This window comes from Pseudoalteromonas sp. AWH4_217 (assembly GCF_056161105.1).
This window is the reverse complement of the sequence record NZ_JBSWYM010000029.1, coordinates 1-44,207: the sequence shown is the minus strand read 5'-3', so window position 1 is coordinate 44,207 and position 44,207 is coordinate 1. Positions and strand designations below refer to the sequence as shown.

The window sequence follows — 44,207 nt, the reverse complement described above, 5'->3', positions numbered from 1 at the left end:
GTAGTAAATACGCCGGCTCAAACATACTCCTTGCTTTCATGATGTATAGAGCGATTTCTGACGAAGTGTCATGTATTTCTCCATTCATACAGGTCTACACTATCGTCATCCCGCATCGCGTGCGGGATGACAACGGAGTTGCTGTTTGAGGTGTGGTAGAGCAGGGAAAACCTGGAGCCGCTGCTGGAAGGCGACACTTTACGTGTAGTAAATACGCCGGCTCAAACATACTCCTTGCTTTCATGATGTATAGAGCGATTTCTGACGAAGTATCATGTATTTCTCCATTCATACAGGTCTACACTATCGTCATCCCGCACAGTGAGTCTGGATCGTATTCAGAGGAGACAATCATTATCAGACTCTAAAGCCTGACTAGATAAAATAAGTTTTCAACTCGGTACTAAAACACCATTTTTTAGTAGTCGTTAATTGCTGAGCAATTTGCCTTATATTTTTGCCGGTAAGTGGTGTCAGACATCAGTTTTCTCACTGACTGATCAAATATCCTCGCATATTTTTCACTATGTTGATTTATCAACAGAAATCCCTGGTTAAAGAAAGCTGGTTTTGGCTGTCTTACCAGGCGTTTCAGATCAGAGTCTGGTAGGGCTTTGGCGTATTCTCTCTCTGTCTGCTCATCCAAAATAATAATGTCTGTGCGTCTGCGTAGCAGAAATTGTAAGTTTTTGGTGGTATACGTTGCCTCCATGACTTCAATCTCATGTTCCTTAATGGCTTGCCAAAGCAGATCCGGATAAGTCAGGCCTTTGTTAATTAGTAATCGATATGGCTTGAGGTCGGCATAAGAGTTAAATTCGAATGCCAGAGTATCAAGATGATAAAAGTGAGATACTTCTGAGGTGATAGGATAACTGGTATAGATGTACTCTGATGCCCGCTTTTCATTATAGTACCAGTAAGCGCTACCTATAAATTCAGTTTTTTTCCCCTCCTCATAGGCCCGCTGCCATGGCATAAACACAAACCTGACCCGGATCCCGTGCAAAGCAAATGCATCTCGGATAAGCTGAGCGGTACAGCCCTGATCCTCACGGTGCCTGTCTACGTATGGTGGCCATTGACCTGTTGTAATATGTACTGTCTCGGCTGCGGTAGTGAGACTAAAAACCAAAGCAAAAATAATGTATTTCACTGACAAGGCTCTAAAAACTGGGCTAAACAAAACTATAGCGCTTATTGTTGAATAAAACGAATAGGCCAACAAAAGCGATTAACCAAATGATGAGAATAAAAGGCTAAGTTGTGGAAAGTTTTTTAGATATTTATGAACGAGCATGCGCGAGAAAAGGCTCGAAAGATTCACTGGAGCCACTACTCACGGAGCCATTGTCAAAAGTACAGCTGATAAAGCTATCCGATGATGTTTGGTTAGAAGAATTTACAAGAAAAATATTTCAAAGTGGGTTCTACTGGTCTGTGATCAATGCAAAGTGGCCCGGTTTTCGTGAAGTATTTTGGGACTTTTCGGTGGAAAAGCTACTGTATATGTCGCCTGAAATGTATGAACAGCGTGCACAGGACGAACGTATAGTACGTAACTACAAAAAAGTGCAGAGCGTTGCTCATAACTGTCAGATGATCCATGAGCTGGCACTTGAACATGGTAAGTTTAGTAAGCTAGTGGCGAACTGGCCGGAAGACAACATTATAGAATTATGGCTCTTGCTGAAAAAGCAGGGGAGCCGGCTGGGTGGTAACACAGGTCCTTATGCACTGAGGGCTGTTGGAAAAGATACATTTATTCTGAGCCGTGATGTTGAGGCTTATCTGAGAGCGCATGATGTTATCTCTGGTGGACTGCATAGCCTAAAGTCATTGCGTGCTGCACAAGCCTTCTTCAATGAGCTACGTAGACAAAGTGGTTATTCGTTGCAAAAATTAAGTCAGCTCGTTGCTTATAGCGTGGGTGACAATGTGGTAGGAGTTTCATCATGAGTGACTTTTTTTCCCGTTACACCGAATTGGGTGAGGTTTACCTGGTGCCGCAACGGCCTCAGCAGTTTGAACACGCACAGCTACTACTAACCAATTCAGACTTATTAACCGAATTGGGTATGGATGTTGATCAGCAGCAGTTGCGAGACTATCTGGCGGGTAGGTCCAGAGTTGAAAACATCGAGCCGGCTGCAATGGCATATTGCGGTCACCAGTTTGGTCACTTTAATCCACAGCTTGGTGATGGCCGAGCACATCTAATCGCCTCCTTTACTACAGCGCAGGGGCATACCTATGATATGCACCTGAAAGGCTCTGGGGCGACGGTTTTTTCTCGTGGGGGCGATGGGTTATGCGCACTGGGTCCTGCCGTGAGAGAATACATCATGAGTCATGCAATGCGGGCGCTGGGAGTACCGACAACACAGTGTCTGGCAGTGTTGTCGACCAATCAGCAGGTAATGAGGCAAGAGCGAGAGCCCGGTGCCGTTGTATGTCGCATTGCCAGAAGCCATATCCGGGTTGGAACATTTCAGCTGATGGCAATGAAAAAGGACGTTGATACAATGCAGCAATTGGTGGAGCTTTGCATCACAGATCAGTTTAATGACATCTCCTCAAGTGGCGAACAAAGAGTCTTCGACTTTTTCGAGCGTGTATGTTTGCATCAGTGTGCCTTGATCCTAAAGTGGATGCAGGTTGGTTTTATTCATGGTGTTATGAACACGGATAACACCCTGATTAACGGTGAAACCATTGATTATGGGCCCTGTGCGATGATGGAGTCTTTCTCATTTGATGCGGTGTTTAGCTCCATTGATCGTCAGGGACGCTATGCATTTGGTCAGCAACCGAATATTGCCAGCTGGAACTGTGGCCGCCTTGCAGAGTCGCTGATGCTGTTGATGGATGACAAAGATGCCGCACTCGAACGCTTTTCCGGTGTCTTAAGCCAGTTTGCGGAAGAATTTAACCAGGGCTATCAACAGATGTGGTCAAAAAAGCTTGGGCTACTAAGCTGGCAGGAGTCTGATCAGACACTGTTAAGTGAACTGCTATCGCTCATGCAGCAAAACAAACTCGATTACACCAATACCTTTGCAGCCCTTACCAACTCGATACAGCCCACTCCACTTCCTGGTTATGTGATACCAGAGGTATTGGCTGACTGGACCGGAAAGTGGCGCAAACGAGTTGGAGACAGCAACTTGTCAGCGGCACATACTATCATGCAGTCGGTTAATCCTGCGATCATCCCGCGCAATGGTATGGTCGAGCACTTCATTGGCGAGTTTAACCTCGCGAAGCATAGCGACGAATTTACACAATGGCTGCATGCGCTCAAAACGCCCTACTTGTATCAGGTATACCCTGCAAGGTGGCTGGCAACCATGTCGAACGAACAGACCTATCAAACGTTTTGTGGTACTTAAACTATGAGTGAACAGACCGATCAGGCATTGACCTGGCAGGAAATCAAACGGCAGATCCTCACGCACAAAACGCCATTGATTTATGCCCATCTCATCGCATTGTGTGCTGCTTTGGTGAGTGTGCCTATCCCACTGATGATGCCTTTGCTGGTTGATGAAGTACTATTGGCACATCCCGGGACGGCAGTAGACACGTTGAATGCGTTCTTACCTGCGCAGTGGCAAGGCGCGACAGGCTATATCGTATCGATCCTGATTGCCGTGATATGTATGAGGCTCGCAGCGCTGCTGTTGGGGGTTGCTCAGTCTCGGCAGTTTACCATTATTGGTAAGGATATTTCTTATCGGATCCGCGAAAGACTGCTGGTGCATTTGGCAAAAGTGCAGCTAAAAGAATATGAAACACAGGGTGCTGCGGCGATCAGCTCTCGATGTATCACAGATATTGAAACACTCGATGGGTTTATCAGCCAAACTCTATCCCGTTTTTTAATTGGCATTCTAACGATTATAGGAACGGCTGTAGTGTTACTCTGGATCGACTGGGTGCTTGGATTGATCATTCTGACTCTGAATCCTGCAGTGATTTACTTTTCCCGGCAATTTGGCAAACGTGTCAAGGATCTTAAAAAGCGTCAAAACAATGCCTTTGAAGCGTTTCAGAGTGCACTGGTCGACACCTTGGATGCCATCGCTCAGTTAAAAGCCATGCGACGTGAGCAAAGCTATTTTGATACCGTTGTGGATGCTGCAAAGTCATTGCGTCATCACTCTGTTCAGTCACAATGGAAGACCGATGCGGTAAATCGCTTGAGCTTTACAGTATTCTTATTAGGCTTTGAGGTGTTTCGCGCCATTGCCATGCTGATGGTGGTCTTTTCCGATCTGACCGTTGGCCAGATCTTTGCGGTGTTTGGCTACTTGTGGTTTATGATGGGGCCGGTACAGGAAATACTAAGCATTCAGTATGCTTACTACGGTGCCACGGCTGCGCTACAGCGCCTCAATCAGGTTCTGGCATTTGACACTGAGCCGCATCAGGTGGCAGACAGCAAAGTATTTCAACAATCCAATATCCGGATAGATTTCCGTCATGTCAGCTTTGCTTATCAGGATGGTTTGCCAGTACTCAATGATGTGTCTTTGACTTTACCCAGTGGCAAAAAAACGGCTTTGGTGGCGGTGTCTGGTGGCGGCAAGTCGACAGTCGTTCAGTTACTACTGGGGCTATACCAGAAGCAGGCCGGGGATATCATGATTAATGATATACCGGTCGAAAAAGTGGGTTTTCACGCGATTCGCGAGCATGTTGTAACTGTGTTACAGCAGCCGATACTGTTTAATGCCAGTATTCGGGAAAATTTGTCAATGGGTAAGCCGTGTGATGATGAGCAGCTTTGGCATGCGTTAAAGGTAGCCGAACTTGCCCAGACCGTTATGGAAATGCCACAGCAGCTAGATACCGTGGTAGGCAGAAATGGCGTTCGCTTATCTGGAGGACAAAAACAACGTCTGGCGATTGCACGTATGGTAGCTGCCGACCCTAAAGTAGTGATACTCGATGAAGCGACTTCGGCGTTAGATGTTGAGACAGAGGCGAAGATCCACCGCAACTTAAATACCTTCTTATCTGGCAGAACCACACTTATTATTGCACATCGTCTGAGTGCTATTCGTCAGGCAGATCAAATCTATGTATTGGATGATGGAGTGGTGAGTCAGGCTGGCGATCACCTTAGCCTGGTTGCAGAGCAAGGTCTTTATCGAGTGCTATTTGGTCATCAGAGCTGAATGTAAAATTAACAAAAAATTCCTATCTGGTGTTAAGTAAATATTAAGACATCATCTACTATTATTACTGCAAATATCAGATTGCACTATTATTTTACAGAGGGAAGGATGATGAAACTAAGAATGCTAAGCGTTGTTGTATCAGCTTTAATTGCAACCGGTGCGCAAGCCGACGAGCACAAAGAAGGCGTGTATTTAGGTGTCTTTGGCGACTACTACAATGCGGAGTGGGAAAATAGCCGAGATGCAGCCGGTGTTACGGTGGATGACTCAACAGGCTGGGGTGCTGAGTTGGGTTACCGTTTCAGCAAGTACTGGAGTGGTCGCATTGAATATGCAGACATGGATTTTGATCTGTCGGGCGTTCGTAACGATTCTGTCGATGGTGACAGGATTGGCGTTGACGCTTTGTATCACTTCAACGGTGGACCTTTCTATGCGCTGGCGGGTCTCAAGTCAATTGATGTCTTTGACAGCAATACCTTTGTGAATGTGGGTGCAGGATATCGCCATCACTTCAGCGATAACTTTGCGGCTAATTTTGAGACGGCGATTTATCAGGGTATTGACCGTGGGTACACGGATGTTGGCGCAAAGCTGGGGATCAATTATTTCTTTGGCAGTTCAGGTCACAGCAAGCCTGTTGAACCTGCTCCTGCTCCGCAGCCAGAGCCTGTGGTGGTGGTTGCAGCGCCTGTTGATAGCGACAAAGATGGTATCTATGACATGGATGATCAATGTGCTAACACACCTATGAGCGATGCAGTCGATGCAAAGGGGTGCACATTGTATGAAGACAAAGAAGTGACGGTTAGCCTGCTGGTACGATTCCCTAACAATAACTCCAGCGTGTCTCAGCAGTATCTGGATGACATTCAGGCGGTTGTACGCTTTCTGAATGAGCACCCTGAAACAACGGTGGTGCTTGAAGGTCATACCTCAGCGGTAGGTAAAGCAGAATACAACAAATGGTTGTCCAAGAAGCGTGCAGATGCCGTAGCAAAACAGCTAGTCGAGAAAGGCATTGATGAAATGCGTATTACAACGGTTGGCTATGGTGAAGAACGACTTAAAAACATGGGTGACTCTGCACAAGCTCATGCGGAAAACCGTCGTGTAGAAGCAAAAGTGAAATCAATCGAACGCGTAAAAGTTCAACGTTAATCAGATTTGAGTAGAGATAGCCCGGAGAGAACCGGGCTTTTTTGTGGCTGGTTTATACCCATGTCACTGACTATTTACGGTTACATATATTCATGAGTGTGCTCTTTTTCTTTCATAACATTCACGTTGTTTATATCGAGTATAAGACGACTAAGTAGCCGTTTGATTTTCATCTATACTCTAAGACCTTATAATCAATCATCATATTTTATGTTTAAGTAAATTTATTGGTACTTGTGAGTACCTGGCTTTAACTATCCGTTCACGTCACCAAGAGGGCAAAACTGTGCTTCAAGAATATCGTAAACATGTTGAGGAGCGCGCGGCACAAGGGATCGTCCCTAAACCGCTCGACGCGCAGCAAACGGCAGAACTGATCGAATTATTGAAAACACCACCGGCAGGTGAAGAAGAGTTTATTGTCGATCTATTTATCAACCGTGTACCACCAGGGGTGGACGACGCTGCCTATGTTAAAGCGGGCTTTTTGGCCGCTATCACTAAAGGTGAAGCTGAGTCGGCATTGATCTCAAAAGCTTATGCAGCCGAGTTGCTGGGTACTATGCTGGGCGGTTACAACATTGCCCCTATGATAGATCTTCTGGATGACGACGAACTGGCACCCATTGCAGTTAAAGGGTTGTCTCATACCCTACTGATGTTTGATGCATTTTATGATGTTGAAGAAAAAGCCAAAGCAGGTAATGTATTTGCTAAACAAGTGATTGAGTCTTGGGCAAACGCTGAATGGTTTTTAGAAAAGCCCGCTGTCGCAGACAAAATTTCTGTGACAGTGTTTAAAGTCACGGGTGAAACAAATACCGACGATCTGTCACCGGCACCTGATGCCTGGTCACGGCCGGATATTCCATTACATGCGCTGGCGATGCTGAAAAATGAACGTGATGGGATTAATCCGGACAAGCCGGGTGAAGTTGGCCCGGTGGACCAGCTAGAAGCCTTGAAGCAAAAAGGCTTGCCACTGGCGTATGTTGGTGATGTGGTCGGTACAGGCTCTTCACGTAAATCGGCGACTAACTCAGTGCTTTGGTTCATGGGGGATGATATTCCGTTTGTACCGAATAAGCGAGTGGGTGGTGTGTGCCTGGGTGGTAAGATAGCACCTATTTTCTTCAATACCATGGAAGACTCGGGCGCGCTGCCGATTGAGTTACCTGTAGACGACCTGAACATGGGTGATCAGATTGATATCTACCCGTATGAGGGCGTTGTGAAGCGTCATGGCAGCGATGAGGTGATCACCACGTTTAGCTTCAAATCTGACGTGATCCTCGACGAAGTGCGCGCTGGCGGCCGTATTCCTCTGATCATTGGTCGCGGACTGACAGACAAGGCACGGCAGTCATTGGGTATGGAGCCGGAAGAGATTTTCTGTAAACCTAAGCTAATTGAAGATTCAGGTAAAGGGTTCACACTGGCGCAGAAAATGGTCGGTCGTGCCTGTAATATGCCAGGTGTGCGTCCTGGTCAGTATTGTGAACCAACCATGACCACAGTCGGCTCGCAGGATACCACAGGCCCAATGACCAGGGATGAGCTGAAAGACCTGGCGTGTCTGGGCTTTTCAGCAGATCTGACAATGCAGTCGTTCTGCCATACTTCTGCTTACCCCAAACCTATCGATGTGAATACGCACCATACTTTGCCTGATTTCATTATGAACCGTGGCGGTGTGTCATTGCGCCCTGGAGACGGGGTTATCCATTCATGGCTGAATCGAATGTTGTTGCCTGACACAGTAGGCACTGGCGGAGATTCCCATACGCGTTTCCCATTGGGCATTTCCTTCCCTGCTGGGTCTGGTGCGGTAGCTTTTGCGGCGGCGACCGGCGTGATGCCACTGGATATGCCAGAATCCGTTTTGGTTCGTTTTAAAGGTCAGATGCAGCCTGGTATTACGTTACGTGATTTGGTACATGCGATTCCCTATTATGCCATCAAGCAAGGCCTGCTGACGGTTGAAAAGAAAGGTAAGATCAATGAGTTCTCTGGTCGTATACTGGAAATTGAAGGGGTTGAACACCTCACTGTAGAACAGGCATTTGAATTATCTGATGCATCGGCTGAGCGTTCAGCAGCGGGTTGTACGGTTAAGTTGTCACAGGAGTCCATCGAAGAGTATCTGAACTCCAACATCGTCATGTTAAAGTGGATGATCTCAGAGGGGTATGGTGATGTTCGAACCATAGAGCGTCGTATTACTAAAATGGAAGAGTGGCTGGCCAATCCAGAGCTGATGACGGCAGATGCCGACGCAGAGTATGCGCATACAATTGAGATTGATCTGGCAGAAATTCAAGAGCCTATTTTATGTGCGCCGAATGACCCTGATGATGCACGTTTGCTATCAGAAGTCACCGGCGAGAAAATCGATGAAGTCTTTATAGGTTCTTGTATGACCAACATCGGTCACTTTAGGGCGGCAGGTAAGTTACTGGACAATTTCGGTGGTCGGTTACCCACTCAACTGTGGGTGGCGCCTCCTACCAAAATGGACAGGGATCAGCTGACCGACGAAGGTTACTATGGGATTTATGGTCGTGTTGGTGCGCGCATCGAAACGCCGGGATGCTCTTTGTGTATGGGTAACCAGGCTCGGGTGGCTGACAAAGCCACTGTGGTGTCCACGTCGACGCGTAATTTCCCCAACCGCTTAGGGACAGGTGCCAATGTTTATCTGGCGTCTGCAGAACTGGCCGCCGTGGCGGCGATTATGGGTAAGTTACCGACCCCGGCGGAATATCAGGAATATGCCGAGCGGATCAACGCTACGGCGGCAGATACTTATCGCTACCTGAACTTCCATAAAATGCCTCACTACACCAAAAAAGCAGATAGCGTGATTATTCAGCAGGCTGTGTAAGAGTAGTATGTTCGAAAAGCCAGCCTGGTGCTGGCTTTTTTAGTTTTCGGGGCTGGGCGAATACTGCTGGTGTATCAAAAAAGCGTCTTAATAATCTGTGTTGAGCGTTTTTTGCCTCTATTTCAATTGCTTGTTGGTCTTTTTGATTATTCAGGTCGCCTTGACTATCCAGTGAGCTGAATTAAAATTGTACAATGATGTAAGAAATTGTGACCAGGGATCGTTACATGCTCCTTGTGTTGCATTCACGTCCACTCTGCGCAAGGTCTAATTCTATGAATAAATCGTTCATCATGGCGTGCTGTTTTGCAACAGGCACAGCTGCCGCAGCCCCTAACCCCTCTTATAGTGAAATCCGGCTTGGCTTTGAATCCATCGATTATAGTGAAGCACTCAATGATTTGAGCGGACTGGGTCGTCTTACCCAGGATGCAACTGTCAGGAACCCGACTATCCGACAACTGTCATATTCTGGCATCAACGATGACTGGGGAGTTTATATCGGGACGGCTGCAACGATATATCCAGGCCTGGATACAGAGACCTGGTATGTGCATGATTTCACGGACCCCAACGACAGCTCAGTGATACACCAGTTTGGCGCAGTACAGCTCAACGATTTTAAAGTTAAATCCAACGAAATTGCGATGAGTGCCGCCTATAACATGACGCGGGCATTGCAAGTGACTATGGGTGGACGGGTATTCACAACCAGTTTCACCCGCTCGGATTTTCAATTTGCACAGCCCGGTGCAGGTCAGTTTGATCAGGTTTTACAGTCTGCGCCACGTGGCGAGAATGATCCGGTCGCCCGTTTTAATTTGCCCGGGCAAAACAACATTGGCACAGGAGATTTAGAAGGCCTGCCAGGGAACTTGCAATCTGTAGTGTCAACGACTGAAGATCAAATGAGTATTATTGCAGCTGTCGGAGTCAGGTATGACAGTAAATTGCAGAACACCGCCAATAAATTCAGCTGGTATGCCGATGCTGAAATTACGCTCCCAGTGTATACTCGGGTGCAAAATACTCGCACTATAGAAAAAACACTCAGTGAAACGTTTAACGGTTGGGGCATGCAGGGCCGTGCGGGCGTTCGTTATCAGGTATTTAAAACCATTGCCGTGATGGCGGGGGTTGATGTGTCCTATAAAGAACGTGATGCTATTTCAGAATCAGATGGTAGCCGGCGGACTGTGCCTGATATCGAATATACTAATGTGTCTCTTTCAGCTGGACTACAGTGGAGCTATTAATGTACAAACAAAGCAGTATCGCCTTATTACTGGCAGTAACCTTGTTAGGCGGGTGTAAAACGCTCGATTCAGTGAGTAATATAGTCAGCGGTGACAGTGCCACACCAGAGCAAATCCAGGCAGCTTACAGTAAAGCGGAGGCTGCTTATCTGGAGGCTCAACAGGCAATGGCCTTATCCGAGCAAGAATCCCTGATTGAATATGACAGCGAGCGCACAAGCAAAGCAAACAAGCTGTGGCAGTCTCTGCAGCAAGACTTCGCAGAGCTGCATGCGAACCCAGGTGAATCTCTCGACAGTGCCTCGCTGTTTTCGTCTGATACAAAAGCCGATGAGGTGATGGCAAGCAGTCAGGAGATTGTGAGTTTGCTCGCAGCCGCGCAAAGCGCAAAACAAGCCATAGTGAGCGTACTGGAGCCGATCCGTTCTCATTTTGCTGTACTCGATAAGTTAGAAACTCAACGCCATTTTGCGCGCCGCTATGAGCGTGCGCAAAGTCGCCACCTTGAATTCAAGGGAATGCTGGTGGCGGGTAAGCGTGCACAGGTTGAAGAGGCGTTACCTGAATTTCAGTCTCAGCTTCATGCATTAGAGCAAGATGCAGCTGAGCACTACTTTTTGGGTAAAGTACTTGAAAATGTGAAACGATTAGCAAGCTCAGACAAGGCAGAGGTTTTACCTACGGTTTATCAGGACGTAAAAGCCACAACGGAGTCTGCAAAAAGCTTTATTCGTCAAAATGTCCGCGCGTATAATGATATAGAGCACCGGGTGAACCTGGCAGAGTTACAAGTGAAAAGAATGGAGCAGCTTTTTGCTGAGCATATAAGCAGGAAGGCGGCAATTGACGATAAGCGCTCAGAGGCCCCGTTACTGGCACTCGAAGCACAGCTCTTAGAAATGACGAATAAGGCTGGCCTGGGGGATTTACGCCATCTGAGTTTTAGCGAACAACTGGAGGCGATTAACAATAAGCTTTAATTAATGTGTACCCAGAGGCTGTCGGCATACACTGGGGCAGCCGGGTAAATAATGACAAAAATAACATAAAAGGCATATAAGCCTTTAAATTAGCTGTATTTTTTCAATAAGGAAAAACATGAAGTTTGCAATGAATGCGAGGTGGCGGTGTTTGCCACTCATTTCAGTCATGGCCTTTACATTGGCCGGTTGTGGCGGCGGGAGTGATAAACCAAGTACATCCCCTGACACCCAGCCAGATACACAGACAAACCCTAAACCAACACCCACCGAACCAGAAAACCAGCCTCCAGTAGTCAGTATTAACGCGACCGAGACTCAGCTAGAGCGCACTGCATTTACACTGACAGCCGAGGGCAGTGATACCGATGGTTCAGTGGCAAGTTATGTCTGGACACACAATGCGTCCTTAGAATTGACAGAAACTGCCACTAATACGGCCACGCCCAGTTACACTGTGCCGGACATAAATCAGGATATGACAGTCACATTTACCGTCACGGTGAGCGATGATAAAGGGGCTACAAGTAGCGCCAGTCAGGAGGTTGTGATCAAGCGAAAAGTGAACTCAGTGACCCTCACCGGTGTTGTGACGGACAAGCCGATAGCCAATGCACAGGTTGTGGTGCAAGCCGCTAGTGCACAAGCGCAAGTGAGTGCATCCAGCGAAGGTCAATATACCGCAACGCTCATTGTGGATGAGAGCGAGGCCGACCGTCCGGTGGTGGTAACCGCAACTGGGGTTGATGCACAAAGTCAGGTCGAGTTTGTATCGGTACTTCATTCTGTTGCCCGATTGGAGCAGCAAGCGGGTGAGGATGGTATTTTGGACAAAAGTGAGCACTTCGGTGTGAATGTGACCAATGTAACCACCGCTGAATATGCCTTAATGACACGCACTGGCGCAGCCATTGAATCGGACGCACAGTTGGAGCAGGCGTTGTTGAATGTGGATGCTGACGAGCAACTTACCCTCGCATCTTTGATTAAAATTGTGGTGGACAACGACGCATATAGCTTGCCAGAGGGCGTTAGCACAACGCTGGATTTAATCGATGATGAGCAAACCGCGCAGGCATTCGAAGATGAATTGAATGCGGCTGATCCGCAGCTGATTGCACAGACCAAAAAAAGCATTAAGTCGGATGACGATTTGATTGCTGCGCCTGACACCTCACTTGAGGGCGATTTCATTGTGCAGTCGGTGAAGTACGCCGATCTGCCGCCTTATCACATCAGTCTGAATGAGACGGGGAGCGGCTCAGTTTCGGCAATTAATACGGTTGAAATTGACAGCTGGGTGCAGGAGCAAAACACCGTAACCATTACGCTGAAGCAGCCGCTTCATGTATCCACAAAGTGGCACAGAGACTACTCTGTCTATCCATCAACGCGCAGTAAGCACATGGTGTATGTTGATGTCATTAAACTCACGGTACTGGCAGAAAATACCGTGTTCAGAACCGTCGATATCGATGAGTTGGGGCAGACGGTGATTGAAGGTGATAATGCCGGCACGCAGGTACACCAAGTCAGCTACACCAGCAATCTGATCAACAAATTGAAAATGGCACAAGTCACCCCAGAGTCGTTACTGGGGGTTTGGTACCTTGACTTGAGTGACGCGGATGAAGAATCGCAGAAATCAGCACCCCAAAGATTTGAGTTTAAAGCTGACGGGCAGGTTATAGCGCTGGATGACCCCGATGATGAACTCAGCTGGCAGTTAACCGATAACACTTTAACGGTGAGCTACCGTGAAGGCGATGTGACGGGCTCAATTTCATTCTGGTTCACCAAGAAGCTGGATACCGGCTACCAGATTGTGAGCTTGGACCTCAGCGTGCCACAGTGGCCAAATACCGAGTTTGGTCTGATGATCGCTGCACAGCCCGATTTGGCTTTGACTGAAGAGACGGCTGCAGGTCGCTGGCATGGCTTGATTGGTCGAACTGAACAATTCGATATAGATCTGTTTGAGACTGGTAAGGTGCATTACAACTTGTCTAAAACTCGGGCAACTTGGTATATTAAGGACGGTGAGCTGTATCGAGACTACTATAGTTCCACGCGTTGGCCACGAGTCGAAGACTGCCAGTTAGGCGATCCTGACTGCATACTTGACGCGCGGTATAAATATCAACTCGTGGCTGTGTCAGGGAATGAGCGATATGTGATACAAACCTTTGAAAATTATAACTCAAAGGGTGAGCTATTCTTTACCAGAGCCAACCTGTTTGTTTACCAGTACAGCGATACGATAGCGCAACGCGAATTTTACCACAGAAACCTCGAAGACAAGCAGCAGCTTTGGGTTTATGACGCAGAGCAAGGTTGGCAGGAAGTGTTATTTGGCACCGGTATTACGCCACAAAACGCAGATGCACCCAACCAGGGTGAGGCCGGGTATCAGCTTTCTTTACTGGGAGCGACTTATCCTGTTTCCTTAAGAGCAGGCAAGCTGGCATTTACCAAGGGCGAAGAGGCCCACTTGGTCGAGCTGTTGGATTACGATGCGCAAAAAATCCAGGTCTGTGTGTATGCGGCGGCAGCTGGCTGTCAGGCGGCAGATCGCCAGACCTGGTTCGTTAGCCCCACCATGTTTACAGTGACAGCCAGTGCCAGTGGCAATGGCTATATTTATCCGGATTATCAGCAAGTCATTGAGGGGAGGAGCGCTGAATTAAGCTTTGTAGCCGATATGGGTTATATGCTCGATACCATTCAGGGGTGCAATGGCCGCCAGGAAGGCGAGTTGTATGTGATCCCCGAGGTAACGGGATCCTGTGAGGTAACGGTAACCTTTGTCGAGCGGCCCAGCCTGGCTGAACAAGTCGGGATAACCGATCCTGTTCTGGCTCAATGTGTAGATGATCTCAATGTTTCGTCGATTGAAGAAGTGATCGATCTGGATTGCAGCTTTCGCGATGAGATCGGATCTGTATCCGGATTAGTTAACCTGACTAGCCTGGAGACGCTGGTGTTGTCGTATTTGTCTGTTACTGAGTTAGACTTGTCCGGGCTAACGCAATTAAGGGAGTTACAGCTCTCTAATAACAGCAATGGTCTTCCTCTGTTAACGATCCCAAATCCAGAGCGTATAGAGGTTCTTACTTTACAAAATAGCGGCTTAACTAATGCTCAGATTACAGCGCTGGAACTGAGTCGTTTTACGGCACTAAGAAGGTTAGATTTGAGTATAAATCAGTTAACGGAACTGGATATTTCAACCTTAAGCCAGCTTGTAGAGGTTTATGCATACGATAACCAGTTGCGCCAGCTCACCACAGGTAACCATCCGCGATTAACGACTCTTTCAATATCGGGTAACCGCTTAAGCACTCTGGAGCTGGCAAACATGCCGGTGTTGTCCGTGCTGCATGCCAGCTACAATGATTTAGCACAACTTGACTTTGCACCTGCTCCTCAGCTGCGAATATTGAGTATTGATGGAAATCCTGTTGAGCGGCTCGATTTATCGGCGAATCCTCAACTTCAACAGCTTGATGTAGGCAATTTATTACAGCTCACAGAGTTGGACCTGAGTCAGCAAACTCAGTTGATTGAATTGAATGCTAGAAACAACAATCATTGGCAGACACTGACTCTGGCACCAGGTGTACCACTGCTATATCTGGATATATCATTGAGCCAGAGCTTGCTGGATAAGATAGATAAAACGGTTGTTTATGCACTTAAGGTATTAAACATAAGTAATATTAATGCGGCAAACCTAGATGCGGCAGGTATCGATCTGGCTCAGCTGAGCAACCTGGAAAAACTATTGTGGCAAGATGCGGGGGTAGAGCAGCTGGACCTGTCTGAATTGCCTCAGCTTATGGATCTTAGTCTGGCGGGAAATCCCTTAACAGAGGTGAAGTTTAGCGTACCAACACAACTAACCGACTTAAACCTACATGGGGCCGAGTTGACCAGTTTAGATTTGAGTGCTCACCCACAACTTAACTACCTTGATGTCACTAATACAAAAATTACCGCGTTAGACTTTAGTCATACACCTTACTTGCGCTATCTCGATGCGCAACGAAGCGCAGTAACTACCGTGTCGGGCATCGCGTCTATCTATAATCACTGGACTACGCTTAATTTAACGCTCAATCCGCTTAGTGATGAGACTATGGCCTATCTGGCGGATATGCAGGCGCAAGGTTACAGCAACTTGCGCTTTAGTCAGGGGGCGGTTGCCAGAATAAACGTAATGGGGAATGGCTGGGCCGGTATAAATTTTGTGGAAATAGCCAACGGGGGGACATTTTATCTTGACCTGACACCCGATCCCGGTCATCAGGTTGGCAGCGCCACCGGTTGCCCGGGTGAGTTACTGGGCACTGTTTACCGGCTTGGTCCGTTGCAAGGCTATTGTGTGTTAGAGGTGGAGTTTGTTCCCTTGCCTTAATTTTATGCCTGCGTTGTGCTTTGCGGTTTAACCGACACAGCACTGACCGCTAAAACAGGACTTTGCGTGCAAAGTCCTGTTTTTTTATGTGGCAAGCTGTCAACTTGTAACTTGTGTATTTTTGATTTAAAAAATTGCAAAAAGAAGGCTAATTATTCTTTTAAACCGACTAAATAGACAGATTCAAAATCACAATTTCCTCAAAAATGGATTAAGATCACCGCCAAATTGTCATCCCTAGGCGAGAGCAAAATGACCGCAGTAAACAACCAGAATTTGCTACAACTTCGTTTTATTCAACAAGCGCAGATCGATGCCGTTAAACCTTCGTTTAACCGTCTGCCAGATAACCCGTATGCAGACGGCGCATTCAGAAAACGCCGTTACTCTGTATTGAAATTCGCCGGTGGCGAGGTGGCATTGCAGCCGACCAAAGCCTTTGTCCAGGACGACTCAATCAATACCTTTCAGGGTAATGTTGAGCGCGTGTATGAAAACCTGGAAGATGAGCTGATCCACAGTGACGGTTTTAAACACCTGCTGAATGAGTTTAAAGCTATGACAGGTATCAGCGATGAGCGTGATATCGAAGTACACCAATTCCGCATGCTGGCCATTGAAAGCGATACGCCGCCTGCACCGGAAGGCGTGCATCAGGACGGCTTTGACCATGTCTGTGTGTGTGGCGTCTCTCACGAAAATATCGCCGGTGGTGAGTTGCTGGTGTATGAACACAAAGAGGCAGAGCCATGCTTCAAGATGGAAATCAAAGATGGCCTGTTCGCTTTGGTCAATGACCGTGAGGTGTGGCACAACGCGACACCAATGAATAAGTTGGATGCAACGCAGACAGGATACCTGGACTGCTTCGTGTTTACCGCGTAAGAGGCTGCTATGAACCTGAATCAAGTGCGTCGTCAGTTTCCTGCGCTAATGCAGCAAGTGGCAGGTCATTCACCTATTTTCCTCGATGGTCCGGGTGGCTCACAAGTTCCTCAGTCGGTCTTGAGTGCTATGTCTGCTTATCTGGGTTACTTTAACTCAAACCTCGGCGGGGCGTTTTTCTCCAGCGATAAGACTGTTGAGCTGATGAATAATGCTCGCCAGGCTGTGGCAGATCTGCTTAACGCTCCGGCCAAAGAGCAGATTGTGTTTGGTGCTAACATGACCAGCCTGACCTTTAGCTTCAGCCGTGCCATCTCTCGCGACTGGCAGCCGGGTGATGAAGTGATTGTCACTAACGCCGATCATTTCTCGAACGTGTCATCATGGCGTCAGGCTGCCGAAGACAAGGGCGCCAGTGTCCATGCGGTTAAAGTGAATGAGGCCGATTGTACGCTGGATATGGATCACTTCCGCAGTTTGCTTAGCAACAAGACTAAGCTGGTGGCGGTGACCTATGCATCTAACACGACAGGCTCTATTAACGACATTAAACAGATAGTTGAGCTGGCGCACCAATTTGGTGCCTTAGTGTATGTGGATGCGGTACATTATGCGCCCCATGAACTTATCGATGTACAGGCGCTGGATTGTGATTTCCTGGCCTGTTCTGTGTATAAGTTTTTCGGCCCTCATGTGGGCGTGGTTTACGGTAAAATGGCACACCTTGCCGGCTTTACGCCTTACAAAGTTGAACCGGCCAAAGACGTGGTGCCAGGGCGCTGGGAAACTGGAACACAGAGCTTTGAAGGTCTGGCTGGCGTTGTCGCCGCCATCGACTACATTGCATCATTGAGCGGACTACCTGAAGATACCCCACGACGTGAGCGGTTAGGCGTGGCTTTTGCCAATACCAAAGCCCATGAAATGGCGTTGAGTGCGCACTTTTTGTCACGCTTGCAGGCATTCCCGCAGATCCGCTTGTTTGGTATCTCGGACACCACTCGCCTGGCAGAGCGCACACCGACCTTTGCATTGACCTTTGAGGGCATTGCGCCGCGAGCGGTGTCTGAATACCTGGGCAAGCAGCATATTTGTGTGTGGGATGGTAACTTCTACGCGCAGGGCTTATGTGAGCAGCTGGGTGTGATGGAGAGTGGCGGTGTGGTGCGTATTGGGTGTATGCACTACAACACCATCGAAGAGCTGGACATTTTGTTCGGACACTTCGAAACGTTACTGGCACAGTAACACTGAAAAGGCGCCCTCCGGCGCCTTTTTTGATCCGCTATAAATGATCTTCAATATAATGGTTGAGTTGACTGATCCGCGCGCTCATTCCATCTATGATCTTATCTTTGATTTTTTCTCTGATCACATTGGGCAGTCGGGTCAGTGCATCGGGTGTGATTGCCAGTAAAATGGTGTCTTTGGTTGCCTGCGCACTGGTGCTGCGCTCCCTATGGGTAATGAACGCCCCTTCTCCGAGGAATTCACCCGGACCGACTTTGCCAATCGCGTGATGCTGATCCTGAGTGTAGATTGACAACTCACCGCTGAGCACAATGTAGAGTCGATTATCTTTGTCAAAGCGCCGAAATGCATGCCTGTCTTTACTGACCAGATACAGGTGACTAAAGGACTCCAGCAGTACCTGACGTTCAGACAGGGTAAACTCTTTAAAGAAGGCCAGTCTGTTGAGAATTTCCAACTGTTTGATCAGTGGAATATGCTCCAGTAGTTTCATAATATACAGCAAGTTCGGATCTATATGACTGCATAGTGCTTGCTTTTTACTGTGGGGTCAAGGTAGCAGCCGATGCAGAAACTGCCGGGCTTTCGCTCGGCAGTCGGGCACGTATTTAGCAGCCCGGATCATACGGAGAGGTTGGACAAGTCAGCCCCTTGTAGGTCATACATCCGGGGTTGTAAGGTGAGCTGGCATACATACCACCAGCGGCCTGTGGGGTCAGCTCCTGAGCCAGTGGCGTTTTGTTGTCCAAGCGTTTGAGCGATTTTTTCTGTAATCTGATTTTCATAGTCGTTCCTTAAATGTTGTATTTCGTTCTTTTTATGTGCCGAGGCACGTATTAAAAGTACGGTTTCCAGCTTTCAGGAACAAGTGATGTTTTTTCATACAGCTACCAGCACACTCAGGTAAAGTTGCGCTCTTTCAGCTTTCTCGTCAGGGTATTGCGTCCCCAGCCGATTTTCAGGGCGGCTTCTTGTTTGTGGCCATGACACACGGCCAGTGCTGTTTTTATCAATCTGGTTTCGAGTTGTGCCTGAACCTGAGGCCAAATGTCTTCCTTTCCCTGGTGCAGCTCTTGCTCCAGCCAATGCTGAAAGGCATCCAGCCAGTCACCTTCAACGGCATCTGTCGAGCTAAGTTGTACAGGTTGGTTCAGTTCTTCAGGCAGGTCAGCGACATTGATAACATCGCCTGGTGCCATCACAGTTAGCCAGCGGCAGCTGTTTTCAAGCTGGCGAACATTACCGGGCCAGTGAAACGCCTGCATGACGCTAAGCGCCTCTTGGGTCAATACCTTACTCGGTACCTTCAACTCTTTTGCACTGCGAGCTAAAAAGTTCTCGCTCAATTTGGCAATGTCTTCACGGCGCTCTCGCAGCGGAGGGAGCTTCAGCCTGACAACATTCAGGCGATGGAACAAGTCCTCACGAAATTCCCCTTGTTCAACCAGACGCTCCAGATCCTGGTGTGTTGCTGCAATGATCCGCACATCCACTTTCACACTGTGGTGACCACCGACACGATAAAACTCACCATCAGCCAGCACCCGCAATAACCGGGTTTGCACATCCAGTGGCATATCACCTATCTCATCCAGAAACAGCGTGCCGCCATTAGCTTGCTCAAACCGTCCACGGCGAATGCTGTCAGCACCGGTAAAGGCGCCTTTTTCGTGGCCAAACAGTTCAGATTCGACCAAATCTTTAGGAATGGCGGCCATGTTGAGAGCGATAAATGGTTGTTCTTTGCGCGGGCTATGATTGTGTAAAGCACCTGCTACCAGCTCCTTTCCTGTGCCGGATTCACCGTTAATCAGCACGCTCATGCTGGAGACGGACAATTTACCTATGGCGCGGAAAACTTCCTGCATGGCCGGTGCTTCACCAATGATGTCGGGTTGCTTGGCATTGCTGCTGGGTCGTCTGGCTTTATTATTTTGTGAACTTGCCTGATAAGCGCGCTCAACCAGAGAGACCGCTTCATCGAGATCGAATGGCTTGGCCAGATACTCAAAGGCCCCTTTTTGGAAGGCGTTGACGGCGGAATCCAGATCGGAATGGGCGGTCATTATGATGACCGGCAGGTTCGGGTATTGTTCGGCTATTTCTTCGAGCAGTGCCATACCGTCTATGCCTGGCATCCTGACGTCTGAGATCAGCACAGCGGGTTGATCATAGGTCAGGGCGGTGAGCACATCCTGGCCATTGGAGAAACTTTCGGTTTGAAAGTCCGCACGGGCCAGCGCTTTTTCCAGGACAAAGCGTATAGAGGCGTCATCATCGACAAGCCAAACATTTTTCATTGTGTGATCCCACTTCTCATAATTAGTTACCAGCGCATCTTTGTTTGCGATGCGTTTATGCGTCAAAGGGCAGGTAGATAGCAAACTCCGTATGTCCGGGCCAGCTGTCACAATCAATAAAGCCATGGTGCTGTTCAACCAGGGTTTGTGCAATGGATAAGCCTAGTCCCGATCCACCTTCTTTATTGGTCACCATAGGGTAGAACAGGGTTGCCTGCATTTCTTGCGCAATACCCGGGCCATTGTCTGTCACTCGGATCTGTAGCGCTTTTTTCATTAACTGCTTTCCACGCCTGATGCGATGGCGGATCCGAGTGGAGACTTTTATCTCACCTTGCTCACCCAGTGCCTGTTGTGCATTGCGAACAATGTTTAAAACCACCTGTTGGATTTTTGCTTCATCCATAACCACATCCGGAATACTGGGGTCATAATCTTTGACCAATCGGATCCCCGGTGCGCCGTCGAGTTCGCTGAGGCGGAGCACCGACTCCAGCATACGGTGGACATTACAGGGCTCCTTTCTGGGTAATTCATTGGGCCCCAGCAAACGGTCGACCAGTTCGGTCAGGCGGTCGGCTTGTTCGATGATCAGCTCGGCGCACTCGTCCCGCTCTTCCTGCTGAACTTCATACTGCAATAATTGCGCCGCTCCTCTGATCCCTCCTAATGGATTTTTTATCTCATGCGCCAGCCCTCGGATCAGGTTTCTGGCAGCCTGATATTGGTGCGCCTGATTAAACGCCTGGTCAAAGCGCAGCTCTTCGTCAATTCGGCGACATTCCAGTTGAATAAACGCACGATCCCGGAGCATAAAGCGGCGTGCGAACAGGTTCAGTGTGCTGGCGCGATTGTCGATGAAGACCACGTCAACCTTATGTTGTTGACAGTCGACTCCATCGTCCAGGACATATCGTTGCAGCCGCTTCATGTCGATCATGTGGTGATGAAAAATGGTTTCGAAAGGTTGGTTCAGCAGCCGCTTATTGCCTAGCCCCAGCAGTTCACTGGCGCTGTTGTTGGCAAAATAAATGGTCAGATCTTCGGTCAATAAGATCACCGCGGTTGATAAATTTTGCCATAACTCGTGTATTAGTTCAGAGGAGGGTTGTGCCATATTGGGTCGCCTTGCACCAAGTTGGTGCACTGCAGATTAGCACACCTGTTATTATAATCAACGGTTAAGCAGGCTGGCGCGATGCAGGAAAAAGGTGGTTACTGCACTTTGGGCAACCAGCATGCCTTTGTCATTAAAGACTTTCATTTGCAATTTATGTTCCCCCCTGGGCACATCTCGTAACGCAAAAGATGCGGTGGTTTGTTTCGGGCCTGTTGCTTTTCCATTCAGAAAGAGTTGCACCTGAAACCCACTTGCAAAACGGGGCGTCACTAAGCCGTTCACATAAACGCTGCCGCTGTTTTCACGCAGCGTTTGTTGGTCGCTGGGCGCGGTTATTTTCGCTTGATAGGTTACGGTAGGTGTTGTCTGGGTGGGTGTCAGAATACTGGTATCTGTGGCGGGCATAGTGAGCATATTGGTGCTCAGTTTGACTTTTTCAGAGCCCTTCTTGGGTACATCCGAATAGACCCAGTTGCCGTTCTTGTCTTTCCAGCGGTAGACTTTTTGATCCGAGACAGCACTGCCGCTGTACACTAAACAGAGAATGATCCAATAAAGCCGCAACACGATTTCACCTTGCTTAAAAGACGCACATGACCAGCTATAACTTTAGTGCTTTTAGTGTCAATTTACCATGGCGGCAGGATGAAAAAAGCCCGCAATGCGGGCTTGAGAACACATATGATTTAAGAGCGCAGAGTCAGCCTGTTCTTTAACCGAGCAGCAGACTACTCAGTGAGCGAATATGGCTTAATTAAGCATTCCGGATTGCGCAGTGTACAAGCCTTATCAGCCTGTACACACCAGAACACCGAAAATCAGCTTATACGCTGTAGTACATTTCGAACTCAACCGGGTGAGTTGTCATGTTCAGCTTTTCGACTTCCTGAGATTTCAATGCAATATACGCGTCGATCAGGTCGTCAGTGAATACCCCGCCCTGAGTCAGGAATTCGCGATCTGCGTCCAGAGAATCCAGCGCTTCTTGCAGTGAAGAGGCTACCGTTGGGATCTCAGCCGCTTCTTCCGCTGGCAGGTCATAAAGGTCTTTGTCCATCGCATCGCCAGGGTGGATCTTGTTTTTGATTCCATCAAGGCCCGCCATTAGCATGGCAGAGAACGCCAGGTAAGGGTTTGCAGTAGGATCCGGGAAGCGTACTTCAATACGACGTGCTTTTTCAGACGGTACAACCGGGATGCGGATAGACGCTGAACGGTTACGTGCTGAGTAAGCCAGCATAACAGGTGCTTCGAAGCCAGGTACCAGACGCTTGTACGAGTTGGTAGAAGCGTTTGCAAATGCGTTGATGGCTTTAGCGTGCTTGATAATACCACCGATATAGTAAAGCGCTTCTTCAGACAGACCGCCGTACTTGTCGCCTGCGAAGATGTTTTTGCCATCTTTACCCAGTGACTGGTGACAGTGCATACCAGAGCCGTTGTCGCCAACCACAGGCTTAGGCATAAAGGTCGCTGTTTTGCCATACAGGTGCGCCATGTTATGGATAACGTATTTCATTTCCTGAATTTCGTCAGCCTTGATCACCATAGTATTGAAGCGTGTTGCGATCTCGTTCTGACCGGCAGTTGCTACTTCGTGGTGGTGTGCTTCAACAACCTGACCCATTTCTTCTAGTACCAGACAAGTCGCACTACGCCAGTCACCTGATGAATCAACCGGTGCAACCGGGAAGTAACCGCCTTTTACGCCCGGACGGTGGCCCATGTTGCCTTCTTCGTAGCTTTTATCTGAGTTCCAGCTCGCTTCCTGGGCATCAATTTTGTACATAGAGCCAGACATGTCTGTTTTGAACTTCACGTCGTCAAACAGGAAAAACTCAGGCTCAGGACCGAATAATACTGTGTCAGCAATACCAGTAGAGCGCATGTAGTCTTCTGCACGCTTAGCAACAGAGCGTGGGTCACGCTCGTAACCTTGCATGGTTGATGGCTCAAGTACGTCACAACGTACGATCAGCGTGGTTTCTTCTGAGAAAGGGTCTAGTTTAGCGGTAGAGGCGTCTGGCATCAGTACCATGTCTGATTCGTTAATGCCTTTCCAGCCTGCGATAGACGAGCCGTCGAACATCTTGCCGTCTTCAAAGAAGTCTTCATCGGCCTGGTGATGAGGAATAGAAACGTGTTGCTCTTTACCTTTGGTATCCGTGAAACGTAAATCAACGAATTTAACGTCGTGTTCTTTAATAAGGTCTAAAACCGATTGTGACATGTGTCCTCCGACTCGTAGGGTTATTTTTTGTTGCAGTGCTCTGCATTTGCGCACTACTAAGCGTTATTCGTGCCAGTTTTTATAATGCATTATTAATCAATAGGTTATTTTTACCTGTAACATATGGAACCTCAATATGCACCAAGTTGGTGCGCCTTGATATTGGAATTCGCACCACCCTGGTGCGCTGCGCAATGGTTTCAATGTAGCACATGGCTGTGACTGTGGAGCGATAAAACAGCAGACTTTAGTTATTTCACGGGTTGGGCTGTAAAAAAAAGCTGGATAAACTTTCATCTGTCACATTATTAGGGGATAATACGCGACCTTTAATTGTGGATCGGCATCTTAGGTGCGCATTTTTGCGCGATTCGACTAGGATCACTGAGGGCCAACTTCTCTGAGTAAAAATATGAGCATTGAAAAGTTAAGAAATATCGCGATCATCGCGCACGTTGACCATGGTAAAACTACCCTAGTCGATAAGCTGCTAGAACAATCTGGCACATTAGAGACACGCGGTGGCAACGAAGAGCGTGTCATGGACTCGAATGATATTGAAAAAGAGCGTGGCATCACCATCCTGGCGAAAAACACTGCCATCGAGTGGAACGATTACCACATCAATATCGTAGACACCCCGGGACACGCCGACTTTGGTGGTGAGGTAGAGCGTGTACTTTCAATGGTTGACTCAGTATTGCTACTGGTTGATGCCCAGGAAGGTCCGATGCCGCAAACGCGTTTCGTAACGCAAAAAGCATTCGCGCTGGGTCTGAAGCCTATCGTTGTTATCAACAAGATCGACAAGCCAGGCGCACGTCCTGACTGGGTAATGGATCAGGTATTTGACCTGTTCGACAACCTAGGCGCGACTGACGAACAGCTGGACTTCCAGGTTATCTACGCATCAGCGATTAACGGTTGGGCGACCTTGGACCTGGACGAGCCGTCAGACAACATGCAACCTATGTTTGAGGCCATTGTTGAGCAGGTAGAAAAGCCAGACGCAGATCCAGAAGGCGCGTTCCAGATGCAGATCTCTCAGCTGGACTACAACTCTTACATCGGCGTAATCGGTGTAGGCCGTATCAAGCGTGGTACAGTGAAAGTTAACCAGCAGGTTACTATCGTTGGTGCCGATGGCTCAACACGTAACGGTAAAGTAGGTCAGGTACTGACTTATCTGGGTCTGGATCGTCATGAAGCACAAGAAGCGCAGGCTGGCGACATCATCGCTATCACAGGTCTGGGTGAGCTGAAAATCTCTGATACTGTGTGTGATGTCAATGCCGTTGAAGCCCTGCCGGCGCTGTCTGTTGACGAGCCTACCGTAACCATGACGTTCTCTGTAAACACGTCTCCGTTCTCTGGTCAGGAAGGTAAATTCGTTACTTCACGTAACATCCTTGAGCGTCTTCAGGCTGAACTGGTACACAACGTTGCACTGCGCGTTGAAGAAACCGACAACCCGGACAGCTTCCGCGTATCTGGCCGTGGTGAACTGCACTTGGGCATCCTGATTGAAAACATGCGTCGTGAAGGTTACGAGCTGGCGGTATCTCGTCCAGAGGTAATCCTGCGCGAAGTAGATGGTCAGCTGGAAGAACCGTATGAAACGGTGACTGTTGACGTACAGGAAGAGCACCAGGGTGCTATTATGGAGCAACTGGGCCTGCGTAAAGCAGAAATGACTGACATGGCACCAGATGGTAAAGGCCGAATCCGTATGGACTTCATCATGCCTTCTCGTGGCCTGATTGGTTTCCAGACTGATTTCATGACACTGACTTCAGGTTCAGGTCTGATGTACCACACGTTCGATCACTACGGCCCGCACAAAGGCGGTAACATTGGTCAACGTAAGAACGGTGTACTGATCGCAAATGCAGCGGGTAAAGCGCTAACCAACGCCCTGTTCAACCTGCAAGACCGTGGTAAGCTGTTCATCGGTCACGGTGTTGAAGTATACGAAGGTATGATCATCGGTATTCACGCACGTGACAACGACCTGACTGTTAACGCCCTGAAAGGCAAGCAGCTAACCAACGTACGTGCATCGGGTACTGACGAAGCACAGAACCTGGTTCCGCCTATCATCATGACACTTGAGCAAGCACTTGAGTTTATCGATGATGACGAGCTGGTAGAAGTAACACCAGAAAGCATCCGTATTCGTAAGAAGCTACTGACTGAAAGCGAGCGTAAGCGCGCGAGCCGTCAGGCCAAGTAATTATTTACTTGCCGAATACAAAAAACGCCGCATTTGCGGCGTTTTTTATTGCTATAACGAATGTGTTAACACCGTCCATGCGGGTCAATTCATGGTTGTCAGTATTGAATGCTCAGAACAAACCATAGGCCTCGGTTTCTTCCGGTTCATATTGCTGCAAGTGATCGGGACGAAAGATGGCGCTGGGGTCGAGTACCAGGCTATGTTGCTCTCCTTGCTTAATCAGCCCTTTCATCATCTTGCGGGTTTGCGGATCGATTTCAAACCCCATACTGGTCATTTCATGCAGAGACTTGATGTCCGACTCATCACAGTGAATATTGTCTTCTACCTGATCAACCAGCAGGCCAATGTGTGGCCGCTGGCCGTCCTGGGTGGTAAATACAATGATGGGTTTGTGGTCGAGGATGATTTGATCCCTGGCTGATTCAAACAGGCGGATCAACTTCATAAAGGTGGTCGCCTTTTCTTTTTCCAGCAATCGCAAGGCTTCATCTTTATCACCCTTGGCATTGATGGTGAGCAGCTTATCGGCGAGCGCATGAAGCTTATTATGGGGCTCCTCAAAGCGCGCCAATAGCGTGCGTAAGTCTTCATTGTCGGTTTTAAAGCTGTAGTACCATTTACCAAACGCAGATTGCTTAGGGTCTTTGGCCTGGGTAAAAGGCTGGTCGTTGTAGATGCAGCGCTCCAGCTCAGCAAGCCAGGCTTTTTGATCTTGCTCCCGCTCCTGCAACATAGTGACCAGAGACTTGTTAATATCGTAGGACGACTGGTTATTTAATATCAAACCCAGATCAAAGATGGGCGTCGGTGTACCCATATAATCCTTCACGCCCATAAAGCTGGGGTTATCATTGGGCAAAGAGGTGAGATTGCCTTCGTAACGCTCTGTAAGCAGGATATCCAGTATTTTTAGTGAAATGGTTTTTTTCCCTACCCGAAAATTGATTAAATCCATGTCTGCCTCTGTACGTTTACCTGATGCTCTAAGCATAGACATTATTGAAAGTAAGATCGATACACGCGGGGTTTATTCTCTTTCTCTGTGAGGCCAAAAATATACCTGATCGCTTTATCCTCTGTCAGCACCTGTTGCAAGGCACCTGGCAGACACTCTCGGGTTATCGGGCGCGGGCAATGCTTGAGTGCTGCTGTAAAAATGGCAGCATTGAGAAAGCCCTCAAACACCTGCGGACTGGTCTGTAGCCCATGCCTGTGCGCCAGTGTTCGGAACAAATCGCATAATTCAGCCTGACAAGCCTGAAGGGCTGGCACGACTTCACTGATCATCAGGGTAGGTTTGCTGGTGAGCTGGGCAAACAAGGCTCTGGACGAGGTAAAGGAGACTCCGCTAAAGGTTCCCTTAAAGCCCCGATGCATCGCCTTGTCTATGAATATCGACAGCGGTTGATAAGTGCCAATCATGGCGACAGCGGTAGCCTCGCTGTGCATGATAACTTGGAGTGCTTTTTTAATATCGGCACTGTTGCGCCGAAACCGGGCGATCACGGTCGGTTGCATGCTCCGATCTGCCAGGGCCCGGCGAAAGCTTTTTTCCAGGGTCAGGCCAAACTCGTCAGCCTGGATCAACAGTGCAATGTGCTTGTGCCCCTGTTCGTCAACCAGATAAGTGACTTGTTCACTGGCTTCATCCATATAACTGGCGCGCCAATTAAAGACCGGAAAAGGGGTGTCGTGGCGCAGAAAGTCCGCACCAGTAAAGGGCATCAGAAAAGGCAGTTGATGGTGCGTCAGAATAGCCTGGATGGCATGAGCGGTGGGCGTGCCCATATTACCAAACAACGCCATAACCTGATGCTGTTCAATTAAATAGCGCGTATTGACCACAGTGCGGTTGGGTTCATAGCCGTCGTCCAGTACCACCAATGAGATAGTAGGGTGGGTTTTATTCGCACGGCCATTCGCATAATTAAAGTAAAGATCTGCGCCTTGCCTGAGTTGTTGGCCAATATCTTTGGCGGGCCCGCTCAATGCGACCGACATGCCAAGCCTGAGCTCCTCATCGGCGATAAGCTCAGGGCTGCCCAGCAGGGCGATGCAACAGCTCAGGGTTGAGATTAATTTCAGCATGCACTTCCGTCACAAGTGACCGCATGGCGGTCTGTCGTTGTTTTTTTGTAGCCAAATTCAAAGCATCTTCTAATACTTTTGGCGGGTGACGTTGTAATAATAGCCGAATCACTAAGGCTTGGGAACTGGCTGATAATCGGTCCAGCAGATCGGGTCGACATTTAAGCAGCTCAGTAACCAGGGCTGCGATCTGTTGTTCACCTGGCGTACTGTTCGTAAAGTAGCTTAACTGGGCTAACAAGAGGGTATCGGGTGCATAGCGCGGGAGTGTTTTATACAGCTCTGTCACCAAGGTGCAGGGAAAATCACGATATAACTCGCTGAGCTGATTGAGTAGCAGGTGTTTGAACCATAGCTGAAGTGGTTCGAGTTGGATATGTTTATTAAGAGGTTTAATCACCAGCAGTGCAAATTCACCGCTGGCTTTATCTTGCTTAAATCCCAATTTAACGGGCCGGTACTGATGATGTTGCCAAAACCTGAGCAGCTGTACATTACAGCCAAAGCTGCTGCCAAAGTAATCAACCTGATTAGTGAGTTGCTGCTCTGCAAAGCGCAGTAACTGACTGCCAATAAGCTGTCCTTGTTGCTGCGGTGACACGGCAATGCGCACCACCCGGGCACCACGACGTTGTGCCAGCTCCGGATTACCAGTGAGCTGAGCGAGCTGTTGTGCCATTAAATGCCCGGCCGGGCGACGTGTTGTTGCGGCTATGTCCTGACTGAGGGCGGCGTCAAAGCCGCCTTCCAGCTTGAGCAAACACACCGCCACCACGCTGCATTGCTGACGGGCAAGGTACAAGCGGTTATGTGGGCTGTCGAGCAGCTGGCGCAGATCGTTCACCGAAGTTTGATAGTGCGCCAGCACCAGCAAAGCAAAAACCTGAGACAGGGTGTCTTCATCCGCTGCAAGTTGTGCGCCTGAGCATGACTCGAATGTACAGGGTGCCGACGGTGACGTGGGCTGTTGATAGTCACAATCGAGGGCAAACAGCTGGCGCAAACGGGCTTCAAGCGGATCCCCTTCGCTGTAGCGGATTGGTTGACTGAGTGACAAGTTCAGACGCTGCGGATGAGCGTGTTCAAGTTGCCTGGCAAAACGCAGCGTATAACCCCGGCCATTGCCTTCATAGCCAATCAGGGTGCTGGAAAACACCACTTTAGGGTAAGCGCGCAACAATGACATCAGCATGGGGACCGGGATCGCAGCGGCCTCATCAACCAGTAACACATCACAGCTCGGGCGTTGTGCAAGAAGCTGATCGGGTGGCATAAAGCGCAGGTTTGCAAGCTGGTTGAGTTTATCGCTGACTGGCTCATCCAGTGCCGCGCCGAGATGAACAAAGCTGTTGTGTACCGCACGACGCTGCTGCGCGCACAGAATAAAGGTCAGATCGGGCAGGCTGGCCGCCAGCTTGCCCAGTAACGAGGATTTGCCCCGACCACGATCAGCGCTGAGTAACACGGGTCCGGGCGCAGGCTGCGTTAAGTGGGCTGTCAGCTGAGTAAGCGTGTTTTGTTGTTCACTGGTGTCTAGCGTCGCTTGCGGCGCGTCATAGTGCTGTGGTAGTAAGTCGCCCTGTGATTGACTGATCTGCCATACTGAGTTGCTGGTTAGCAGGCGCTGCCAGCGCTGCAGATAAGGACTGAACTGCGCCGTTTCGTTATAAGATAGCCAGCGCGCCAATGCCGGATCGCACCAGCTATGCCATTGAGATAATTCCGGGGCGAGCAAAATCAACAGGCCACCAGCTTGCACTGTGCCTGCGGCAGCTGCAAGCTTATTCGGTAACACTCCGCTGTAGAGGTCGTAAACGACGCAGGAATATTCCTGGCCCAGCACCTGATGCAGGTGTTCAGGCCAGCAGGCGCCAGGCAGTTGTGTATGTTGACTCAGCACTAACGCTGAATCAGCCAGGGTGGGGAACAAGCGCTTTACTTCGTTGTAAGTCCAGTCCTGTTCGCCGCTTATCAGCAAAAGCTGACGATGCCGAGCCTGCGCAAGTTTTGTGAGCAGGCGCGCAAGCTTAGAGTGGTTGCAGTCTGGCATAGGCGGTCACCAGCCACTTGGTGCCTACGTCATCGAAATTAACCTGAATACGAGACTGTGCGCCGTTACCCTCATAATTTATGACTGTGCCGGCACCAAATTTAGCATGTAACACCCGTTGACTGAGGGTAAAACCACTGTCTTCAAAGGCAGCATGGCTCACCGAGCCGCTGAAGCGGCCGCTGGGTGCCGGGCGAGATACTTGCGTCTTGATGCGAATTTCTTCCAGGCAGTCTTCGGGGATCTCGCGTAAAAAGCGCGACGGGCTGTGGTATTTTTCCTGACCATAGAGGCGACGGCTTTCCGCATGACTGATATAGAGCTTTTCCATTGCCCGGGTCATGCCCACGTAACAGAGGCGGCGCTCTTCTTCGAGGCGACCGGATTCTTCATGGCTTTGTTGTGACGGAAACATGCCTTCTTCCACGCCCACCATAAAGACCAGTGGAAACTCCAGGCCCTTGGCCGAGTGCAGCGTCATCATTTGCACCGCATCTTCGTGTTCGTCGGCCTGACCTTCGCCAGACTCCAGCGAGGTATACGCCAAAAACCCTTGCAGTGGCGAGGTAAACTCTTCTTCCACAGGCAATTCAAACTGACCGCAGGCGTTGATCAATTCCTCAAGGTTTTCTACCCGGGCACGGCCTTTTTCACCTTTTTCGGCCTGATACATGGCCAGCAGACCGGATTGCTCTATGGTGGTCTTGGCTTGTTCGGCCAGTTCGAGTTCTATCAGTTTGTCGTCGAGCTGCTCAACCAGTTCAATAAAACGGCGAATGGCGGTGGCGGCGCGGCCAGCCAGGTGCCCTTGCTCCAGCACGGCTTTGGCGGCATACCACAGCGGCAGCGACTCTGCCCGGGCGCAATCACGAATATGGCTCAGGGTTTTGTCGCCAATGCCACGGGCCGGGGTGTTGATCACCCGTTCAAACGCGGCATCATCATTGCGGTTGCTGATCAGGCGCAGATAAGACAGGGCATCTTTGATCTCCTGGCGTTCGAAGAAGCGCATACCGCCGTAAATGCGATACTTCAGGCCTTCCTGTAACAAAGCCTCTTCCAGTACCCGAGACTGGGCATTGCTGCGATAAAGCACAGCACAGTCGCTCAGTGCGTTGCCGCCCTGCAGCCAGGATTTTACTTTACCGACCATAAACCGCGCTTCATCCAGTTCGTTAAACGCGGCATACACGGAAATCGGCTCACCCTGATTACCGTCGGTCCACAGGCTCTTACCCATACGCTCGGCGTTGTTCTGGATCAGCGCGTTGGACGCTTTCAGTATGGTGCCGGTGGAGCGATAGTTCTGCTCCAGGCGAATGGTTTCTGCGTCAAAGTCGCTCAAAAAGCGTTTGATGTTTTCAATGCGTGCGCCCCGCCAGCCATAAATACTCTGGTCGTCATCGCCGACTATCATGATATTGCTGTCGCTACCTGCCAGCAGTTTTAGCCATAAATACTGAATGCTGTTGGTATCCTGGAATTCGTCAACCAGCATATGGCGGAAGCGTTGCTGGTAGTGACGCAGCAAAGTGGGATGTTGTTGCAGTACTTCATAGCAGCGTAGCAAGATCTCTGCAAAGTCGACTAATCCGGCGCGGTCACAGGCATCCTGATAGGCGGTATACACCTGCAACATCAGTTGTTCGTTGACGTCATGGGCGGTAATGTCTTTAGGGCGCTGACCTTCGTCTTTACGCGCACTGATGTACCAACTGAGCTGCTTGGGTGGCCACTTTTTATCATCGATGTTCATCGATTTCAGCAGGCGTTTGATCATTCTCAGCTGATCGTCGGAATCTAAAATCTGAAATGACTCGGGCAGTTTGGCTTCACGATGATGGGCGCGCAAAATACGGTGAGCCAGACCATGGAAGGTGCCGATCCACATGCCGCCTACCGGATTTTGCAAAGTCTCTTCAACCCGGGTACGCATCTCTTTAGCGGCTTTGTTGGTGAAGGTGACGGCAAAGATGCTGTAGGGAGAGGCATGCTCAACCTGCATCAGCCAGGCAATGCGGTGCACCAGTACCCGGGTTTTACCCGAGCCCGCGCCTGCCAATACCAGCATATTTTGCAGCGGTGCAGCCACTGCTTCACGTTGTTTGTCGTTTAAGCCGTCAAGTAATTCTGATACGTCCATCTTTGCGCCCATCGTCTATATTCAGCGCAAAGTATACCTAGGGCAGGGCACAAAGCCCAGTTTGGTGCGGGTGTTTTGCACTCCTTTAAAACTAACCAAATGATAAATATGAGGTTTTAAATTCTCTTTACCTGTTTTTATATACAGTTACTGATTCAGCACGTCTTTTAGTCGACGCTGCATTTCCTCAACCAGGCGGTCCGGCTGGAACTTTGACAGAAAAACATCACACCCTACTTTTTCAACCATGGCTTTGTTGAAGCTGCCACTGAGCGAGGTATTGAGCACGATATAGAGATTCTTCAGACGACTGTCGTTGCGGATCTCATAGGTTAACCGATAACCATCCATGACCGGCATCTCCGCATCGGTGATCACCGCCATCAGCTCCTGTTCGACATTGATGCCTTCGTCGGCCCAGTGTTGCAATAGCTTTAACGCTTCATGACCATCGGTGGCGGGCAGTACTTCAATGCCCAGCTGGGCCAGAGTATCTGAAACCTGGCGACGAGCGGTGGGAGAATCATCAACATGCAAGATTTTTCGTCCCTGGAACTCATTGATGATGTTTTTATCCAGAATATTTTCGGGGATCACCACGTCGTACGCAATGATTTCGGCCAGTACTTTTTCTACGTCAATGATTTCAACCAGCAGTTCCTGATCGCCCCGTTTGAGCTTGGTCAGTGCGGTCAGATAGTGGTTGCGACCAACTGAGCGTGGTGGCGGCATAATATCAGACCAGGTGGTGTTGACGATTTGGTCGACTTTACCGACCAGGAACGCTTGAATGGTGCGATTATATTCCGTGATCACCAGGTTACTGTCGCTGTCGTATTCACAGTGCGGCATGCAGATCGCCTGGCGTAAGTCGATCACTGGGATAGACTCTCCCCGTATGGTGGTTACACCGGCTACCTTAGGATGTGCATTTGGCATCTTATTCAGGTGGGGCAGTTTAACGACTTCTTTGACCTTAAATACATTGAGCGCAAACAAGTGTCGGCTGTGCAGATGGAACAACAGTAATTCGAGGCGGTTTTCTCCCACCAATTGTGTGCGTTGATCAACGGATGCTAATACTCCGGCCATAAAGCGATCCTAAGATATGTACCTTCTCTCAGTATATACTTATTAGTAAATAAATTAACACTCTCTGTGCACACTATTTGGGCTTTGGCAGGTTGAGTTGGATTAAGACCGGTGGCTGGAGATGGCCGAGGACCTGTCTCAGTTGCATAATCCTGATTATTCAGTATGGTAAATCAGAGACTTGGAACATAGGAAGGACAATGCCTTTGTTATTTAAGCGCTTGCTGTTGGTATTGCAGGCGCATATTGATCAGGCCAGCTGGCCCTTGATTGGTCTGGCGACACTGTTGCATATGGGGGCAACCTGGGCGCTATTATGGTTCGCTCAGGAGCATGCCTTATTGCCCGTCAGCACTTATATCTATTATTACGTGGTGACCACATCGACCGTCGGTTATGGCGACTTTAGTGCCACAACCGATATGGGACGCTGGGTTGTGGCCATATTTCAAATCCCGCTGGGTCTGGCGCTGTTTGGTATTTTGCTGGGTAAGGTTGGGCAACTAATTACAATTTGGGTAAAACGAGCAATGAAGGGCGATAAAGACTATTCACATTTGAGCGATCACATCATTATTTTCGGCTGGCATGCAACACGCACGGAACGCATGATCGAATATATACTGGCTGACAACAAACGTATAGCCAGGCGCATCGTGCTGGCGGTGTGTGATGAGATGGAGCACCCGCTGTTGCGCTTCACCGAGGTCGACTTTGTTCGCCTGGTAAGTTTTACCGATGATCAGCAACTGAGTCGCACCGGACTGGCTCATGCAGACAAAATCATTGTGGATGGTCAGGATGACGATCAGACCTTTACTACGGCGTTAAAACTGAGTCCACTGGTAAAAACGTCTGCGCACATCAGTGCCCATTTTAACGATGAAACTAAAGCGCAATTATTGCGTCAGCACTGCCGTAATGTCGAGTGCTCGACGGCCATGTCTGCCGAGATCCTGGTGCGTTCGATGCAGGACCCAGGGTCCAGTCGTATTCAGGAAGAGCTGCTATCGACTCTGCATGGTGATACTCAGTTTAGTTTGCAGTTGCCGATGTCATTGGGTGCTCTGACCTTTGGCCAGCTATTTTTGTATTTTAAAGAGCATCACAATGCGACTTTGCTGGGGGTGGCGCACGACCTCAGTGGTCGTGATATGGATTTAAACCCACCTCTGGACTACGCACTGAAAGGGGGAGATGTACTACATTACATAGCTCCGCAGCGGGTGCTCCATAGTGAGGTGAACTGGGAGCGAGTATGACCGACGAACTGATGTTACTGATGGGCGCGCTCTGCCTGTATTTACTGCCCATAGGGCTGGTTGCAGGCAGCAAGCGCACCCGTGGCCATGAAAAAAATGGCTGGCTGATAGGTACTTTGCTGTTTTCCTGGCTGGCGTTGATCTTGTACTTCTCTATGATCCCCAAGGGGGGAAAACAAAAAAAACATCGCTGAAGTCCAGTGCGCGCTGGCCTGGCGGTGTTACACAGCCCCGCCAAGCCGGCAGATATGTGTCCACTCCGCTTCGGTGACTGGCATAATAGATAGCCGGCCGGCTTTTTTCAGCGCCAGTTCGGTGATGGCAGCATCGGCTTTAATTGCCTTGAGTGTCACAGGGCGTGTCAGATGTTGCGCATAGCGCAGTGTTACACCGACCCAGCGTGGGTTGTCCTGGCTGGATTTGGCATCATAATAATCACTGCTCAAGTCAAACTGATGGGGATCGACCTCAGCGCCCTTAGTTATTATGGCGATACCCACAACGGCCGGGACTTTACAGCTTGAGTGATAAATAAAGACCTGATCGCCCACTTTTACGTCGTCGCGCAGAAAGTTGCGTGCCTGATAATTGCGGATCCCTTCCCAGAAGGTACTTTGCTCCGGGGCCTGATGCAGATCATCAATGGAAAATGCGTCGGGTTCGGTTTTAAATAACCAGTATGCCATGTCAATTACCTTGTCTGAGGAAGCGGGCAACCAGTTTACCTCACTCTTGCCTGACCCGCTATGTACTCAGTCTATCGTTCAGGGTTAACCACCTGATTTAACTTGCGATGCCTCTCTTTACTTGCACAATAGTGTATAATTATGAGATCAGCTACGAGTGAAAGAGGTGCGCAATGAGTCAGGCATTAAAAGGGTTGCTGGAGCTACTTCAGCTGGAAGAAATTGAACAGGGGATCTACCGCGGTCAGAGCCAGGATCTGGGCTTCCCGCAAGTGTTTGGCGGCCAGGTAATGGGTCAGGCGTTGTCGGCAGCTAAATATACATTGCCAGAGGGGCGTTATGTTCATTCGTTGCACTCGTACTTTTTACGCCCGGGTGATGCCAGCAAACCCATAGTGTACGATGTGGAGAATATTCGCGACGGACGCAGCTTCAGTACACGCAGGGTCAGCGCCATTCAGTACGGCAAGCCTATCTTCTATATGACAGCCTCCTTCCAGGGAGATGAACCAGGCCTATCACACCAGTCTGAAATGCCTGAGGTTCCCGGGCCCGAGGCGCTGCGGTCATCGCTGGAGTTTTATCAGGACAAAGCCGATCTGATCCCTGAGCCACTGGTTGCCAAGTTTACGCAACAGATGCCTATTGAAATGCGCCCGGTGGAATTTCATAACCCGTTTCAGCCTGAAGTGATGGAGCCTGTGCGTCATGTCTGGTTTAAAGCCAGTGGCGAGATGCCCGATGATCGCCGTATCCATAACTACTTGCTGGCGTATGCCTCGGATTTTGAGTTTTTACCGACGGCGTTGCAGCCCCATGGCGTATCCTTTATGCAGAAGAATATGCAAGTTGCAACCATAGATCATGCCATGTGGTTTCATCGTCCTTTCCGCATGGACGAGTGGCTGCTCTACAGTGTTGACAGCCCCAGTGCCAGTAATGGTCGTGGTCTGGTTAGAGGCCAATTCTTCAATCGTCAGGGGGAGTTGGTGGCGTCGACTATTCAGGAAGGGGTGATGCGCCAGCGCGAAGCGCGCTGACGCCGACGTGTTGGTAGTTCGTCCTTTACAATGTGTCGCGGATGGACTGCCAGATCCTGGCTGGCAGCAGATCATTGAGGTGGTCAGACAGCTTTGTGAGCGAGGGCAACGCTGAGATTTTTTGTTGATCAGAAATGTCGATAAAGCCTTGTGCCTGCAGCACACTAATCAGGTTACTCTGCACTTTCTTGTCAAAAAACTCCGGGCTCTTAATGCCATGTAAGGTCCCCAGTCGTTTTGCCAGCACCTCACTTTCGCTCTCCAGCGTAGCACGAGCAATCCCTTGATCTCGCAGTAGCAAGCTGACACTGATGGCATAGCGCTCCAGTGTCAGATGGATCACTTTGCCGAGCATTTCCAGTTGTGCCAGTGCCTTGTTGTCTTTCACTGTAGTGGCGAGGTGGCCATCAAAGTCTATGAGACCCTGCTGAGCGAAGCAGTTCAGCACTTCTGTTATATAGTCTTCACGCAGATTATGCATAAACCACTCTTTGGCAAAGAGTGGGTACAGTGTGCTTAGACGCTCCTGGCACTCAGTAACCGTGACGCTGTAACGGTTAAACAACATCTGAGCAATCACGCTGGGTACGGCAAACAGGTGTAAAATGTTGTTGCGGTAATAATTGAACAGGGTACGTTCTTTTTCCTTAATGGTGATGATCTCACCCAGCTCATCCTCCAGCACATCGAATTTGTCCAGTTTCAGCGCATGCTTTAGCAGCGCCTCGGCGTCTTCGTCCGGTGCGGTCACATTGGCACTGTAAGGTGCCTGACTTTGCAGGGTGAGGTAGAAGCGTAACTGAGCTAACAGCTTCTGTTTGCTCAGTGCAAACTGCTCATTACACAACAGTATCATGGCCAGCAGGTTAATGGAGTTCAGTGCCGCACTGGCATTAATGTTGGTCATGATTTGGTCTGCGACCAGCGCAACCTGACCGTTCAGCCACTGTGGTTTTGCGCCCTCATCCTGGCCTATGGCATCTCGCCAGTCAGCCTGATGTTCATTTAGATATTGATTCAGGTGTATAGGCTCACCAAAGTTCAGATAGCCACGGCCATAGTTTTTGAGGTTTTTAATGGCTTTAAATACACCAGCGACAGATTCATTCTTTTTACTGTTACCCGCCAGTTCCTTCAGATAGGTATTGATCTCCATGACATGTTCATAGCCAATATAAACGGGCACAATGGAGATGGGGCGGTCGATACCGCGCAGCATTGACTGCATAGTCATGGCCAGCATACCGGTTTTGGGTGGTAATAAGCGACCAGTACGACTGCGGCCACCTTCGGTATAAAACTTCACTGAATACCCTTTGATGAACAACTGGGTCAGATACTCTTTAAAGATGGCGGAGTAGAGTTTATTCCCGGCGAAGGAGCGGCGAATAAAAAATGCACCACAACGGCGGAAAATACCGCCTGCAGGGAAAAAGTTGAGGTTTACGCCCGCTGCAATGTGTGGCGGCACCAGACCCTGATGGTAGATCACATAGGTCAGCAGCAGATAGTCCATGTGGCTGCGATGACAAGGCACATAGATGATCTCATGACCTTTGTCGGCCAGCTCATGCACGCGTTCGGCATTTTTTACTTCGATACCATTATAGAGTTTATTCCACAGCCAGGTCAGCACGCGGTCTCCGACACGGACCATGGCTTCTGAATAATTAGCCGCGACTTCTTCCAGCAATTCCAGTGCTTTTAGCCGCGCTTCGTCATGGCTTAGCCCTTTTGACTTGGCTTCGTCGGCAATGGCCCTTTTTATGCTCGGCGCAGCCAACAGAGAGTTGAACAAGGCTTCGCGAGAGGGCAACTTGGGTCCTGTTGCGGCCAGCTTCTGGCGGTGAAAGTGCACCCGGGCCACCCGCAGTAATTTATGGGGCAACTCGTCGACATCTGCTTTGTCTGTCATAAGTTGATCCAACGCGATGGGTGCGGAAAAGCGTACCAAATTGTCGCGGCCGGAAAACAGCACCACCATGGCCTTACGTAACCAGCTGGGGGTCAAAGAATGGCTAAACAGGGTACCTAAACCAGGCTTTTCTTTACCTGGATTACGACCCCATAATACAGTCACCGGGATCACTTGTGCTTTGATGTCCGGGTGCGCGCGCAGAGCAGAGAAAATGGCTTTGCCCTGATCAATCGCCGGGCTTGGGCCTGGCGTTTTACTCAGTAGCGGAGTCGGGTTCTTGATGCCGATAAAGCGCGGCAGTGTTTTATTTCCCAGCACCTGATCCTGCATCGGGCTTGGCAGTCCCAGCTTTTTACACATCGCATTCAAAGCAGCCAGATCGGCCCGAGAGTTTAGTCGGGCAACATAAAAAGTGGGCAAGTTTGGATCCAGGTCGAACTGCGAGACCGGATCTGTCGGCAACAGTTTGCTCCTGACCAGCAAGCAGTTGGTCCATTGGGCCACTCGGTTGAGCCCCTGAGAAAGTAAGCGCATAGCGGTACCAGATTTGTATTTTTGCTGTATAGAATAACAGGCTTTAACTGGACTGACCATTTGTGTCAGTACAATGACAAGGCCTATGTATGTATTCCCTTGCGTAAAGTATAGACGCCTTGAGCCACTTACAGTGCAGACGCGGCGCAGGACAAATAATTTTGCAATAATTGTTGCATTTATCACCAGTGTCATTATAATGCTCGAACTTTCTGTGATTCGTCACAAGAAAGTCATACAAAGGCCTGGATTTCAGGCACGTAAACAGGAACTCCGATTTGGAGTTCAATGGTAGAAATAGAAGAACAACCGACCTCTTATATTTTGAGATGGCCTCGGGGGTTTTTTTATGCTCTTTTTAAATGCTCTTTTAATTGAGGTTTAAGAATGTCAAATCAACGCATTCGTATTCGCCTAAAAGCTTTTGACCACCGTTTGATTGACCAATCAACGGCGGAAATCGTGGAAACTGCGAAACGCACTGGCGCTCAGGTACGTGGTCCAATCCCACTTCCTACTCGCTTCGAACGTTTCACTGTATTGATCTCTCCGCACGTAAACAAAGACGCGCGTGATCAGTATGAAATCCGCACCCACAAACGTCTGATCGACATCGTAGAACCAACTGACAAGACTGTAGACGCTCTAATGCGCCTAGACCTTGCTGCTGGTGTTGATGTTCAAATCAGCCTGGGTTAATCGAAAGATTAGAGAGGTTTTAGGAAAATGGCATTAGGTCTAGTCGGTCGTAAAGTGGGTATGACACGCATCTTCACTGAAGATGGTGTATCTATCCCTGTGACAGTTATCGAAGCGACTCCTAACCGTGTTACTCAGATCAAATCTGACGCAACAGACGGTTATAACGCGCTTCAAGTTACTGCAGGCGAGAAAAAAGCAAGCCGTGTAAACAAACCAGAAGCGGGTCACTTCGCTAAAGCTGGTGTTGAAGCGGGTCGCGGCCTGTGGGAATTCCGTCTTAACGGCGGTGAAGGTGAGTTTGAAGTAGGTGCTGAGCTTACTGTTGAGCTATTCAACGAAGTAAACAAAGTAGACGTTACTGGTACTTCAAAAGGTAAAGGTTTCCAAGGTGGTGTTAAGCGCTGGAATTTCAGCACTCAAGACGCTACTCACGGTAACTCTCTATCTCACCGTGCTCCTGGTTCAATCGGTCAAAACCAATCACCTGGTAAGGTGTTTAAAGGTAAGAAAATGGCTGGTCAAATGGGTAATGTGCAAACAACTACTCAGAACCTAGAGCTAGTACGTGTTGACGCTGAGCGTAATCTGCTTTTAGTTAAAGGTGCAGTACCTGGCGCTATCGGCGGCGACGTTATCGTTAAACCAGCTGTTAAAGCTTAAGTCCTGGAGATTTAGTGATGGAATTAGCAATTAAAGGCGCTGGTGCGCTTGAAGTTTCCGAAGCTACTTTTGGACGTGAGTTTAACGAAGCATTAGTACACCAAGTAGTTGTTGCTTTCGCAGCAGGTGCTCGTCAGGGTACTAAAGCTCAGAAGACACGTTCTGAAGTTGCTGGTGGTGGTAAAAAACCATTCCGCCAAAAAGGTACTGGCCGTGCACGTGCTGGTACAATCCGCAGCCCAATCTGGCGCAGCGGTGGTGTGAGCTTTGCAGCTAAGCCGCAAGATCACAGCCAAAAAGTTAACCGTAAGATGTATCGCGGTGCGATCAAGAGCATTCTTTCTGAGCTTGTTCGTCAAGATCGTCTGGTAGTTGTTGAAGAATTTGGTCTGGAAGCACCAAAGACTAAAGAACTAGTAGCTAAGCTGAAAGAGCTTGAGCTTAAAGACGTACTAATCGTGACTGAAGAAGTAGATGAGAATCTATTCCTTTCTGCACGTAACCTGTACAAGGTTGACACGCGTGATGTAGCTGGCATCGACCCAGTAAGCCTAATCGCTTTCGATAAGGTACTGATTACTGCTGCTGCTGTTAAGCAACTTGAGGAGGCGCTAGCATGATCCGTGAAGAACGTCTTTTAAAAGTAATCCTTGCTCCACACATCTCTGAGAAAAGCACCATCTCTGCTGAAGAGAACAACACGATTGTTTTCAAAGTAGTTAAAGATGCAAACAAAGCAGAAATCAAAGCTGCTGTTGAGAAGCTTTTCGAAGTAGAAGTAACTGGTGTTCGCACGCTAAATGTTAAGGGTAAAACTAAGCGTACAGGCATGCGTTTCGGCCGTCGTTCAGACTGGAAGAAAGCCTACGTTACTCTTAAAGAAGGCAGCGAGCTAGACTTTGTCGGCGGCGCCGAGTAATAAGGGGAGTTAGAATTATGGCACTTCAAAAGTGTAAACCAACTTCTGCGGGTCGTCGTCACGTCGTTAAAGTGGTTAACCCTGATCTGCACAAGGGTAAGCCTTACGCTCCGCTATTAGAGAAAAACTCTAAATCAGGTGGTCGTAACAACAACGGTCGTATCACGGTTCGTCACATCGGTGGTGGTCACAAGCAACACTACCGTTTAATCGACTTTAAACGCACCAAAGATGGCATCCCAGCTAAAGTTGAGCGTCTAGAGTACGATCCTAACCGTAGCGCAAACATCGCTCTTGTATTATATGCAGACGGTGAGCGTCGTTACATCATCGCACCTAAAGGTGTTCAAGCGGGTGATGCAATCCAGTCTGGTGTTGATGCACCAATCAAAGCTGGTAACGCAATGCCTATGCGTAACATCCCAGTAGGTACAACGGTACACAATGTTGAGCTTAAGCCTGGTAAAGGTGCTCAGATTGCCCGTTCTGCTGGTGCATATGTACAGATCCTAGCGCGTGAAGGCCAGTACGTGACTCTACGTCTACGTTCAGGCGAAATGCGTAAAGTTGAAGCGGATTGTCGCGCAACTATCGGTGAAGTAGGTAACGCTGAACACATGCTACGTTCACTAGGTAAAGCTGGTGCAACTCGCTGGCGTGGTGTTCGTCCTACAGTTCGTGGTGTTGCCATGAACCCGGTAGACCACCCACACGGTGGTGGTGAAGGTCGTACATCTGGTGGTCGTCACCCTGTGTCTCCATGGGGTAAGCCGACTAAAGGTGCTAAGACACGTAAGAACAAGCGTACTGATAAATTTATCGTACGTCGTCGTACTAAGTAATAGTTGAGGAATTGCCATGCCACGTTCTCTCAAGAAGGGTCCATTCATTGACCTACACTTGCTGAAGAAGGTAGAGAAGGCGTTGGAAAGCGGTGACAAGAAGCCTATCAAGACTTGGAGCCGTCGTTCAATGATCATCCCTAACATGATCGGATTGACCATCGCTGTCCATAATGGTCGTCAGCACGTACCTGTATTCGTTACAGACGAAATGATCGGTCACAAACTAGGTGAATTTGCACCTACACGTACTTACCGCGGTCACGCTGCGGATAAGAAAGCTAAAAAGCGTTAATCGGAGGGTATGATGGAAGCATTAGCTAAACACAAATTCGCCTCTGGTTCGGCGCAAAAAGCACGTCTAGTTGCAGATCAGATCCGCGGACTTCCGGTTGATCGCGCGCTAGAAATCCTAGCGTACAGCCCAAAGAAAGCGGCTGTATTAGTTAAGAAAGTACTTGAGTCTGCTATCGCTAACGCGGAGCACAACGAAGGTGCTGACATTGATGAGCTTAAAGTGGCTAAAGTATTTGTAGACGAAGGTCCTACAATGAAACGTATTATGCCACGTGCTAAAGGACGCGCTGACCGCATCCTTAAGCGTTCAAGCCACATCACTGTTGTGGTTTCAGATAGCTAGGAGATATAAGTAATGGGACAAAAAGTTCATCCTACTGGTATTCGCCTAGGTATCTCTAAACCTTGGGTTTCTACCTGGTACGCGAATTCAAAAGATTTCTCTGAGCAGCTTTTTGGTGATCACAAAGTGCGTCAATACCTTACTAAGGAATTGAAAAACGCTTCTGTGTCTAAAATCGTTATTGAGCGTCCAGCTAAATCTATCCGTGTAACAATTCACACAGCTCGTCCTGGTGTTGTTATCGGTAAAAAAGGTGAAGATGTTGAAAAGCTTCGCCACGCTGTAACTAAGCTTGCTGGTGTACCTGCGCAAATCAACATCGCAGAAGTACGTAAGCCAGAGCTTGATGCACAACTAGTTGCTGACGGTATCTCTTCACAGCTAGAGCGTCGTGTAATGTTCCGTCGTGCTATGAAGCGCGCGGTACAGAACGCAATGCGTCTGGGTGCAAAGGGTATCAAAGTTGAAGTTAGCGGCCGTCTTGGCGGTGCTGAAATCGCACGTTCTGAGTGGTACCGTGAAGGTCGTGTACCTCTACACACTCTACGTGCTGACATCGACTACGCAACTTCTGAAGCTTTGACCACTTACGGTATCATCGGTGTTAAAGTTTGGATCTTCAAAGGCGAAGTTATCGGTGGTCTTCCACTGAAACAAGAAGCTGAGAAGCCAGCCAAGCGCGCTCCGAAGAAAGCTAAAAAAAGTGCTAAGTAAGAGGTAGCGACTAATGTTACAGCCAAAACGTACAAAATTCCGTAAAGTGCACAAAGGCCGCAACCGTGGTCTTGCAACTAGCGGTAATAAAGTTAGCTTCGGTTCTTTCGGCTTGAAAGCGACTGGCCGTGGCCGTATGACTGCTCGTCAAATCGAAGCAGCTCGTCGTGCTATGACACGTCACATCAAGCGTCAAGGTAAAATCTGGATCCGTGTGTTCCCAGATAAGCCAATTACAGAAAAGCCGCTTGAAGTTCGTATGGGTAAAGGTAAAGGTTCTGTTGAATACTGGGTTGCTGAAATTCAGCCTGGTAAAGTACTTTACGAGATGGAAGGTGTTTCAGAAGAGCTTGCTCGCGAAGCATTCAACCTAGCTGCTCGTAAATTACCTTTCAAAACCACTTTTGTAACTCGGACGGTAATGTAAATGAAAGCTAGCGAACTTAAAGACAAAAGCGTAGAAGAGCTAAATGCTGAACTTCTAGAGCTTCTGCGTGAGCAGTTCAACCTGCGCATGCAAGCGAGCACTGGTCAGCTGGCTCAGACTCACGAGCTGAAAAAAGTACGTCGCAATATTGCGCGTGTTAAAACGGTTATCAACCAGAAGGCAGGTGCATAATGAGCGATAAGATCCGTACTCTTCAAGGTCGTGTAGTTAGCGACAAAATGGACAAGTCAATCGTTGTTGCTATCGAGCGTCAGGTTAAGCACCCGATCTACGGTAAATTCATCAAGCGTACAACTAAGTTGCACGCACACGATGAGAGCAACACTGCGCAAGCAGGTGATACTGTGACTATCCGTGAATGTGCGCCGATTTCTAAGAAAAAATCTTGGACTTTGGTAGACGTTCTGGTTCGTCCTAAGAAAGCTTAATTTTAGTTTTTAACTAAATTAAACTTTTGAAAAGCCCCAGTCTTTTGGCTGGGGCTTTTGCGTTTGGGGTACTCAGAATGTTCAAAAGGGTTTGCTGTATAGCGCGACACTCCGTGAATGTGCGTCACCGCC

39 protein-coding genes are annotated in these 44,207 nt (G+C 48.9%); 25 read left to right on the top strand and 14 right to left on the bottom strand.

Annotated elements, in window-relative coordinates; translation table 11 throughout:
• Nucleotides 1-418: 418 nt before the first annotated feature.
• Entirely contained in the window at nucleotides 419-1,156 is a 738-nt protein-coding gene (locus ACXAH1_RS22920) for a substrate-binding periplasmic protein (RefSeq protein ID WP_475199911.1), read from the bottom strand.
• 110 nt (nucleotides 1,157-1,266) lie between these two features.
• Here ACXAH1_RS22920 and ACXAH1_RS22915 point away from each other — a divergent pair, with 110 nt between their 5' ends.
• The 10 genes from ACXAH1_RS22915 to ACXAH1_RS22870 all read left to right on the top strand — a co-directional run bounded on the left by ACXAH1_RS22915 (nucleotide 1,267) and on the right by ACXAH1_RS22870 (nucleotide 18,017).
• Nucleotides 1,267-1,959: a DNA-3-methyladenine glycosylase I gene (locus ACXAH1_RS22915; RefSeq protein WP_475199910.1), complete on the top strand. Its 693-nt coding sequence runs from the start codon at nucleotides 1,267-1,269 to the stop codon at nucleotides 1,957-1,959.
• A complete protein-coding gene (locus tag ACXAH1_RS22910) occupies nucleotides 1,956-3,392 on the top strand; it encodes a protein adenylyltransferase SelO (protein ID WP_475199908.1) in 1,437 nt (478 codons plus the stop codon). The genes ACXAH1_RS22915 and ACXAH1_RS22910 overlap by 4 nt, the downstream gene beginning before the upstream one ends.
• Nucleotides 3,393-3,395: 3 nt before the next feature.
• Complete coding sequence (locus ACXAH1_RS22905; RefSeq protein WP_475199907.1) at nucleotides 3,396-5,183, top strand: ABC transporter ATP-binding protein; 1,788 nt, start codon at nucleotides 3,396-3,398, stop codon at nucleotides 5,181-5,183.
• Between the two features lie 111 nt (nucleotides 5,184-5,294).
• Nucleotides 5,295-6,347 (top strand): OmpA family protein, encoded by a 1,053-nt coding sequence (locus ACXAH1_RS22900; RefSeq protein ID WP_475199913.1) that lies wholly within the window; start codon nucleotides 5,295-5,297, stop codon nucleotides 6,345-6,347.
• A gap of 286 nt (nucleotides 6,348-6,633) precedes the next feature.
• Entirely contained in the window at nucleotides 6,634-9,231 is a 2,598-nt protein-coding gene (gene acnB / locus ACXAH1_RS22895) for a bifunctional aconitate hydratase 2/2-methylisocitrate dehydratase (protein WP_475199906.1), read from the top strand.
• Between the two features lie 275 nt (nucleotides 9,232-9,506).
• The gene (locus tag ACXAH1_RS22890; protein ID WP_475199904.1) at nucleotides 9,507-10,487 is read left to right on the top strand and encodes an autotransporter outer membrane beta-barrel domain-containing protein; all 981 of its coding nucleotides are present in this window, start codon (nucleotides 9,507-9,509) and stop codon (nucleotides 10,485-10,487) included.
• Nucleotides 10,487-11,467 (top strand): hypothetical protein, encoded by a 981-nt coding sequence (locus ACXAH1_RS22885; protein WP_475199901.1) that lies wholly within the window; start codon nucleotides 10,487-10,489, stop codon nucleotides 11,465-11,467. The genes ACXAH1_RS22890 and ACXAH1_RS22885 overlap by 1 nt, the downstream gene beginning before the upstream one ends.
• A gap of 118 nt (nucleotides 11,468-11,585) precedes the next feature.
• The gene (locus ACXAH1_RS22880; RefSeq protein WP_475199900.1) at nucleotides 11,586-15,884 is read left to right on the top strand and encodes a leucine-rich repeat domain-containing protein; all 4,299 of its coding nucleotides are present in this window, start codon (nucleotides 11,586-11,588) and stop codon (nucleotides 15,882-15,884) included.
• Nucleotides 15,885-16,136: 252 nt separating this feature from the next.
• Nucleotides 16,137-16,769 (top strand): 2OG-Fe dioxygenase family protein, encoded by a 633-nt coding sequence (locus ACXAH1_RS22875; protein ID WP_054017005.1) that lies wholly within the window; start codon nucleotides 16,137-16,139, stop codon nucleotides 16,767-16,769.
• Nucleotides 16,770-16,778: 9 nt separating this feature from the next.
• Nucleotides 16,779-18,017 carry a cysteine desulfurase-like protein gene (locus tag ACXAH1_RS22870; protein ID WP_475199897.1) on the top strand — a complete coding sequence of 413 codons (1,239 nt, stop codon included), beginning with the start codon at nucleotides 16,779-16,781 and terminating at the stop codon, nucleotides 18,015-18,017.
• A 37-nt stretch (nucleotides 18,018-18,054) separates the two neighbouring features.
• On the opposite strand, the gene ACXAH1_RS22865 is transcribed toward ACXAH1_RS22870, so the two are convergent.
• The 6 genes from ACXAH1_RS22865 to glnA form a co-directional block, all read right to left on the bottom strand.
• The gene (locus ACXAH1_RS22865; RefSeq protein WP_054017003.1) at nucleotides 18,055-18,513 is read right to left on the bottom strand and encodes a cyclic nucleotide-binding domain-containing protein; all 459 of its coding nucleotides are present in this window, start codon (nucleotides 18,511-18,513) and stop codon (nucleotides 18,055-18,057) included.
• Nucleotides 18,514-18,628: 115 nt separating this feature from the next.
• Nucleotides 18,629-18,805 carry a hypothetical protein gene (locus ACXAH1_RS22860; RefSeq protein WP_160317416.1) on the bottom strand — a complete coding sequence of 59 codons (177 nt, stop codon included), beginning with the start codon at nucleotides 18,803-18,805 and terminating at the stop codon, nucleotides 18,629-18,631.
• Between the two features lie 114 nt (nucleotides 18,806-18,919).
• A complete protein-coding gene (ntrC, locus tag ACXAH1_RS22855) occupies nucleotides 18,920-20,320 on the bottom strand; it encodes a nitrogen regulation protein NR(I) (protein WP_475199896.1) in 1,401 nt (466 codons plus the stop codon).
• Between the two features lie 55 nt (nucleotides 20,321-20,375).
• Nucleotides 20,376-21,437, bottom strand: a complete 1,062-nt coding sequence (glnL, locus tag ACXAH1_RS22850; RefSeq protein WP_475199895.1) for a nitrogen regulation protein NR(II) — start codon at nucleotides 21,435-21,437, stop codon at nucleotides 20,376-20,378.
• Nucleotides 21,438-21,494: 57 nt separating this feature from the next.
• On the bottom strand, nucleotides 21,495-22,007 hold the full coding sequence (locus ACXAH1_RS22845; RefSeq protein WP_475199894.1) for a DUF4124 domain-containing protein: 513 nt from the start codon (nucleotides 22,005-22,007) through the stop codon (nucleotides 21,495-21,497).
• 256 nt (nucleotides 22,008-22,263) lie between these two features.
• Nucleotides 22,264-23,670: a glutamate--ammonia ligase gene (gene glnA, locus ACXAH1_RS22840; protein ID WP_054017001.1), complete on the bottom strand. Its 1,407-nt coding sequence runs from the start codon at nucleotides 23,668-23,670 to the stop codon at nucleotides 22,264-22,266.
• Between the two features lie 412 nt (nucleotides 23,671-24,082).
• Between glnA and typA the strand changes: the two genes are divergently transcribed.
• Nucleotides 24,083-25,903, top strand: coding sequence for a translational GTPase TypA (typA, locus tag ACXAH1_RS22835; RefSeq protein ID WP_054017000.1), 1,821 nt, complete (start codon nucleotides 24,083-24,085; stop codon nucleotides 25,901-25,903).
• Between the two features lie 112 nt (nucleotides 25,904-26,015).
• Here the strand turns inward: typA and ACXAH1_RS22830 are convergent, their stop codons facing one another.
• The 5 genes from ACXAH1_RS22830 to ACXAH1_RS22810 form a co-directional block, all read right to left on the bottom strand.
• Nucleotides 26,016-26,864 (bottom strand): chemotaxis protein CheW, encoded by an 849-nt coding sequence (locus ACXAH1_RS22830; RefSeq protein WP_475199890.1) that lies wholly within the window; start codon nucleotides 26,862-26,864, stop codon nucleotides 26,016-26,018.
• A 41-nt stretch (nucleotides 26,865-26,905) separates the two neighbouring features.
• Nucleotides 26,906-27,997 (bottom strand): ABC transporter substrate-binding protein, encoded by a 1,092-nt coding sequence (locus tag ACXAH1_RS22825; RefSeq protein WP_475199889.1) that lies wholly within the window; start codon nucleotides 27,995-27,997, stop codon nucleotides 26,906-26,908.
• The gene (locus ACXAH1_RS22820) at nucleotides 27,942-30,047 is read right to left on the bottom strand and encodes a tRNA(Met) cytidine acetyltransferase TmcA domain-containing protein (RefSeq protein ID WP_475199887.1); all 2,106 of its coding nucleotides are present in this window, start codon (nucleotides 30,045-30,047) and stop codon (nucleotides 27,942-27,944) included. The genes ACXAH1_RS22825 and ACXAH1_RS22820 overlap by 56 nt, the downstream gene beginning before the upstream one ends.
• The gene (gene uvrD / locus ACXAH1_RS22815) at nucleotides 30,025-32,190 is read right to left on the bottom strand and encodes a DNA helicase II (protein ID WP_475199885.1); all 2,166 of its coding nucleotides are present in this window, start codon (nucleotides 32,188-32,190) and stop codon (nucleotides 30,025-30,027) included. The genes ACXAH1_RS22820 and uvrD overlap by 23 nt, the downstream gene beginning before the upstream one ends.
• Nucleotides 32,191-32,337: 147 nt before the next feature.
• Nucleotides 32,338-33,282: a chemotaxis protein CheV gene (locus tag ACXAH1_RS22810; protein WP_054016996.1), complete on the bottom strand. Its 945-nt coding sequence runs from the start codon at nucleotides 33,280-33,282 to the stop codon at nucleotides 32,338-32,340.
• 200 nt (nucleotides 33,283-33,482) lie between these two features.
• Here ACXAH1_RS22810 and ACXAH1_RS22805 point away from each other — a divergent pair, with 200 nt between their 5' ends.
• On the top strand, nucleotides 33,483-34,544 hold the full coding sequence (locus tag ACXAH1_RS22805) for a potassium channel family protein (protein WP_253048736.1): 1,062 nt from the start codon (nucleotides 33,483-33,485) through the stop codon (nucleotides 34,542-34,544).
• The gene (locus ACXAH1_RS22800; protein ID WP_046004895.1) at nucleotides 34,541-34,738 is read left to right on the top strand and encodes a hypothetical protein; all 198 of its coding nucleotides are present in this window, start codon (nucleotides 34,541-34,543) and stop codon (nucleotides 34,736-34,738) included. The genes ACXAH1_RS22805 and ACXAH1_RS22800 overlap by 4 nt, the downstream gene beginning before the upstream one ends.
• 27 nt (nucleotides 34,739-34,765) lie before the next feature.
• On the opposite strand, the gene ACXAH1_RS22795 is transcribed toward ACXAH1_RS22800, so the two are convergent.
• Entirely contained in the window at nucleotides 34,766-35,230 is a 465-nt protein-coding gene (locus tag ACXAH1_RS22795) for an EVE domain-containing protein (RefSeq protein WP_475199884.1), read from the bottom strand.
• Nucleotides 35,231-35,403: 173 nt separating this feature from the next.
• On the opposite strand from ACXAH1_RS22795, the gene tesB reads away from it, so the two are divergent.
• Complete coding sequence (tesB, locus tag ACXAH1_RS22790) at nucleotides 35,404-36,270, top strand: acyl-CoA thioesterase II (protein WP_054016993.1); 867 nt, start codon at nucleotides 35,404-35,406, stop codon at nucleotides 36,268-36,270.
• Between the two features lie 25 nt (nucleotides 36,271-36,295).
• Here the strand turns inward: tesB and plsB are convergent, their stop codons facing one another.
• The gene (gene plsB / locus ACXAH1_RS22785) at nucleotides 36,296-38,722 is read right to left on the bottom strand and encodes a glycerol-3-phosphate 1-O-acyltransferase PlsB (protein ID WP_475199882.1); all 2,427 of its coding nucleotides are present in this window, start codon (nucleotides 38,720-38,722) and stop codon (nucleotides 36,296-36,298) included.
• 387 nt (nucleotides 38,723-39,109) lie between these two features.
• On the opposite strand from plsB, the gene rpsJ reads away from it, so the two are divergent.
• Genes rpsJ through rpsQ form a run of 11 tightly spaced genes read left to right on the top strand, consistent with a single transcriptional unit; the run spans nucleotide 39,110 to nucleotide 44,075 of the window.
• Nucleotides 39,110-39,421, top strand: a complete 312-nt coding sequence (gene rpsJ, locus ACXAH1_RS22780; protein WP_005495349.1) for a 30S ribosomal protein S10 — start codon at nucleotides 39,110-39,112, stop codon at nucleotides 39,419-39,421.
• Between the two features lie 27 nt (nucleotides 39,422-39,448).
• Nucleotides 39,449-40,084, top strand: a complete 636-nt coding sequence (gene rplC / locus ACXAH1_RS22775) for a 50S ribosomal protein L3 (RefSeq protein ID WP_049863778.1) — start codon at nucleotides 39,449-39,451, stop codon at nucleotides 40,082-40,084.
• A gap of 17 nt (nucleotides 40,085-40,101) precedes the next feature.
• Entirely contained in the window at nucleotides 40,102-40,704 is a 603-nt protein-coding gene (rplD, locus tag ACXAH1_RS22770) for a 50S ribosomal protein L4 (RefSeq protein WP_010386164.1), read from the top strand.
• Nucleotides 40,701-41,003: a 50S ribosomal protein L23 gene (gene rplW, locus ACXAH1_RS22765; protein WP_049863779.1), complete on the top strand. Its 303-nt coding sequence runs from the start codon at nucleotides 40,701-40,703 to the stop codon at nucleotides 41,001-41,003. The genes rplD and rplW overlap by 4 nt, the downstream gene beginning before the upstream one ends.
• A 17-nt stretch (nucleotides 41,004-41,020) precedes the next feature.
• Nucleotides 41,021-41,845: a 50S ribosomal protein L2 gene (gene rplB / locus ACXAH1_RS22760; RefSeq protein WP_054016992.1), complete on the top strand. Its 825-nt coding sequence runs from the start codon at nucleotides 41,021-41,023 to the stop codon at nucleotides 41,843-41,845.
• A gap of 16 nt (nucleotides 41,846-41,861) precedes the next feature.
• A complete protein-coding gene (gene rpsS, locus ACXAH1_RS22755; RefSeq protein WP_010367084.1) occupies nucleotides 41,862-42,140 on the top strand; it encodes a 30S ribosomal protein S19 in 279 nt (92 codons plus the stop codon).
• A 12-nt stretch (nucleotides 42,141-42,152) separates the two neighbouring features.
• Nucleotides 42,153-42,485 carry a 50S ribosomal protein L22 gene (gene rplV, locus ACXAH1_RS22750; protein WP_010386167.1) on the top strand — a complete coding sequence of 111 codons (333 nt, stop codon included), beginning with the start codon at nucleotides 42,153-42,155 and terminating at the stop codon, nucleotides 42,483-42,485.
• A 12-nt stretch (nucleotides 42,486-42,497) separates the two neighbouring features.
• Entirely contained in the window at nucleotides 42,498-43,199 is a 702-nt protein-coding gene (gene rpsC, locus ACXAH1_RS22745; protein WP_010386168.1) for a 30S ribosomal protein S3, read from the top strand.
• Between the two features lie 13 nt (nucleotides 43,200-43,212).
• Complete coding sequence (gene rplP, locus ACXAH1_RS22740) at nucleotides 43,213-43,626, top strand: 50S ribosomal protein L16 (protein WP_049863781.1); 414 nt, start codon at nucleotides 43,213-43,215, stop codon at nucleotides 43,624-43,626.
• On the top strand, nucleotides 43,627-43,818 hold the full coding sequence (gene rpmC / locus ACXAH1_RS22735; RefSeq protein WP_010376372.1) for a 50S ribosomal protein L29: 192 nt from the start codon (nucleotides 43,627-43,629) through the stop codon (nucleotides 43,816-43,818).
• Nucleotides 43,818-44,075, top strand: coding sequence for a 30S ribosomal protein S17 (rpsQ, locus tag ACXAH1_RS22730; protein ID WP_049863782.1), 258 nt, complete (start codon nucleotides 43,818-43,820; stop codon nucleotides 44,073-44,075). The genes rpmC and rpsQ overlap by 1 nt, the downstream gene beginning before the upstream one ends.
• The last annotated feature ends 132 nt before the right edge of the window (nucleotides 44,076-44,207 follow it).

What these genes read in the sequence shown, in the direction of transcription:
- ACXAH1_RS22910 (WP_475199908.1), top strand. Translation starts at nt 1,956, where the DNA reads ATGAGTGACTTTTTTTCCCGTTACACCGAATTGGGTGAGGTTTACCTG.
- ACXAH1_RS22905 (WP_475199907.1), top strand. Translation starts at nt 3,396, where the DNA reads ATGAGTGAACAGACCGATCAGGCATTGACCTGGCAGGAAATCAAACGG.
- ACXAH1_RS22900 (WP_475199913.1), top strand. Translation starts at nt 5,295, where the DNA reads ATGAAACTAAGAATGCTAAGCGTTGTTGTATCAGCTTTAATTGCAACC.
- ACXAH1_RS22890 (WP_475199904.1), top strand. Translation starts at nt 9,507, where the DNA reads ATGAATAAATCGTTCATCATGGCGTGCTGTTTTGCAACAGGCACAGCT.
- ACXAH1_RS22885 (WP_475199901.1), top strand. Translation starts at nt 10,487, where the DNA reads ATGTACAAACAAAGCAGTATCGCCTTATTACTGGCAGTAACCTTGTTA.
- ACXAH1_RS22880 (WP_475199900.1), top strand. Translation starts at nt 11,586, where the DNA reads ATGAAGTTTGCAATGAATGCGAGGTGGCGGTGTTTGCCACTCATTTCA.
- ACXAH1_RS22875 (WP_054017005.1), top strand. Translation starts at nt 16,137, where the DNA reads ATGACCGCAGTAAACAACCAGAATTTGCTACAACTTCGTTTTATTCAA.
- ACXAH1_RS22870 (WP_475199897.1), top strand. Translation starts at nt 16,779, where the DNA reads ATGAACCTGAATCAAGTGCGTCGTCAGTTTCCTGCGCTAATGCAGCAA.
- ACXAH1_RS22865 (WP_054017003.1), bottom strand. Translation starts at nt 18,513, where the DNA reads ATGAAACTACTGGAGCATATTCCACTGATCAAACAGTTGGAAATTCTC.
- ACXAH1_RS22860 (WP_160317416.1), bottom strand. Translation starts at nt 18,805, where the DNA reads ATGAAAATCAGATTACAGAAAAAATCGCTCAAACGCTTGGACAACAAA.
- ntrC (WP_475199896.1), bottom strand. Translation starts at nt 20,320, where the DNA reads ATGAAAAATGTTTGGCTTGTCGATGATGACGCCTCTATACGCTTTGTC.
- glnL (WP_475199895.1), bottom strand. Translation starts at nt 21,437, where the DNA reads ATGGCACAACCCTCCTCTGAACTAATACACGAGTTATGGCAAAATTTA.
- glnA (WP_054017001.1), bottom strand. Translation starts at nt 23,670, where the DNA reads ATGTCACAATCGGTTTTAGACCTTATTAAAGAACACGACGTTAAATTC.
- typA (WP_054017000.1), top strand. Translation starts at nt 24,083, where the DNA reads ATGAGCATTGAAAAGTTAAGAAATATCGCGATCATCGCGCACGTTGAC.
- ACXAH1_RS22830 (WP_475199890.1), bottom strand. Translation starts at nt 26,864, where the DNA reads ATGGATTTAATCAATTTTCGGGTAGGGAAAAAAACCATTTCACTAAAA.
- ACXAH1_RS22825 (WP_475199889.1), bottom strand. Translation starts at nt 27,997, where the DNA reads ATGCTGAAATTAATCTCAACCCTGAGCTGTTGCATCGCCCTGCTGGGC.
- ACXAH1_RS22820 (WP_475199887.1), bottom strand. Translation starts at nt 30,047, where the DNA reads ATGCCAGACTGCAACCACTCTAAGCTTGCGCGCCTGCTCACAAAACTT.
- uvrD (WP_475199885.1), bottom strand. Translation starts at nt 32,190, where the DNA reads ATGGACGTATCAGAATTACTTGACGGCTTAAACGACAAACAACGTGAA.
- ACXAH1_RS22810 (WP_054016996.1), bottom strand. Translation starts at nt 33,282, where the DNA reads ATGGCCGGAGTATTAGCATCCGTTGATCAACGCACACAATTGGTGGGA.
- ACXAH1_RS22805 (WP_253048736.1), top strand. Translation starts at nt 33,483, where the DNA reads ATGCCTTTGTTATTTAAGCGCTTGCTGTTGGTATTGCAGGCGCATATT.
- ACXAH1_RS22800 (WP_046004895.1), top strand. Translation starts at nt 34,541, where the DNA reads ATGACCGACGAACTGATGTTACTGATGGGCGCGCTCTGCCTGTATTTA.
- ACXAH1_RS22795 (WP_475199884.1), bottom strand. Translation starts at nt 35,230, where the DNA reads ATGGCATACTGGTTATTTAAAACCGAACCCGACGCATTTTCCATTGAT.
- tesB (WP_054016993.1), top strand. Translation starts at nt 35,404, where the DNA reads ATGAGTCAGGCATTAAAAGGGTTGCTGGAGCTACTTCAGCTGGAAGAA.
- plsB (WP_475199882.1), bottom strand. Translation starts at nt 38,722, where the DNA reads ATGCGCTTACTTTCTCAGGGGCTCAACCGAGTGGCCCAATGGACCAAC.
- rpsJ (WP_005495349.1), top strand. Translation starts at nt 39,110, where the DNA reads ATGTCAAATCAACGCATTCGTATTCGCCTAAAAGCTTTTGACCACCGT.
- rplC (WP_049863778.1), top strand. Translation starts at nt 39,449, where the DNA reads ATGGCATTAGGTCTAGTCGGTCGTAAAGTGGGTATGACACGCATCTTC.
- rplD (WP_010386164.1), top strand. Translation starts at nt 40,102, where the DNA reads ATGGAATTAGCAATTAAAGGCGCTGGTGCGCTTGAAGTTTCCGAAGCT.
- rplW (WP_049863779.1), top strand. Translation starts at nt 40,701, where the DNA reads ATGATCCGTGAAGAACGTCTTTTAAAAGTAATCCTTGCTCCACACATC.
- rplB (WP_054016992.1), top strand. Translation starts at nt 41,021, where the DNA reads ATGGCACTTCAAAAGTGTAAACCAACTTCTGCGGGTCGTCGTCACGTC.
- rpsS (WP_010367084.1), top strand. Translation starts at nt 41,862, where the DNA reads ATGCCACGTTCTCTCAAGAAGGGTCCATTCATTGACCTACACTTGCTG.
- rplV (WP_010386167.1), top strand. Translation starts at nt 42,153, where the DNA reads ATGGAAGCATTAGCTAAACACAAATTCGCCTCTGGTTCGGCGCAAAAA.
- rpsC (WP_010386168.1), top strand. Translation starts at nt 42,498, where the DNA reads ATGGGACAAAAAGTTCATCCTACTGGTATTCGCCTAGGTATCTCTAAA.
- rplP (WP_049863781.1), top strand. Translation starts at nt 43,213, where the DNA reads ATGTTACAGCCAAAACGTACAAAATTCCGTAAAGTGCACAAAGGCCGC.
- rpmC (WP_010376372.1), top strand. Translation starts at nt 43,627, where the DNA reads ATGAAAGCTAGCGAACTTAAAGACAAAAGCGTAGAAGAGCTAAATGCT.
- rpsQ (WP_049863782.1), top strand. Translation starts at nt 43,818, where the DNA reads ATGAGCGATAAGATCCGTACTCTTCAAGGTCGTGTAGTTAGCGACAAA.